A 57,671-nucleotide genomic window follows, 5' to 3' on the forward strand; every position below is an offset into this window, starting at 1 on the left:
CGCCGAGGGCGGGGCTGTTGATGGCCAGGCCGTCGCGGGTGACCTGGTTGCCGGCGAGGCTCACGTTGAGCACGCCCGGGTCGGCCGGCGCCGGCCAGGTCCCGGTGATCCGCCCGGCCAGGTAGTCCGGCCAGCGGGTGTTCGCCCCGAGCGTCGAGCCCGAACCGTCGGAGATCGAGTCGCCGAGCACGACGACCGTGCCCAGGCCGGTCGGGGTGAGCACTTCGATCCCGGCCAGGTAGTAGAAGTGGTTGTACGCGGCGGTCTGCCCGCTGCCGTCGATGTCGCCGGCGCGGTCACCGGCGTAGACGTACGAGGTCTGGCGGGCGGTCCAGTGCCACGAGGTCGCACCCGTCGCGGTCGGCAGATAGAGGGTCACCGCCAGGTCCTGGGCGGCGGCGACGGTCAGGTCGACCGGATCGCTGAGCACCTCGGCGCCCTTGTAGACCACGGTGGAGGCGCTGCCGTTGAAGGTGACCTCGCGAAGGCTGCCGGGCTGCAGCGTCGGCGAGCCGGCGGCCACCGGCAGGCCGACGGTCGCGTGGCCGATGGTCAGCGGCTGCGTGCCGTACGCGTTGGTGAAGCGCAGCCGGATCTTCTGCCCGCCGAGGGAGACCCGCACGAGCTGGCGGATCGACTGGTCGGTGAAGCCGTTGAGCGAGCTGCCGGTGTTGGCCAGGCTCGGCGCGGTCAGCGCGGTGCCCCAGGTGCCCACCCAGCGCGGGGGCAGCCCGCCGGAGGCCGGTCCCGCCGCGCCGACCAGCGTGGTCGCGAGCAGGCCGAGTCCGGCGAGCGCGGCGACGGCACGCCTTCGGTTGATCATCACTTGTGGAACCTCCGTCGATTCCCGAGGGGGATGCGGCGGACCGTCCCGCCACCGGCACCACGATGTCAATAAATCTCTAATGTGGAGATATACGAATCTGCTGTGGTTATTGCCGGTTCGGCTGATTTATCCGGTACGTCTGGCGGCGTCCGGCCGCGCGCTGGGCGGGCCGCCCGGGGGGCACCGGGCGGCCCGCCGGTCTACCGCGGATCAGAAGCGGGCTCCGACGTCGGCGCCGTTGGCGGGACGCAGGAACGTGGAGGAGGGGATCGAGCCGTCGGCGGTACGGGCTCCGGTGATCGTGCTCGGGTCGGTGCTCTGCAGCGACCAGGTGCCGCCGAGGTCCCACGAGTTGCCCGAGCCGCTGGAGTTGGACCCGAGCGACACGGCGGTCCCGTTGGCCACCGCGAGGTTCTTGGTCAGCGTGCTGTCGGAACGGTTGGCGTTGAACCCGGTGCCGGGGTTGTCCCAGGCCGTGCAGCGGTCGATCAGATGCTGGCCGGGGTTGTTGTTGTCGATGAAACCGCCGACCGCGTTGTCCCAGGTCATGCTGTTGCGTACGGCGTGGCTCGCGGACACGGCGTTGCCGCCGAGCTTGAACCCGTTGCCGTCACCGGTGTAGTTCGGCAGGTTCCACCGGTTGAAGCCGTTGCCCCAGGACAGGCTGTTCTCCAGCAGGATCGGCGAGGAGAACATCCAGAAGTCGAGCCCGTCGTCGGAGTTGTTCCACAGGCGCGCGCCGCGCACCACGTTGCCGCTGCCGGAGCCCTCCTTGATGGCCAGGCCGTCGGCGCTCTCGCCGTTCTTGCGCGGGTCGCGGTTGCCGTAGCTGTCCAGGTTCAGGATCAGGTTGTTGCTGGAGGAGCCCTGCAGGTGCAGGCCGCTCTCGTAGTTGTCGCGGGTGATCAGCCGGTCGAACACGTTGTTGTTCGTGTCCAGGCCGAAGACGGCGTACGGCCCGTGGATGATCTCCAGGCCGATGATGCGCCACCAGTCGCCCTCGATGTGGATCGCGCCGCGTTCGGAGCGGGGGATGGTGGAGTCCACCGCGCCCGGCGTGTACGACATGTTCTCGCCGTCGAGCACGACCTTCTCGGTGCCGTAGTTGCGCAGGACGATCGGCTGGCTCGACGTGCCGTTCTTGAGGATCTGCACGTTGGTGCTCGGCGCGTACGTCCCGCCGCGCACGTGGATCGTGTACCCGGGCTGGGCCAGGTCGACCGCGCGCTGGATGGTCTTCAGCGGGGCGCTCAGCGTGCCCGCGTTCGCGTCGTTGCCGCCGGTCGCCACGTACAGCGCGGTCGTGGGCGGCGGGGTGCCGCCCACCTCGAACTCCAGGTAGTCCACGTTGGCCAGGCCGGTCGCGGTGGTCGGGCTGAGGCGGATCGTGTTGCTGCCGGCGTTGACGTTGACCGTCAGCGTCTTGGTGGTCCAGGCGTCCCAGGTGCCGGTGCCCTCGAAGGACACGGTCTGCACCGTCGCCCCGTTCACGACCAGCCCGGCCGGCCGCGCGGTGGTGGTGCCGTTGGCGAACCGTACGCCGAGCGTGGCGGTGCCGGCGTTCGCGGCGGTGACCGTGAACTGCACGTACCCGCTGGTGCTGTTGGCGCCGTTGCAGAAGCCGGAGCCGGAGAACCCGGCCCAGTTGCTGTCGACGGTGCCGACGCAGACGGCGGGCGAGGTCTCGGCCTCGTGGCGGGTCGGCGCGGCTGCGGCCATGGGTGCGGGCAGCGCGAGCACCGCGCCGACGGCCAGGGCGGCGCCCGCGGCCAATGATGTGACTCTCATGTGTCTCCCATGCTGGAGCGGCGTGGTACGAGCGCACGCAAGTGCGGACCCACGCCGCAGGGGCGGGACGACGCGCGAGGGTCCTCGCCCGGAAGGAACCCGGAACGTCGATGCGACCCAGTCTCTGGAAAGCGCTTGCCCATTGGCAAGGGTTGACGTTTGCAGATTTGTTGCAGGCGACCGAAGTCCGCGGTGGTCAGGCCCCGCGGGTGAGGGTGCTGTCGTCGCGGGCGTCCATGTACATGTCGGACGCGATCTTCCAACCGTCCGGCTCGCGGACGAACACCTTCAGCGAGAAGTTGCGCCGCACCGCCATCGCCGATCCGTCGGCGTGCTGCTGGCCCTCGCGCTCCAGGTAGGTCTTCACGACCGCCACGTCCGGGGCCACCCACCGGATGTCGGCCTGTGGCGGGCCCAGCGGCCGCCCCGCGGCGAAGTGCCGGTCGGCGAACAGCTCGGTCAGGTATGCCGCGATCTGCGCGCCGCCCGTGCGGGTGGTGCCGAACGCGTTGGTCCAGTCCGCGTCCGCGGTGTACAGCTCGGCGACGCCGTCGGCGGACAGGCTGCCGAACGCGTGCGCCAGGCACATCATCACCGCGCCGATCGCGTCCTCGTCCTGCGGGCTGCCCGCGCATCCGGTCATGACCGCAGCGTACGACCGAGTGCCGGGACGCCACCGCGAAACGGGAAAGGCCGGCTGCCGGACCCGTGAACCGGACGGTCGGCACTGCCGCAGTGACCAACGGCCTGCATAGCCTGCGCGGCATGTCAATGCAATGGTTGTCGCGCTTCGGCGCGGTCTGCGGCATCGTCCTCGCCCTGTCGCTGGGCGTGCCGGGTGTGGTGGAGGCGTTCACCGGGGAGACCACGGTGACCAGCTTCGTCGTCGGGCTCGGCGCGGCCTTCGGGGCTCCCGCGCTGTACGCCTACCAGCTGCGCCAGGCGGACGCGGCGGGCCGGTTCGGCGCGTTCGCGTTCGCGGTCAACGTGATCGGGCTCGGCCTGTTCACCGGGGTCGGTTTCGCGTTGAACCTGGTCCTGTTCTTCCTCGACCAGGCGGCCGTGGCGGCGGTGCTCGACGGGCCGACCCGGTGGGCGGTGCTGGGCAGCGCGGTCGTCTTCGTCGTCGGCAGCGTCCTGTTCGGAGTGTCCATGTTCCGGGCCCGGGTGCTGCCCCGGGTCGCGGCGGCCGGTTACACCGTCTCGCTGGTGCTGCTCGCCGCCGCGCTCGCCCCGCTGCCGGACTCGTTGCTCAGCAGCGCCGCGCACGTCGCGGCAGCCGCGTCACTGGTGTGGCTGTCGGCCGCGGTCTGGCCCGTACCCTCGACCCGTGAACTCTGACCGTTCCGTCCGGTGGGTGTCGCCGGTGCTGTACACGGCGGTCCTGGTCGCCGGGCTGCACGCCTGGCTGGTCGGCATCGGCGACACCCGGCTGCCGCTGTTCCTCGGCGGCATGGCCGCGCTGTTCGCGCTGGAGTTCGTGCGGCACGACCTGATCGCCCTGCTCGGCCGCATCGCGCTGATCGCCGCCGTCGTGTCCGCCGACGGATCGGGCCTGTCCCGGGTGTTGCTGGCCCTGCTGCCGTTCACCGCGTACTTCGCCTTCGGCCGGGCGGCGGCCGTCGCGCTCGGCGCGGCCTGCCTGGCCGGGGTCGCCACGGTCGCGCAGCTGCGCCGGCCGGGTTGGACATCCGACACCGAGCAGGTGTCGGACCTGCTCATGCTGGCGCTGGCGATCGCCCTGGCGATCGCGATGGCGGCGGTCGCGGTGGAGGAGCGCCGGGGCCGCGAGCGCATCGCGGACCTGTCCGCGGCGGCCGAGCGGCAGCGGCTCGCCCGCGACCTGCACGACGACCTGGGCCATCACCTGACCGCCGTCATCGTGCTGCTGGAGAAGGCGGAGGCGTTCCGCGAGCGCGACCCGCAGGCCGCGCAGCGTGCCCTGGCCGACGCGAGCGGCTCGGCCCGGCGTGCGCTGAGCGAGGTGCGCACCTCGGTGCGCTCGTGGGACTTCCACCTCGGCACGGCGCTGCGGGAGCTGTGCACCGACACGGTCGTGCTCAGGCTCGCCGGGGACGAGAGCCGCTACCCGGAGCCGGTGCTGCGCTCGCTGTTCCACGCCGCGCAGGAGGCGATCACCAACGCCCGGCGGCACGCCGGGGACGGCGTCGTCGAGGTGTACGCCGACCTGGGTCCGGATCGGGCGCTGCTGACGGTCACCGACACCGGCCCCGGGTTCGCCGCGGACCGGGAGGGCTTCGGGCTGCGCGGCATGCGCCGGCGGGTCCGCGGCGTCGGGGGAGAGGTCGCGGTGCGCAGCGCGGCCTCGGCGGGCACGCGGATCGAGGTGACGGTGCCGCTGTGACGACACGCGTGGTGGTGGTCGACGACCAGCAGCTCATCCGGGAGGGCATCGCGTCCCTGCTCGGCATCCAGGACGGTGTCGAGGTCGTCGGCACGGCGGCCGACGGCCGTGAGGCGGTCGAGGTGGCCCTGCGCACCGGCCCCGACGTGGTGCTGATGGACGTGCGCATGCCGGGCATGGACGGCGTGGCGGCGGTGGCCGCCCTGGCGGAGAAGCTGCCGGCATGCCGGGTGGTCATGCTGACCACCTTCGACGACCAGGACTACGTGGTACGGGCGCTGCAGGCCGGCGCGGCCGGTTACCTGCTCAAGGACCTGCCGTCCCGGGATCTGGCCGCCGCGGTGAAGCTGGCCCACGCGGGCGTGCTCCCCCTCGACCCGGCCGTCGCGGCGCGGCTGACCGCCGCCGTTCCGCGGCGCACCCCGGCCGTCACGTTGAGCGTCCGGGAGACCGACATCCTGCGGCTGGTCGCCCAGGGCATGACCAACCGGGAGATCGGCCGCGAGCTGCACCTGAGCGAGGGCACCGTCAAGAACCACATGTCGCGCATCCTCGACCGGCTCGGCCTGCGCGACCGCACCCAGGCCGCCGTGTACGCCCGCGACCACGGACTGACGTCCTGACCCGAGGATCGTGCCGCCGGCTCGCATTTTCGGCTGCGTCGGCGCAGCGGCCACGGTAGCTTGGCGCGGTGACCGACGACCTGGACGAAGCACGCGCCCTGCTGCCCGGAGTGACCGTCACCCCGGTCGACGCCCTGGGCGGCAGCAGCCGGTCCGCGGTGCGCCGGGCGCGGATCAACGGCCCGGACACGCCGCCGACGACGGTGATCGTGAAGACGTTCGACCATCCGGAGAGCTGGGCGCGCGAGTCGGCCGCGCTCGCCGTGCTGCCCGCGGGCACGCCCGCACCGCGGCTGATCGCGGCAGGGCCGGTCCCGCCTGTCGTCGTCATGTCGGACCTCGGCGCGGGCACGAACGTGGCCGACGCCCTGCTCGGCACGGACCCGGCGGCCGCCGAGTCCGCCGTGTACGCCTGGGCCGACGCGATCGCGGCCGTGCACCTGGCGACATCCGGCTTGCGCGACGCGTTCCGCGCCGAGCTGGACGCCCGCGCCGAGCCGGGCACCGCGCCGCTGACCTCGGTCGCCGCGAAACTCGACGAGAACATCGCCGGCCTGCGGGCGGCTTGCGGGCCGCTCGGTGTGGCTGTACCGGAGTCCCTGGCCGACGCGTTCCGCGCCGAGGCCGCCCGTCTCGGCGACGACGCCAACTCGACGCTGTCGCCGAGCGACGCCTGCCCGGACAACAACGTGCTCACCGGCACCGGGCTCGCCCTGATCGACTTCGAGCACGCCGAGTGGCGGCACATCGCCTGGGATGTGGCCTACCTGCGGGTGCCGTGGCCGTCGTGCTGGTGCTCCTGGCGGCTGCCGGACGACGTCGCCGACCGGGCGGTGGCCCGCTACCGCGACGCGATGGCCGCCCACCTGCCGTACGTGAGCACGCCGGGGTTCGACCGCGACCTCGCCGCGGCCACGGTCCTGTGGGCGGTGCCGTACTCGTCGTGGTTCCTGCCGCAGACCCTCGCCGCGGACCCGACGGCCGCCGGCAAGCTGGACTCGCCCCGGCGACGCGCGCTGCTGCTGCACCGCCTCGACCTCGCCCGGCAGATCTCGGCGGCCCCGGAGATCGCAGCGTTCGCCGGTGAGCTGCATGCGGCACTGGTGGGCAGGTGGGGCGAGGTGCCGCTGGCACTCGCGCGGGCCTTCCGGGGGTGACGGTGCCCAGCCGGTGGACTACTCCAGGTTCTCCCTGGAGATCGGCGGGCCGATCCGGAGGTCGCGGAACGTGGCCTCCAGCCCCGCGCGCTCGGGTGAGCAGCACATGACACCGACGTCGACGGTCTCCGGCAGGTCGAGGTAGCCGAGGCGGGCCAGCTGCCACGTGCCGTCCGCGTTGCGGAAGTGCACGGTCAGGGCCTCGCCGAAGCGGGTCACCCGCATCGCCATCTCACCGCGGTGACCCGGGACCGGCACCATCGACACGTCGGAGAACTCGCGCGTGTAGACCGTGCTGACGTGGACGGTGCCGGAGGTGACCTCCAGGCCGGTCTTCAGCCAGTTGCCCACGTCGGCCCGGACCATCATGCCGGCCTGGTCGAACAGCGTCGTGTGCGAAGCGGACACGACGACCTCGGCGGTGAAGTCGCCGGCCACCGGCCGGTGGTAGAAGTGCCCGCTGTCGGTGACCCACCCGTAGAACGTCCTGCGCCAGAAGTCCGTCTTCAGCTCGGTGACGGCGCGCAGCACGCCGCCTTCCAGCGACCATTCACCCGGCTCGTTCAACCAGGACATTCCCGTCAGCACAGCGGAGATCGTAACCGCCGCCGCGGCTGCGCGCTCACCTGCTGAGCCTGATGGTGAGGATCTGGAAAGGACGGAGCCGCAGGTCGACACGGCTGACCTCGGGCCCGCCGTGGGACGGCGGTGCGTCGCCGACCGGGTTCTCGAGCAGGTCGGCGAGCCGGGCGGTGGCGTAGGGAACCGCGACGGTCAGCCGCGCCGCCGCCTGGCCCCCGTGCGCCTCGTACAGCCGGACCACGACGTCCCCGCTGCGGTCGTCGGCCAGTTTGACCGCCTCGACCACGACGCCGTCATGGTCGACCGCGACCAGCGGCGCGACGGCCCGCCCGCCCACGACCCGCCGCACCGGCAGGTTCAGGTGGTATCCGTCACGCACCGCGTCGGCGATCCCGGCGCCGGGCAGCAGCACGTGCCGGAACGAGTGGGCGCCCTGATCGGTGCCCGGGTCGGGGAAACGAGCGGCGCGCAGCAGCGACACCCGCACCATGGTCGCCGTCCGTCCCTGCCGGTCCCGGACGCGGCTCACCTCGTGGCCGTAGGTGGCGTCGTTGAGCAGCGCCACGCCGTAGCCCGGTTCGCCGACGTGCAGCCACCGGTGGGCGCACACCTCGAACCGGGCGGCGTCCCACGAGGTGTTGGTGTGCGTCGGGCGCTTGACGTGCCCGTACTGGATCTCGGAGGAGGAGTGGTCGGCGAGCACGTCGACGGGGAACGCGAGCTTGAGGATCTTCTCGCTCTCGTGCCAGGAGACGTCGGTGTCGATGTCGAGCGCGCCCCGCCCGGCCGCCAGCCGTAGCCGCTGCACCATCTCCGACCCGCCGAACCGGCGTACGACGCGCACCCGGCACTCGTCCGGCGTCGCCGCTTCGAGCCGGACCTCCTCGGCGGGCAGCTCGGCCGCGGTGTTGCGGTAGTACGAGTCGATCTCCCAGGCGTCCCAGGCGTGGGGCACATCCGGGTGCAGCTGGACGAGGTTGGCGGCCAGTCCGTCGGGAACGACCTCCCGCCCCACCCGGAGATCGACCAGCGAACTGATCAGGCCGGTGCGGCCCACGGTCACCCGGAGCACGCCGTTGTCCAGCACGATCCCGTCCTCGCCGGCGACGGCGGTCACCGGCGGGTCCGTCTCGCCCTTGGCCGGGCGGGACCCGGGTGCCAGGGCCGCGCCCAGCGCGGGCAGCCCGTCGCGGGCGTGCGGCGCGGCGTTGAACAGCACCGGCGTGCCGCCGGGTCCGGCGAGGGCGCGCAGCGCGCCGTCGACGATGCCTTCCAGCTCCGCGCACACCCGGGCGTAGGTCTGCTCGGCCTCCTGGTGCACCCAGGCGATCGAGCTGCCCGGCAGGATGTCGTGGAACTGGTGCAGCAAAACCGTCTTCCACAGCCGGTCCAGCGCGTCGTACGGGTACTCGGCCAGCCCCGCGACGGCCGCCGTGCCCGCCCACAGCTCGGCCTCGCGCAGCAGGTGCTCGCTGCGCCGGTTGCCGCGTTTGGTGCGGGCCTGGCTGGTGTAGGTGCCCCGGTGGAACTCCAGATACAGCTCGCCGGCCCACACCGGGGGATGCGGGTACTCCGCCTCGGCCGCCCGGAAGAACTCCGCGGGCGAGCGCATGGTGACCCGCGGCGAGCCTTCCAGGTCCGCGGTGCGCCGCGCCCTGGCGATCATCTCGCGGGTGGGGCCGCCGCCGCCGTCGCCCCAGCCGAACGGCACGAGCGAGTGGGTGGCGCGGCCCTTCTCGGCGAAGTTGCGCGCCGCGTGCGCCAGCTCGGCGGCCGACAGCTCGCTGTTGTAGGTGTCCACCGGCGGGAAGTGGGTGAAGACCCGGCTGCCGTCGACGCCCTCCCAGTCGAAGGTGTGGTGCGGGAAGCGGTTGGTCTGGTTCCAGGACAGCTTCTGGGTCAGGAACCAGCGCGCCCCGGCGAGCCGGATGAGCTGCGGGAGCGCGGCGCTGTAGCCGAACGAGTCGGGCAGCCACACCTCCTGGGTGTCGATCCCGAACTCGTCGGCGTAGAAGCGCTTGCCGTGCACGAGCTGGCGGGCCAGGGACTCGCCGCCGGGCAGGTTGGTGTCCGACTCGACCCACATGCCGCCCACGGGGACGAACCGGCCCGCCGCGATGTGCTCGCTGATCCGGGCGTACAGCTGCGGCTGGTGCTCCTTCATCCAGGCGAGCTGCTGCGCCTGCGACATGGCGTACCGGAAGTCGTCGTGCTCGGCCAGCAGCGCGGTGACGTTGGCCGTGGTGCGGGCCACCTTGCGTACGGTCTCGCGCAGCGGCCACAGCCAGGCGGTGTCGATGTGCGCGTGCCCGACCGCCGAGATCCGGTGCGCGCTGGCGTGCGCGGGTCGCGTCAGGACGTCGGCGAGCTGCTCGCGGGCCGCGCCGGCGCTTCCGGGCACGTCGGACAGGTCGGTCGCGTCCAGGGACCGCTCGATCGCGCGCAGGATCTCGAACCGGCGCGCGTCGTGCGGGCTCAGCTCGGCCATGAGCTGGGAGAGGACCTCCAGGTCCTGGACGAGTTCCCAGACCTGACGTTCGAAGACGGCCAGTTCGATCCGGCCCAGCCGGTACAGCGGCTCGGCGCCCGCCGTGGCGCGGTCGCCGAGGTCGGTGCGGCCCCACGGGAGGCCGATCAGCGGGTTGGCCGCCGCCTCGACCAGGAAGCCCACCGGCTCGCCGCCGCGGGCGGGACGGGCGACGGGCAGGTGGCCGCTGCGCGGGTGCAGTCCTTTCACGATCTGCCCGTCGAGGGCGTACGCCAGGCCCTCGCACTGGAACCCCGGCCGGTCGGCGTCGAACCCGAGGTCGACCAGCGCCTCGACCTCGCGGCCGGCCCAGTCGGCGGGGACCTCGCCCGTGATGCGCCACCAGGCGGTGCCCCACGGCGCACCCCACCGGTCACCCGCGGCCGCGGGCGCGTACGCCGCGGCGGCGGCCTCGGTGAACGGGACCGGTTCACCGGGTGCGTGCCACACGTGCACCGTCAACGCGCTGGTCGCGGAGTGGACCGCGGGGCGGATCCGTTCGGCCAGCAGCCGCCGCAGCCGCCGTTCCACCAGGACGTGGTCGTCATGCATGGGCACCTCGCAGAGTCGGCTGATCCGTGCCCGCCGTGCCGGGGCGGCCACCGAGATCTTAACCTCATATCCGCTCCCCGTGCCGCAGGATCTTGAAATCGATTTCGCGCTGTTGGGCAAGGTTTTCCGAGGTCAGCTGAGCAGGCTTTAGAGGGCTCTTGACGAAACCGATTTCCTCGGGTTCACTGCTAGCCATCCTGCTCCCGACGGGAAAGGCGGACACGTGCCGGCAACGCGCATGAAACCCCGCCGCTCCCGTCGTGACTGGACGGCGGCGCTCCTCGCCGTCGTGGTCGTTTCCGCCGGCTGCTCCACCCGAGGAGGGCAGATGAACCCGATGGCAGAGCAGCCCTTCCGGCTGGCGGGCGTGACCGAGGTGCGGCGGGTGTCGCAGCTGACCGGACCGGACTCGCCGAACCGCACCGACCGCGTCGCGGTCGCGGGCACCGACCTGGGGTCGATGTTCGAGGCGGACGGCAAGGTCTGGTTCGTCTTCGGGGACACCTTCGGCAGGCGGGAGCCGGGTTTCACCGGCGGCGGTGGTGAGCAGTGGCGCTCGAACGCGCTGGCGCACTCCACCGACACCGACCCGGCCGACGGCATCACGCTGGACTTCATCGTCGACGAGCAGGGCCATGCCAAGGAACTGCTCGGCTCCGAGAAGGTCGACTTCAGCGAGATGACGGTGATCCCGACCTACGGGTTCGCCGCGAACGGCGCGATGTACCTCGCCTACATGTCCGTCCGCCACTGGGGCGAGCCGGGCGAGTGGGAGGCCAACCACGCGGGCCTGGGCAAGTCGACCGATCACGGGCAGACGTGGGTCAAGCTGGCCGCGCCGACCTGGCCGGGGGACAGCAACTTCGTCCAGGTCAGCGTCGCCGAGGTCGGCGGGCAGCTCTACTTCTGGGGCGTCACGCACGGCCGGTTCGGCGGCGTGCAGCTGATGAAGGTCGAGCCGGCACAGGTCGAGGTCCCGGGCGCGTACCGGTACTTCGCCGGCACCGCCGCCGACGGATCGCCGCTCTGGTCGGCAGACCGGGCCGCGGCGCGCACCATCGTCGACGACACGGTCGGCGAGCTGTCCGTGGTGTGGAACGAGCACCTGCAGAGGTGGCTGATGTCCTATACCAACGGCGGCGGAGCGGGCGCGAGCCTGCGCGAGGGCCTGACGCCGTGGGGGCCCTGGGGTGACGCGATCACCCTGGTCTCCGCGGCCGACGTGCCGGGGCTCTACTCGCCGTACATGCTCCCGCGGTTCACTGCGGACGGGGGCAGAACCATCTATTTCACGCTTTCGGTCTGGGACCCGTACAACGTCTTCTGGTACCGGGCCGACCTGGTCAGCAAAGCCTGACGCAGGCATTATGACGAACTGCGCCTCGGTCACGGGGCGCGGCAAAAGGAGGAGCGATGCGCAGACGCGGCATGGTTTTGCTCGCGATAGCAGCTGTCACTGCGTCCACCGTGTTGAGCGGTTGCGGCGGTGGGAGCGAGGATCCGGCCGGCAAGACCACCCTCACGTTCTGGCAGCAGAAGTTCGAGGACTACCAGCAGGCGTGGTTCAAGAAGTACGTGGACCAGTACAACGCCTCGCAGGACAAGGTGAAGGTCGAGCTGCAGGTCGTGCCCGCCGACACCTGGGCGCAGAAGCTCAAGGCGGCGCAGGCCGCGGGCAAGGCCCCCGACATCGCGACGACCAGCTACGGCAACGTCGCCCCGGGCGTGGCACAGGGCCAGTTCGCCGCCCTGGACGAGCTGCTGCCCGCCGAGGCGTTCACCGACGTCAAGGACAACGTCAAGGGCTTCGTCACGGTCGGCGGCAAGCACTACGCGTACCCGATGCTGGTCGAGCCGTCGACGGTGCTGTACTACCGCACCGACCTGGTGACCGCGGCCGGGCTGGACCCGAACAGCCCGCCGAAGACCTGGGACGAGCTGGTCCAGTGGGCGACCAAGCTGACCCAGGGCAAGGTCAAGGGCATGACCATCGCGTCGGCCGGGGTGGACCTGGGCTGGTCCAGCTGGGGCCTGCAGTACAACGCCTGCGGCAAGCTGCCGGTGAACGACGACTGGTCGAAGTCCACGGCGACCGAGCCGTGCTTCGAGAAGCTGCTGAACTTCTACAAGACGCTGTACCAGGGCGGCCTGATCCCCAAGACGCCCAAGGTCGGCTACGCCGACGGCGCGCCGTACGGGCAGGGCGAGGTCGCGATGATGGCCGGCGGCTCGTGGGTGATCGGCCAGCTCAAGAACGATTTCAAGGCGATGGTCGCCAAGACCGCGGTCGCCCCGTTCCCGTCGATCGACGGCGACCCGACCAAGACCACCGCCACCCTCGGCGGCTGGACGCTGACCGTCGACGCCAAGTCCAAGGGCAAGCAGCAGGCCGCCGACTTCGTCAAGTACCTGCTGGCCGGCGACCCGGCGATCATGGCCGACTTCTTCAAGACCAGCGGCTTCTCCAAGTACACCGTGCGCGCCTCGGTGGACCAGGCGCTGGTGGGCAACCCCGACGCCACCTCCGACCCGTTCATGAAGGTCATCTCGGAGAAGGTCGTGCCGTTCGGCAAGCAGGAGCCCGCCTACCCGTGGGACATCTCGCTGGCCTTCGGCACCGCGATCGAGTCGGCGATGAAGGGCAAGGCCGACGTGCCGACCTCACTGAAGACGGCCGCGGCCGCCATCGACGACGTCATCAAGAAGCAGTCGCTGGCCGGGACTGCGCCCAAGTAAGCGTGCCGACTCCGGTGCCCGGGACGACGCGCCACGCGTCCCGGGCACCGCTCTTCGAGGGGATGAACGTTGACTGCTCTGGACTCGCGGGTCGCCGCGCCGCCCGACCCGGCCCCGGACGCCGAGCCGCGCGGCGGCCGGCGGGCCGCCGCGGCCCGCCACGGACGGGACAACCGCACCGCCTACCTGATGATCGCCCCGATGGTGGTGCTGCTCGGCATCTTCGTGTTCTGGCCACTGGCCAACTCCGTTTACCTGAGCACCTTCAAGATCAGTTTCTACCAGGAGCCGGAGTTCGTCGGCCTGGACTTCTACCAGTACGTGCTGGAGAGCCCGCGCTTCTGGGAGTCGATCGTCGTCGGCCTCTACTACGCGGTGCTCACCGTGCCGACCGGCATCGTCATCGCGCTGCTGCTGGCCAGCTTCATCAAGACGCTGAGCAGGCGGCTGGCCTCCTACATGAAGGTCACCGTCTACCTGCCGGCCGTCGTGTCCACCGTCGTCGCCTCGGTCCTGTTCGTGTTCATGTACCAGGACGAGGGCGTCATCAACTGGATGCTCAGCCTGCTCAACCACGGCCCGGTCAACTGGCTCAACGACCCGTCGTACGCGCTGCCCGCCGTCGCCGTGCCCGGCATCTGGCTCAGCTTCGGCGTCACCACGCTGATCCTGCTGGCCGGCCTGCTGGACATCCCGGAGAACTACTACGAGTCGGCGCAGCTCGACGGGGCCGGCTTCTTCCAGCGGCTGTTCAAAATCACCATCCCGCTGCTCAAGAACGTGCTGCTCTACCTGCTGGTCACCGGCTTCACCCTCGCCATCCAGCTGTTCGAGCTGCCGCTCATCATGACCAACGGCGGCCCGGTCGACGCCACGACCACCCCGAACCTCTACATCTTCAACAGCTTCCGCGACCTGACGCCGTACGCCACCAGCTTCTCGCTCACCGCGTCGCTGATGCTGTTCGTCGTGCTCGGCGCGATCTCGCTGGTGATCTTCAAGCTCGTCAACTCCGACAAAGCCATCGACGGCTAGGCAGGGGAGCCATGACCAAGTCCGTCCCGCAACGGGTCTTCTCCGCCGTGCTCATCACCCTGATCAGCCTCAGCGTGATGTTCCCCCTCGCCTGGATGGCGATCTCCGGGTTCAAGGGCAAGACCGAGGTGCTGCGCTCGCCGTTCCAGTTCTTCCCCGACATGTGGCGCTGGGACAACTACTCGGCGATCCTGGCCGACCCGCAGTTCATGCGGGCGATGGGCGTCACCGTCGTCGGCGCGCTCATCTTCACCGCGCTGAGCCTGACCGTGAACACCCTCGCCGCGTACGCGTTCGCCCGGCTGGAGTTCACCGGCAAGCGCTTCTGGTGGGTGTACTGCCTGACCCCGATGTTCATCCCGGCCATGGCGATCCTGCTCACCTCGTTCATGGTGGTGTCCGACCTCGGCATGCTCGACACCCTCGCGGTGCTGATCATCCCGGGCGCCGCGTCGGCCGGTCAGATGTTCTTCATCCGGCAGTTCTACCTGGGCTTCCCGATCGCGGTCGAGGAGGCCGCGCTGGTCGACGGCGCGACCCGCTGGCAGATCTTCGTCCGGGTGTTCCTGCCCCAGTCCGCGGCCCCGTTCGTGGTCATGGGCATCGCGTCCTACCTGGCGTACTGGAACGCCTACGTGTGGCCGGTGCTCACCATCACCGACCCCGACCTGACCCAGATCATGCAGTTCCTCGGCAACTTCCGCTCCGACCGGGGCAACGACTGGGGCCTGCTGATGGCCGGCTCCACGCTGGCGTCCCTGCCCACCATCGGCCTGCTGCTGATCTTCCAGCGCTTCATCGTCAACGGCGTGCGCATCTCGGGCATCAAGTGAACGCGGGCATCGTGCACGTGGGCGTCGGCGGCTTCCACCGCGCCCACCAGGCGATGGTCCTGGACGACCTGCGGGTGCTCGGCCTGGCCGAAGGCTGGGGCATCTGCGGTGTCGGCGTCCTGCCCGGCGACCGGCGGATGCGCGACGTGCTGCGCGCCCAGGACTTCGGCTACACGCTGGTGCTCAAGCATCCCGACGGGCGGCAGACCGCTCGCGGCATCGCCTCGATCGTCGACTACCTGTTCGCCCCCGACGACCCGGAAGCCGTCATCGAGAAGATGGCCTCGTCCGAGGTCCGCATCGTCTCGCTGACCATCACCGAGGGCGGCTACCACGTCGACCGGGTGACCGGCGAGTTCGACGCGAGCGACCCGCGCATCGCTGCGGACCTCGTCCCCGGCGCGGTGCCGCAGACCGCGTTCGGCCTGATCGCCGAGGCACTGCGCCGCCGCCGCGAGCGAGGCCTGATCCCGTTCACGGTGCTGTCGTGCGACAACATCCAGGGCAACGGCGACGTCTGCCAGCGGATGCTGACCGCCTTCGCCAGCCGCATGGACCCCGAACTCGGCACGTGGATCGCCGGCAGCGTGGCGTTCCCGAACTCCATGGTGGACCGGATCACCCCGGCGACGACCGACGACGACCGGGCGGCGGTCACCGCCCGGTTCGGCGTCGACGACGCCTGGCCGGTGGTCGCGGAGCCGTTCTTCCAGTGGGTCATCGAGGATCACTTCCCGGCCGGGCGGCCGCCGTTCGAGGCGGCGGGCGTGCAGCTGGTGGCCGACGTCGAACCGTTCGAGCTGATGAAACTTCGCCTGCTCAACGCCAGCCATCAGGGGCTGTGCTACTTCGGGCGGCTCAGCGGATACCACTACGTGCACGAGGCGGCGCAGGACCCGCTCATCGCGCGCCTGCTGCGCCGCTACATGGATGAGGAGGCCACGCCGACGCTGCACCCGGTGCCGGGCGTCGACCTCGACCGCTACAAGGACACCCTGCTGGAGCGGTTCGCCAACCCGCACGTGCGCGACACCGTGGCCCGGTTGTGCGTGGACTCGTCCGACCGCATCCCAGGCTGGCTGCTGCCCGTCGTACGGCACCAGCTCGCCACGGGCGGCCAGGTCCGGCTGTCGGCGGCGATCGTCGCCAGCTGGGCCCGCTACGCCGAGGGCGTCGACGAGCGCGGCGAGCCGATCGAGGTGGTGGACGGCAGGCGCGACACGGTCATGGCGTACGCGACTCGTCAGCGCACCGACCCGCTCGCCTTCCTGCGGCAGAGTGACCTGTTCGGCGACCTGGCCGAGGACACCCGGTTCACCGCCGAGTACCGGTGGGCGCTGGAGTCGCTGATGCAGCGCGGCGCGCAGGCGACGCTGGCCGATCTCTGACCGCGAGCGCGGCGAGCCGAGTTGCCGGGGGACCCGCCGGCCGGCCCGATCAGTCGGCCGGCGGCGGGCCTGCGCCGGGCTCGGGCGTGAACCTGCAGCTCTACGGGCCGTGCACTAGCATCACGTTCCATGATCGTATGGATCAACGGCACCCACGGCGCCGGCAAGACGACGACCAGTGCCCTCGTGCGACCACTGATCCCGGATTCACGGGTATTCGACGCCGAGAAGGTCGGCGAGACCCTCATGGACATCTCGCCGGGGTTGCCCGAAACGGACAACTTCCAGCACTGGCCGCCGTGGCGGCAACTCGTCGTCGAGACCGCCCGGCGCGTACTCGACTACACCGGCGGCACCCTGGTGGTGCCGATGACCGTCCTGGTCGAGCAGTACTGGCGCGAGATCAGCACAGGCCTCGCCCAACACCGCATCCCGGTCAGGCACTTCGTCCTCCACGCCGACCAGGACACCCTCCGCGGACGCATCGAGGGAGAACACGCCGTCCCCTCCCCGTTCCGCCTCAAATACCTTGAGCCCTACGCCGAGGCGTCCCGCACGTGGCTGCACAGCGAGGCCGAGGTCGTCGACACGACGCACCTCACGCCCACCCAGGCGGCCCTGCGTATCGCAGAGGCCGTCAAGAGCTGAGGTCCGCCTGCCGTGGCTCACCCGCAGGAGAGTGGGGCCGCAGGTCGTCATCAGAGCCAACGGCCGGCAGCCCCGGAATCCAGGCTGCCGGCCGTCCCTGACCCGTCGACGAGGTCAGAGTTTCACGTCGCCGCACAGGTGTACGGCGAGGCCCAGCTCGGTGAACAGCGCCGCCTTGGCCAGCAGCGCCCGGTCGGCCCCGTCCGCGTCGGGGGCGTACGCCACCTGCACGTGGTTGGCCTTGTGCCGGGCCATCAGCTGGTCACGGCCGACGCCGTCGAGCACCGCGTGCATGATCGGCCACTGCTTCGTGGTCGCCTCCAGCCGCCGCTGCGTCTCGGCGGCCGGCAGGTCGGCCACGTGGCCCCGGCCGATGTCGACGTGCAGCGCCCCGTCCATCACGAACACCCGCGACCAGACGATCTCGCCGGGCACCGCGACGCCGCTGAGCGTGCCGCCGCCGAGCGGGAAGTACATCGGCGGCTGCCGCATGCTCCAGCTGTTCTGGTAGCCGCCGTGGTGCGAGGCCGGGGCCGAACCGGAGATCTCGAACACCCACACGAACTCGCCGTCGTACTCGTCGCCCCAGCGGATGTCGTGCAGGGTGGTCGCCGGGTCGAAGCCCATCGCGTTCCAGATCCGGTTGGTGACCAGCGCGTCGACGGCCACGCCCCAGTCGACCTCGTTGAAGTGCGGCAGCGGCTGCCCGGCGTACAGCTCCCGGGACCCGTCGCGGCTGCGCACCGGCGGCCGCTCGGCGTTGTTCAGCAGGCCCTCGGCCAGGTCACTGGCCGGAACCGTGTCCTTGAGGCCCTGCTGGTACTGGATGCCGACCGCGTCGAGGCCGAAGTCGTCGCTGATCCGCAGCGCCGCGATGTACATCTTGAGCTGGCTTTCCACCTGCGCCTCGGTCAGCTCGGTGGCCTCGTCCGTGCCGAAGTGGAAGGTGAAGCCGCGCTCGTCCAGCCAGCTGCGCGCGGCGGCGGCCTCGTCGTCGCCGACCCGGGCCATCTCGGCGACCAGCGCGGACTGCGACAGCCGCTCCTTGAAGATGCCCAGCGGGTTCAGCATCTCGTCGTCGAAGATCGCGTTGTACATGCCCATGCAGCCCTCGTCGAACACGCCGACGACGGCCTTGTCGTCACGCAGCTGCCGGGCCAGCGCGACACCCAGCTCCACCTCGGCCGAAGCCGGGTCGAGGCCGGGCAGGGGACGCACGTGCGACTGGTCGTGGCGCAGCTCGCCGGTGTCCAGCCAGGTCCGCAGCCCGTCCAGCGCCCACTGGTCGGTGAAGTCCTCGCTCCACAGCGCCGAGTGGGCGACCCCGGCCTTGGTCAGGCTGGCGGTCAGGTTGAGCAGGCCGACCAGGCCGGGGAACTCCCCGGACCAGTTCGCCACGATCAGGATCGGCCCCCGGTGGGTACGCAGCCCGGCGAGCACGTGGTGGCTGTACTGCCACACCGCGTCCACGACGACCAGCGGCGCGTCCACCGGGATGCCCTTGAACACCTCGATGCCGTAGCGCTGGCTGTCGATGAAACCGTGGCCCTTGGCCTCGTCGAATGGGTGTGCTCGGTGCGCCGCCCAGCCCAGCTGGTCCAGGGCCGCCGTGACGGCGGCCTCGAATTGCTGCTGTGCGGGCCAGCAGGTGATGTTGGCCGACGGCCGCAGGTCACCACTGGCGATCGTGTAGACGGTGCGGGGCTGCGCCTGCGGACGCTGCGAGGGCGAGGGCAGGAGATAACTCGTCATGCTCGATCCTTCCGATCGTGGGGGTCAGGGGCGGTGAGCTGTAGTGATTCGCCCGCGGCGAGCCGCACCGGGCCCGCGGCCAGCGGCCCGAGCCCGGGGTGGGCGACGGTGAGGTGGTGCAGGTCGAGACAGCCGCCCAGGACGCGCACCTGCGCGCCGTCCGGGGAGAGGATCAACTCGCCCCACCCCGCGCCGGTGGTGAAGATCGTGCGCAGCCGGTCACCGCCCCAGCGGGGGGTGAAGTCGAGGTTGCGCGCCGTGGCGACGTGGTCCACACCGCTGAGCGCGACCACCAGACCCCAGCTGGCCAGCGAGCGGGCGTAGTGGTTGCCGCACTCGACCTCGTTCCACGGGTTGCGCCGATGGCCGTCGTGCCGGTCGCGCACGGCGCGGACCAGTTCGAGCCCTTCCTCGACCAGCCCTTCGAAGATGAGGTGGGTGGCCACCTGGTATTCGATGCCGGTCCACACCTCGTCGCTGTAGACGAACGGGATGCGCGGGCGGCCGCCGCGCGGCCAGGAGCACAGCACGAGCCCGGCCTCGTCGTCGAGGGCGTACGTGCGCTGGACGCTGTGGTGGCCGCCCAGGTCGGCGCGGAAGTTGTGCCGGTGGACGGCGGCGACGGCGCTGCGCACGTGCTCGGCGGGCAGCACGTGGCCGAGCCCGGCTACGTGCGCCAGCAGCTGGCCGAACACCTGGTCGGACAGGCAGCCCGTGCCGTACTGGTAGCGGCGCGCGTCGACGTCGTCGAGCCGCTGCTCGTAGTACTCGCCATTGAACAGCAGCTCGTCCATCCGCGCCGCGCCGGTGGCGGCCGTGTCCCGGTAGCGCTTGGCCGTCTCGGTGTCGCCCATCCGTTCGGCGATCGCCGCGCCGGCGGTCAGCGCGGCGAAGAACATCGAGTTGGCCAGCGAGTTGGGGCCGTGGAACTCGATGTCGTACGTGTTGTGCTGCTCGCTGTCGAGCACCCCGTCGCCGTCGGCGTCCCAGGCGGTGAACGCGAACTCCAGGGCCCGCCGCGCGCCCGGCCAGCAGTCGGCGAGCAGGGTGTCGTCGCCGCTGAACCGCCACTCGCGGTACAGCCGCACGATCGCGCCGAGCTGCCCGTCGACCGCGGGGTGGAAGTCCCACGGCGCGTTGCCGAACACGCTGTTGGCGCGGAAGTTCATCCGCCCGTCGGGGCGGGTCTCGTGCATGAACTCGGTGCGCCGGGCGTCGCGTTCCAGCTCCGGGAACAGGAACGCGGCCGTCTGGGCGTAGTTCCAGACGTGCGTGCAGGTGCCCTCGCAGCTTCCGGAGTCGTCGAAGCTGCCCTCCCAGGCCGCGAAGCGGCCGCCTTCGAGGCGGAAGCAGGTGGTGCTGCGCAGCGCGACCAGGGTCGAGCTGACGGCGTCGACGACCTCGGGCGGCAGCGTGCTGCCGAACAGGGCCCCGTGGAAGGCGCGGGTCTGCCGTTCCAGCTCGGGCAGGTCGGCGGCGAGCCGCCGGGCGACGGCCCAGGCGTCGGCGTACGCCGTGGCGTAGTGGTTGCGGACCACCTCTCCGGCGTGGGTGTTGTCCAGGTTGATGTTGCCCTGCCAAGCCCGGGGCCGGTTCGGGAAGTGCCAGCTGAGCAGGAACTCGAAGTCCCTGCTCTCACCGGGGGCGAGCCGGTGGGCGATGCCCAGCGAGCCGACGCGCAGCCTGGTGAACCAGTCCGGGTACGGCGGCTGGTCGATGCTGAAGGCGGTCTCCGGAGTCAGCCGCCCGGTGGCGCGCAGCTCGTCCCAGAACACCTGGACGCCGTCCTGCCAGAACCCGGACAGCCACTGCGGTTTCGCCGTCGTGTGCGGGTCGGTGGTGGCCAGCACGGCGGTGCCGTGGCGGGGGTCGTCTGCCGGCAGGTCGCTGCCGAACCGGATGCCGCGCAGCCCGTCCTGCTCGGTCCAGCCGTTGCCCGGCTGCCCGGCGTACTTCGGGAAGTGGTGCACGTCGCGGCCGGTGATGCCGACCGGGTTGGCCATCGATCCGACGACGGTGACGTCGGCGGCGACGGCCAGGGGATTGGTGACCGTGTAGCGCAGCACCGCGCAGGGGATGCCGGAGGCGTCGGCGTCCAGCGGCACCAGCGGCGTGAACGCGGTCAGCGCGACCCGCACCCCGAGGTCGTCGTCGGTGAAATCGATCCGCAGCAGCGGGTACTCGCCGCGCATCCGGCTGTCGCGCAGCCGGGGCAGCCCGGCCAGCTGGCCCGCGTAGTAGCCCTGGTCGCCCTCGTGCGGCCCGGTCAGCCGCGACTCCAGGACCTTCGTGACGGGGTCGCCGCCCGCGGGCGCGGCGCGGATCGCGAAGAAGGTGAACGGCAGCCGGGCGCCCTTGGCCGGGCGGTTGGCGAGTTCCCAGTCGCGCAGCTCGCCGCGCGCGCCGATCGACACGTTGCCGGTGCCGATGCCGCCGAGCGGGAACGCGGCGACCGAGGCGTCGGGGCCGAGTCCCCGGGCGGCCGGGGAAGCGTTTTCAGCGGGTACGGGCATGAGGGGGCACAGCTCCGTCCAAGGGGTCGACGGGTCAGCAGGGGTGTTCAGCGGTCGGCGGGCCGGCGTTCGCGGGCGGCGAGGGCGTGCACGGTCGGCGCGGTCGCCGGATACAGGTCGAGGTAGAGCGCGTAAAGCTCGTCGTAGTCGGCGCGGACCGACGGCCGCGGCGTGCGCGTCTCGACGATCGGGTTCCACTCGCCGATGTCGGGCTCGCCGACCGCGCCCGCGGCCAGGAACGCCGCCCCGAACGCCGCCCCGATCGTCTTGGCCGGGATGGCCTGCGGCAGGCCGGTCACATCGGACACGATCTGGGTCCACAGGCTGCCCTGCGCGCCACCGCCGACGGCCACGATCCGCTCGACCTGCCCGCCCGCCTGCTCGATCGCGGCCACGTTGTGCCGTACGCCGAACGCCGTCGCCTCCAGCGCCGCCCGGTACAGGTCGCCGCGGGTGTGCGCGACGGTGAGCCCGGCCAGCACCCCGCGCGCGTCGGGGTCGGCGATCGGGGTGCGCTCCCCGGCGAAGTACGGCAGCAGGAGCAGCCCGTGCGCGCCCGGCCCGGCCGCGTCGGCCAGCGCCAGCAGCTCCGGGTAGCCCGGCGAGCCGAACAGCTCGCGCAGCCAGCCTGTGATCGCGCCCGAGGTGGCCATGCCCCCGGCGAGGTTGCGGGTGCCGGGCAGCGCGCCGACCGTGCCCCACAGCGTCGGCGAGGTCAGCGGCTTGTCCACGGTGTTGATGAGGAACATCGTGGTGCCGTACATCAGCATCAGGTCGCCGACCTGGTGTGCGCCGACGCTGATCGCCTCCGACCACGCGTCGATGGTGCCCGCGATCACGGGCGTCCCGGCTTCGAGCCCGGTCTCGGCGGCGGCCTGCGCCGACACCCCGCCGACGATGTCGCCCGGCCACACCAGCGGCGGCAGCTGCGCCCCCGCGGCGACCTCGGCCGCCCACGGGCCGTGCCAGCCCTGCGCGCCCGCGTCGTACATCGGGGTGCACTGGCTGGCCGAGTGGTGGTCGAGGTAGTAGGCGCCGGTCAGCTTCCAGCCGAGCCAGGTGCTGGGCTGGAACAGCCGCCAGTCCCCGGCGACGGCCTGCGGCTCGTGCTCGGCCAGCCAGGCCAGCTTCGGCCCGACCGCCTGCGTGCTCAGCGACGAGCCGCAGCGCTCGCGGATCGCGTCCGCGCCGCCGAGCCGCTCGGTCAGCCGCTCGATCTGCGCGGTGGCGCGGGTATCGATTCCATACAGGACCGCGGGACGGCGCGGCTCACCCGCCAGGTCGGTGACCAGCACACAGGGGCCCATGCCGCTCACGCCGACCGACCGCACCTGCCCCGGCTCGGGGGCGCCGGGCGCGGCCAGCAGCTCGCGGATGATGCCGGCAGCCTCGTCCCACCAGACGTGGGCGTCCATCTCGACGTGACCGGGCGCGGGCCGGAGCACCTCGTGCTCACGGGTGGCGGTGGCGACGATCGTGCCGTCGAGCGTGACGAGCACGCCCTTGCTGCTCGACGTTCCGATGTCGACGCCGAGGACACAGGCTTGCCTCAACATGCCCGTACCCTGTCAGAAATCGATTTCACCGTCAAGCACCGGCACCGCCGCGGCGTTGCCGGGAGGTCTCAGCCGACGGGCGTCAGCTGGTTGCGCAGCACGATGGTGCGGGCCGGCTGGTCGTCGCCGGTGATGCGTTCCAGCAGCAGTTTCGCGGCGGTGGTGCCCAGGTGCCGGGCGGGCATGTGCACCACCGTGATCGGGATCGGCACCAGCGGCAGGAACGGCAGGTCGCCGAAGACCGCCACCCCCGTGGCGGGGGGCAGTTTGCCCTGCTCGGACAGCACCCGCAGGGCGCCGACGCTCATCAGGTTGTTGGCCACGAACACCGCGTCGGGCGGCTCGGGCAGCGCGAGCAGTTCACTCATGGCCGCCGCGCCGCCCTCGACGCGGAAGTCGGCGTAGCGCAGGTAGCGGTCGTCGGTCGGGCGCGCGGCCGTGACCGCGTCGCGCCAGCCGTCGGCGCGCTGCGTGGCGGTCTCGACGTCGCTCGGGCCGGTGATGCAGGCGATGCGCTGGAAACCCTGCTCCACCAGGGCCTGCGTGGCGGCCCGGCCGCCCGCCCGGTTGTCGACGATGACCGCGTCCACGTCCACGCCGTGCGGGCTGCGGTCGACCGCCACGACCGGGCACTTGCGCGCGATCAGGCCGCTCAGGTCGCTGTTGCCGCCGGCCGCCGCGATGATCACGCCGGCCATGTTGGCGCTCAGCGCGACGTCGAGGTAGCGCAGCTCGGTGTCGTGGTCCTCGTCGGTGTTGCACAGCACCACCGAGTATCCGGCCGCGCGGGCGACGTCCTCGACGCCGCGGGCCAGCGCGGTGAAGAACGGGTTCTCGATGTCCGGGATGACCAGAGCGATCACCTCGGAGCTCTGCAGCCGCAGGGTGCGCGCGGTGCGGCTCGGGGTGAACGCGAGCGCCTTGGCCGCCTTGCGCACGGCCTCGGCCTTCTCGGGGGACACGTTGGCGCCGTTGAACACGCGCGAGACGGTGGCGGGAGAGACCCCGGCCGCGGCGGCGACCTCGTAGATCGTTGGCATCGCTTCCTCATCGATCGGCCGGCCGTCCCGCCGGTGGAGCTGTGGGGCGTCAGGGCTTGGGGCGTCGGCGACCCGTTGACACGATAGCCGCCTCACCCTACCTTAATGAAATCGATTCCAGGCCGGTGCACTCCACCGCGCCCGTCGACCCTGCCCCGAATCGTCGAGGAGAGCTAGTGGTCACCGTGGACCTCAGTACGATCGCACGGCTGAGGGCCGTGCAGACCCGCTCGATCAGCCCGGAGAACTTCGACGGATCGGCAGGCGGCGGGGGCCGGGCGACCGAGGGCACCGGCGCGGCGTGCGCCCGCGACCTCGGCCCCGGCTGGAAGATCTCGCCCAGCGTCGACATCGCCGCCGGGGAGACCTTCGACCTGGCCAACATCCAGGGCCCCGGCAAGATCACGCACATCTGGATCACCACGCACAAGGACAACTGGCGCACCCTGCTGCTGCGAGCGTACTGGGACGGCAGCGAGGAGCCCGCGATCGAGGTTCCCTACGGGGACTTCTTCTGCAGCGGCTGGGGCGATTTCGCCCAGGTCGACTCGCAGGTCATCGCCGCCAACCCGCACGGGGGATTCAACTCGTACTGGCCGATGCCGTTCACCGACGGCGCCCGCCTGACCGTGGAGAACCTGTCCACGGTCAGCGTCCGGGTCTACTACCAGATCACCTACGAGATCGGCGGCGACTACTCGGGCCTGGGCTACCTGCACGCCCAGTGGCGGCGCAGCAACCCCCTCGAACACCTCAAGACGCACGTGCTGGTCGACGGCGTCGAGGGCAGCGGCCACTACGTCGGCACCTACCTGGCCTGGGGCGTCAACAGCAACGGCTGGTGGGGCGAGGGCGAGATCAAGTTCTACCTCGACGACGACGAGGACTACCCGACCATCTGCGGCACCGGCACCGAGGACTACTTCGGCGGCGCGTGGAACTTCGACGTGCCCGGCAAGGGCTACACCGCCTACTCCACGCCGTACCTGGGCATGCCGCAGGTGATCCGCCCCGACGGGCTCTACGTCAGCCAGCAGCGCTTCGGCATGTACCGCTGGCACCTGCCCGACCCGATCCACTTCGCGCAGCGGCTGCGCGTCGACATCCAGGCGCTGGGCTGGCGCTCCGGGTGGCGCTACCTGCCGCTGCGCGACGACATCGCCTCGACGGCCCTGTTCTACCTCGACCGGCCCACGGCGCGCCGCCCGCGCACGCCCAGCGCCGACGACCTGGAGGTCCATCTGGGGTCGGCCCCCGTGCCGGACCTGGGGGCGCAGCCACCGCGCATGCCGGACTGACCGGCACCACGTTTCACCGGGACGGCAGGCCGCACCCGGCGGCTTGCCGTGCCCGCGACAGGGAAGGAGAACCGCACATGCACCCGCACAACGGACTCAGATCCATCCCGCGTATCCTCGCCGGCGTCGCCCTGACGCTCGGCACCGTGGCCGCGACCGGCTTCGTCGCCGTCGCGCCCGCCGCCGCCACCTCCGCGCACACCCCGGCGACCGTCATCCAGAAGATCACCGGCGTCGGCTCGCCGAACAACACCTACGGCCGCTGGAACCTCAAGGCCACCGACCTCGGCATCCTGTGGGACAACAACGCCGGCCAGACCATGGCCCTGTTCGGCGACACCTTCGGCGACGCCTGGATCGGCCCCGGCGGCGGCGCGTTCGGCGCCGGCGACCTGAACTGGCGCAGCAACGTGCTGCTGCGCTCCACCGACACCAACCTCGCCGACGGCATGTCGTTCGCCAGCGCCGTCACCGCCGCCGACGGGCGGGCCCGGGAGATCCTGCCCGGCCTGCACCAGCCCGACAACACCGGCGAGGTCACCAAGATCCCCACCGCGGGCATCGCCGTCGGCAACCGGCAGTACGTGTCGTTCATGTCGGTGCGCCACTGGGGCGTGCCCGGCCAGTGGACCACGAACTACGCCAAGCTCGCCTACTCCGACGACAACGGCAACACGTGGTCCACCACGAACACCCCGGTCTGGAACAACCCGTCGTTCACCGACCAGTTCCAGATGCACGCGTTCGAGCGCCGCGACGGCTACCTGTACGTCTTCGGCACCCCGAGCGGCCGCAGCGGCAGCATCCGGCTCGCCCGCGTGCCCGAGGCCCAGATCCTGACCCAGAGCGCCTGGCAGTACTGGAACGGCGGCGCCTGGGTGACCAACAACCTCGCCGCCGCCACCCCGATCGTCGGCGCGCCCGCCGCCGAGCTGTCCGTGCGCTACGACGCCTACAGCGGCCGCTGGCTGATGATGTACCTGTCCGGCGAGGACATCATCCTGCGCACCGCGACCAGCCCCACCGGCCCGTGGAGCGGCGCGCAGACCGTCGCCGGCTCCGCCGACTACCCGGGTCTGTACGGCGGCTACATCCACCCGTGGAGCTCCGGCGGCAACATCTACTTCGCGATGTCGCAGTGGGACCCCTACAACGTGTACCTGATGAAGATCCGGATCAACACCGCCGGGCAGATCATCGACCCGAACCTGATGGGCGACCCGAGCTTCGAACGCGGCGCGCTCAACGGCAGCGGCACCGGCGGCTTCTGGGCCTGCAAGGGCAACTGCGGCCTCGACAACGGCTACTGGGGCTACACCGGCGTACGCAACGGCTACGCCCGCTACAACAGCGGCTGGCACGACCTGCACCAGACCGTGCCCGTCACCGCGAACACCAACTACCAGCTCAGCGGCTTCCTGCGCACCTCGCCGAACAGCGACAACGGCTTCTTCGGCGTACGCGGCACCAACGACGTCGTCATCGCCGAGGCCAACTTCCGCGCCGTCGGGGCGTGGACCCGGTTCACCGTGAACTTCAACAGCGGCTCGCGTACCGCCGTCACCGTATTCGGCGGCGTCTGGACCGACCACGGCGACATCTGGATCCAGCTCGACGACTTCTCCCTCACCCGCGTCTGACCCGGCCGGAGCGATCATGGACCAGCACACCTCCCGCACCCTCAGCCGCCGGCGGCTGCTCACCGGGGCCGCGGCGGCCGGCGTCGCCGCGAGCCTGTTCTCCGGCGCGCCCGCCCAGGCCGCGGGCGACGGTTTCGGCCTGCGCATCGTCGACCGCAACGAGAACGGCGGACGGCTGCAGTACTACCGCTTCGCCACCGACGCGATCGAGTGGGATCCGGCGGTCAACATCCTGCTTCCGGACGGTTACCACACCAGCGGCAAGCGATACCCGATCCTGTTCCTGCTGCACGGCGGCGGGGGAGCGGATTTCCGCACCTTCCACCTGCAGGACAACATCGTCAACCTGACCGCGGGCCGGGAACTGATCGTCGTCATGCCCGACGCGTCCACCGGCTGGTACAGCAACCCGGTCAGCACCCTGGCCGGGCCACGGAACTGGGAGACCTTCCACATCGGGCAGCTGCTGCCCTGGGTGGAGGCGAACTTCCGCACCTTCGCCGAGTACGACGGCCGCGCCGTGGCGGGCTTCTCCATGGGCGGCTTCGGGGCGCTGAAGTACACCGCGAAGTACTACGGCCACTTCTGCTCCGTCAGCGCCCACTCCGGCCCGGCCAGCCTGCGCCGCGACTTCGGCCTGGTGGTGCACTGGGCCAACGCCACCTCCGCCGCGCTCGACCTCGGCGGCGGCACCGTCTACGGCGCGCCGCTGTGGGACGAGGCGCGGGTCAGCGCCGACAACCCGATGCAGCGCGTCCCCAGCTACCACAACAAGCGGATCTTCCTGGTGGCCGGCACCTCACCGGACCCGGTCAACTGGTTCGACTCCGCCAACGAGACGCAGGTCCTGGCCGGGCAGCGCGAGTTCCGCGCCGCGCTCGGCCAGGCCGGCATCCCGCACGAGTGGCACGAGCGTCCCGGCGGCCACTACTTCCGCCACGACATGTTCCTGCGCGACCTCGACGGCATGCTCGCCCGCCTGCGCCGCGCCGGCTGAACCCGAACCCGGCAGGCACCGACCTCACGCGGTGCCTGCCGGGTTCGCCCCCGTTCCGCCTTCACTGCGGCGGGTCCTCGCCGGTCAGGCCGTCGACGGCCTCGCGGAGCAGGTCAGCGTGTCCGACGTGGCGGGCGTACTCGTCATGCAGGTCCACGACGATGCGGCGCAGGTTCGGCCGTGTGCCGTCGGCCGCCGCCGTGTACTTGGCGGGCTGATCGAGCCCCCCGTCGGGCAGGGCCTTGCCCAACGCCGCCCGCGAGCGGTCGACCGCACCTTGCCACAGTGCGTACAGCTCGGCGGGCGTGTCGCCGGCCGCGCTGTGCCAGACCCAGGCCGGGTCGGCCGCCTCCGGCACGTTCAGCGGCGGGCCGGGGGCCTCGCCGGTGAAGTCGATCGTGTAACGCTCCTCGACCGCCGCCATGTGTTTGAGCAGGCCGGCGAGGGTCAGCGTGGACGGCGGCTGGGTGCGGTTCAGGCCCGCCGCGTCCAGCCCGCCGCACTTCCAGGCGAACGTGGCACGCGAGCGGTCGAGGGCGAACAGCAGCATCTCGACCTCGCCGGCCGTCATGGACGGCTCGCTGATCGTCGTGTCGAGGACGATGTCGTCAGTCATGGCGAGAAGGCTAGATTCAGTTCCGGACGTTTTGCTTCCGGAACCGGCGAAGCGGCCGCGAGGGCGCGGCATCGCGCAGGAAGGACGGCATGTGACACCCGAGGCGAGTCCCACCGCACGGGCGCTGATGGCGCTGGAACTCGTCCAGGCCAGTCCCGGCATCACCGCCGACCGGCTCGCCGACAAGCTGGGCGTGTCCGAGCGGGCGGCCCGGCGCTACGTCGGCATCCTGCGCGAGGCGGGTATCCCGATCGAGTCCGTGCGCGGCCCGTACGGCGGCTACCGGGTGGGCCGCGGGCTGCGCCTGCCGCCGCTGGTGTTCAGCGCGACCGAAGCGCTCGGCCTGGTCATGGCGGTCCTCGACGGCCACCACGACGCCGGGGACCCGACCAGCGCCGTCGGCAGCGCGCTCGGCAAGATCGTGCGGGCGCTGCCGGAACCGGTGGCCGCCCAGGCCGAGGCGGTCCGCCGGGCCACCGCGCCGGCGCCCGACCGCGGCGCCGCCCGGCCCGACCCGCAGACCACCACGGAACTCGTGCGCGCGAGTTCGGAGCACCGCCGTGTGCGCCTGCGCTACCGGTCCGAGGCCGGCGTGGAGCGGGACCTCGACGTCGACCCGTGGGCGGTCGTCGTGCGGCACAGCCGCTGGTACCTGCTGTGCTGGTCGCACACCTCCGACGGCCGCCGCGCGTACCGCATCGACCGGGTACGCGGTCTCGACCTGCTCGCCGAGACCTTCGTCCCACCGGCCGACCTCGACCCGGTCGCCACGCTGGAGGAACATCTCGCGGTCGGCTGGGATTACTCCGTCGAGGTGATCATCGAGGCGCCGCTGGACACCGTCGCCCGCCACGTGTCACGCAACCTCGGCCGCCTCGAACCGGCCGACGCCGACACCTGCCGCCTGACCGGCACGACCAGCAACCCCTGGTGGTACGCCGAACAGCTCACCGCCCTGCCGGTCGCGTTCCGCATCCTCGGCGGCCCGGAGATCCGCCACACCGCACAGGCGCTCGGCCGACGGCTGCTCGCCGCGGTCGAGGACACGCCCACCGACGCAGCCCCGCCCTCGGGCTAGGCGAGACCTCTTGACCTGGCCAGCCGGGTTTTACGCGAATTCGGGACGCCCGCTGCTCGCTTTCCGCGATCAGCCCAGGTCGGCCAGGGTCTGGCGGGCCTGCGCCAGGTAGCCCATGTCGAGCGTATTTCCGGGGGCTACGTTCGCTTCGAGCAGCTCTACGCCGCGGGCGAGGTCGGTTCGGGCCTGGGCGGTGTGGTCGAGGGCGGCGCGAGCTCTACCCATGGCGATGTGAATGCGGCCCAGATCTTCGGGTTGCTTGATTTCGGTGACCAACGGGAGCGCCAGCGTACCCGTGTGCAGGCACTCGGCCCACTGTTCCAGGGCGCAGTGGGCAATGGTCATGGCGGTCAGCGCACGCGATCGGGTGATGAGAGCCTGGCGCGGCGGCACTGGCCGGCGATCCACCTCGACCAGCGTCTGCCGGCAGGTGTCGATGGCCTCATCGTAACGGTCCGCCATCTGGAGGGTGTATGCGTATGCCACCGACTGCCACAGGTACCCGATGTGGTTTCCGGCTCGGTCGCTCAGCTGGTATGCCTCGCGGTGGGCCCGCAACGCGTCGTCGAGCCGGCCCAGGTTCCGCCACGCCGTGGCGGCGAACTGCATCGCCAGCCCCTGTGCCTGGAGGTTGCCGACCTCTTCGGCCAACCGGTATCCCTGCATCGCGACTTCGGCGGACTCACCGGCCCGGCCACCGCACGCCATCAGCGCCCACGCGTAGTTGTTGATGTGCCCCACCAGCTGCCATCGGTCGGGCAGGGCCGCCGCCGCGGTACTGGACAACTTCAACACCTCGATCCAGCCCGACCATGGGCGGGTTTCATCGGAGTAGTAGCCCATCGCCCGGACGGCATCGACGACGAGTTGGTGGCTGCCCTGCGCGGCGGCGACGCGCAGCGCCTGCAGCCAGTTGTCGGTCTCGGCCCGCAGCCAGGCGCCGGCCTCCTCCAAGCTGGTCAGCGGCACCAGCCCGGCCCAGCCGTCGGGCAGCGCGGCGTAGTCCGGGTCGTACCACCGGCCGGCGACGATCGCGGTCTCCAGCAGCCAGGTCGTCATACGTTCGATCGCGGCGTCCCGGGTCTCGGGTGATTCGTCGGTCCGCAGTCGCTCATCGGCGAACAGGCGGATCAGATCGTGGAACCGGTACCGGTCGACGCCCTCAGGTTGCAGCAGTCCGAACTCGACCAGCTCGTCGAGGTGGTCCTCGGCGTCGGCCGGCGTGGTCTCGGTGAGCACCGCCGCCAGCGGCGCGGCGAAATCGGCGCCCGGCACGTGGGCGAGGCGGCGAAACAACGTGGCGGCCGGTGCGGGCAGCTGGGCGTAGGACAGGGCGAACGCGGTTCCGACCCCGGTGTCGCCTGCCGCCAGCGCGGCGAGCCTGCGGTCGGCGCCGGCGAGCCGCGCGATCATGTTCTCGACGGTCCATTGCGGACGTCCGGCCAGCCGGGTCCCGGCGATCCGCAGCGCCAACGGCAGGTGCCCACACAGCCGTGACAACGTCTGCACCTGGTCGGCCACGGCCGGATCCGCGGCCTGCGCGGCGATCGCGCTCAGCAGGCCGGCGGACTCGAACCCGGCCAGCAGCGGCAGCTCGATCCGCAGGACACCCTCCAGGCCGCCGAGCGCTCGCCGGCTCGTCACGATGACCAGGCACCGTCCACCGGCGGGCAGCAGCGGCCGGACCTGGTCCTCGGACCTGGCGTTGTCGAGCACCAGCAGGCATCGCCTGTCGCGCAGCAGCGTGCGCAGTTGCGCGGAGCGGTCATCGTCGCCGGTGGCGATCCGGCCCGCGCTGACGTCGAGTGCGCGCAACAGGCGCAGCAGCACCTCGCCGACCGCGACCGGCGACGGATCGACGCCTCGCAGGTCGACGTACAGACGCCCGTCGGGAAAGCTGTCACCCAGCTCCTCGGCAGCCCGCACTGCGAACGCCGTCTTGCCCAGACCCGGCTGCCCGTGCACCACGACCACCGGCGGCGGCCCGTCGCCACTCGACGCCAGCTTCGCGGCTTTGCGGACGATGGCGAGTTCCTCGGCCCGGCCGACGAAGTCGGTGACCCCACGGGGCAGGTCACCCAGCCGGGGCCGACCGGCGGCGCTGGGAGAACGGGCCTGCTCCGCCGCCGCCATCAAGACGGCGCGGTCGTCACCGGTCACGCGCAGACCGTCGGCGAGGGCGGCGAGGGTGCGGGCCTGCGGCGCCCGGCTGTACCCGCGTTCCATGTCCGAGATGGCCCGGGAACTGACCCCCGACGCCTCGGCGAGTTGCTCCATGGTCAACCCAGCGGACCGGCGCAGGGCCCGCAGTCGGTCGCCGAACAATGACCTCGGGCCCGTCACCCGAACATCATAAGCGCGCGAGCCCGGAATCGATCTTCAACCCGACACCCACAGCATGATGCCTGATCGTCCGATAGATGGCATCGGGAGTCGGGTGATCTGTCGAACTGCCGTCTCGCGTTCGGCTCCGATCTGGCGTCCACGGAGGGCGACGGATCAGCTGAGCACTAGCGCGCCGATGTCGCCTCGGTGAACGTCTCGCGCAGCGCGGTGTCCAACGACCGGCCGGACACGGGTTCGATGAACAGGCGGGCGAGCAGCAGGCCGGAGAAGTGGGCCGGGTTGATGCCCGACTCCTTGCCGCCGAGGGACTGCAGCGCGCCGCCGGAGCGCAGGGCGGCCCGCACCAAGCCGGCGGGCAGGCGGCGGACGCGGCGGCCCCGGCCGACCGCCTCGGCGATCCGGGAGATCATGTCGTGCCAGGTGAGGTTCTCGTCGGCGACCGGGATGTCCTCGCCGCTGGCCTGTTCCAGCGCGTCGGCCGCGACCTCGGCCACGTGGCGCGCCGAGGTCGCGGCGGTCCCGCCGATCGGCGCGGCCAGCGGCGCGCGCGACCTGGCCCAGCCGTCGAGCGGACCGGCCCAGTTCGGCAGGCGGTCACCGGCCCGGCCGAAGACGAACGGCAGCTCCAGCACCGCGACCGGCAGGGACGGCCCGGCGGCCGCCCGCCCCTCGCGGGCCTGCTCCACCCGGCTGCGGATGTAGGTGTGGCGCTCGGTCAGCCGCCACTGCGGGTGCAACCGGTCGAAATAGGTGTAGTACGAGCCCATGACGACGCCTCGGGTGAGTCCCTCCGCACGGGCGGCCATGAACAGGCGTACCACCGGATCGACCATGTCCCGGCGGAACGCCGGATGGATCGGCTTGCGCAGTGGCCGCTGCTCGTCCGTGCGGGCCGCGTACACCACGCCGTCGTGCCCGGCCAGCAGCGGCCGCAGGTCCTCGACCTGCGCCGACCCGGCATCGAGGACATGGTCGACGTCCCCCGACCGCGCCACCGTGGTCACGGCATGGCCGCGCTCGCCCAGCACCTCCACCACATGCGCGCCGATCAGGCCGGTGCCACCCACCACGAGAATTCTCACGATCGCATCGTCCACGTTGGATCGGGCTGGAACAAACCGTGAGATCAGCGGGCCGGTTCACATGACGTGGCCGGTGCGGGCGGCGAGGGCGTAGTCGCGCGGCTCCTGCGGCTCGTCGAACAGGTACGCCGGCCAGGCGTCGAAGCCGTTCACGGTCCTGATTGAACCGATCCGGGGCGGGCCTGTCGAGCCGTTTCGGCTTTCGGTCAGCGGGTACAGGTCCAGAAGTCGTACGGGTGGCGTCCGGGCCGGAAACCGTGCGCCTCCACCATGTGCACCGCCGGGCCGAACCCGAACGCCAGCCCGGTCGGGTCGTGGGCGTCGCTGCCGAACGTGACCGCCCGCCCGCCCTCCTGCCGCCACCAGCGCACGACCTCCGGATGCAGCGGCACCTTCGTGTTCACCTCCAGCGCCCGGCCGCTGCCGGCCAGCACCCGCAGCGCGTGCCGGAACTCCTCCTCGAAGGCGGCCGGATCGAACGGCCCGGCCTGCGCGGGCCAGTACCGGACGGGGTAGTCGATGTGGGCCAGCACCGAGAACACGTCGCTTCCGGCGGCCATCCTGGCGACCTCGGCCAGGTAGTCCCGGACGACCTGGTCTGCGGTCCGGCGCCGGAGGAGGCCCGGCGGCTCGGTGAACCCGTCCCCGTCGGTGAGGCAGTGCACGGAGCCGAGCACGCGGTCGAACCGCCCGGCGGCGAGCACCTTCGCGGCCGCTGCCGCGTGCCAGTGCGGCTCGCCCATCTCCAGGCCGCTCAGGATCCGCAGGCTCGGAAACCGTTCCCGACACGACTCGACGGCCTCCAGGTAGCCCGCCACATCGAACACCGGGGGAGTGAGCAGCCCGTCCGGTCCGGTGAGGGTCGCCATGCGCCCACCCGGCCTGATGGTGTCGAGCGGGACCGTCCAGACCGTGTGGTCCAGGTGCTCGGTGAAGGCGATCGCGGGCAGGCCGAGTTCCACCGCCCGCGCGCAGGAGCCCGCCATCGAGCCCTTCTCGGCGTCCCAGGACCACTCGCTGTGCAGGTGGCCGTCCGCAGGCAACGTTACGAAACCCACCGCTTCCCCCGATTTTGGCCCTGCTGCGTGGCTCGGGCAACGATATACAGACTTCGCTGCGCGCGCCGCCCCGGCCGAGTCCCGTTCCAGGCGTTTGGCCGGACGATCGGGCGGGTACTGGACGCGAGAGTTGCCGCCGGTCAGCGCGAAGGAGGCCGCGCCGATGCGAGTCACCCATGCCACGGTCGTCGACGGCGGCGTCTGCACCGTTCGGCTGGCCGGGGACGTCGACATGTCGGAGGTCGAATCGGTCACCGCGTGGCTGCGCGCGGCGATCGACACGTCGGGCTGCGAGGTCGTCGAGGTCGACCTGTCCGACACCCGGTTTCTCGACTCCATGGGTATCGCGGGGCTGGTGCGGGCGGACGCGTACGCGCGCGAGCAGGGCATCCGGCTGCGGTGCGTCAACGTGCAGCCGTGGGTACGGCGGGTCTTCCAGGTCGCCGGGGTGGCCGACCACCTCGACCTGTCCTGAGGCCGTACGCGGGCGCCGGTGTGTGCGATCATGGTCGGCATGACAGCGCCGAGCGACGAGTGGGTCAGCATCGCCGCCTACGAGAACGCCCCGGGGTGCGTGCGGCCTGGCGCCGCCGTGCGGGCTTGACTGCGTGAGCGCGGCATCGACTGGATGCCGCTGGCTGAGGACGCGGTGCGGGTCGGCCTGGCCTGCGGGCCCGACCGGGACGGTCGCTGGCGCGGCTGGTACGACATCCGCGTCCGAGCCGGCGAGCTGTGGACCCTTGGACTGCACCCGGATCAGCCGTCCGCTCGGGTGACCGGCCCGTCGCCGCCGGCCTGGTGGCACGCGGCGGCCGAGCACCGGGCCGGCTGGCGAGGCCCCCGTCGACGAGGAAACGTATGAATCTGGTGCTGATGCCCATGTCGGGTCCCGACTTCGAGCGGCGCGCCGCGATGCTGCGCCGTCGTTATGCCGGCAACCTGGAGCGGGAGAAGGGCATGGCTGCCGCCGACGCCGAGGCCGAGGCGCGCCGGCAGATGGAGGTGGTCCTGCCGCGAGGGCTGGACAGCGAGCTGGCGATCCTGCGATCCGCGCAGGTGGACGGCGTCCAGGTCGGCTGGCTGTGGGCGATGCTGCCGGGCGCGCCGACCCGTCCTGAGATGGCCTGGCTGCACAACATCGAGGTCGATCCGGAGCACCAGGGCCGAGGCCACGCCCGGGCGATGATCCGGGCTCTGGAGCACGAGCTGCGCGGCCAGGACGTCACCCGGCTCGGCCTCAACGTGTTCGGCGGCAACACCCGGGCCATCGGCCTGTACGAGAGCCTGGGCTTCACCGTGATGGCGCAGCAGATGGCAAAAGCACTGGACCCGGCACCGGCCGACGAGGCCGCCGTCGCACCGGCGGTCGTCGACGACGCCGATCAGGCGCCCGACCCGCAGTACGTCGCCGGACTCACCCGGGTGCGGGTCGCGGCGGGTGTGCTGTACCGGGACGGGCAGGGGCGGGTGCTGATCGTCCAGCCGACGTACAAGGACACCGCGGAGATCCCGGGCGGGGCGCTGGAGGCGGGCGAGTCGCCGCTGCAGGCCTGCCGCCGCGAGGTCCGCGAGGAACTCGGGGTCGACCTGCCGGTCGGCGGGCTGCTGGCCGTCGACTGGACGCCGCCGCGGCCGCACTGGGACGGCGCCCTGATGTTCGTCTTCGACGGCGGCGAGCTCACCGCCGCGCAGACCGAGGCGATCCGGGCGGCGCCCGACGAGCTCAGCGGTTGGCGGTTCGCCGCGGTGGCCGACCTGGACACGCTGATGGTCCCGCGGCTGGCGAAGCGGATCCGCGCCTGCCTGGCGCTGGCGTCGGCCGGAAGCTACCTGGAGTCCGGCGACCTGCCGACGCCCTGACCTCAGGCGGGGACGATCTTCGTCGTGGTGGTCCGGGCGGGCGCGGCCGTCATCGGGTCGACGTACTCGGCTCCGTGGCTGTGGTACTTGGTCCGGTAGGCGTCGTCGATCCGGGCGTTGACGGCAGGGTCGGGCTCGTCGACGAAGGCGACGTCCCGGTCGACGCCCGCCGCCCGGATGTGGCCCTCGTGGCGGGTCTTCGTAGCCCGGTACCAGCGGCCTTCGGGACCCCGGTAGGACCTGACGTACAGGTCGTCGCCGCTACGGACGACCCAGATCGTGGTCGGCTCGCGCAGCGAGCCGTCGCGTCGCCGGGCGGCGATGTCCAGCTCGTCGGCGGCGCCGATGCGGTCGAGTTCCTTGGCGGTCCAGGTCGTGGTCATCGGATGCTTCCTTCCCGATGCCGGACGCCTGCCGTGGTCGAACGGCCGGCGCGCGGCGTTCCCGGCCCCCATTCTACGAGCGTGGCGGCTTGGCCGTGGCAGGTCTTGCGCGGCGCGTGGTTGTCCCGGACCATCTGGGGATTGGACACGGCAGCAACGGGGAGGCATGTATGAATGGCACGGTGCGGCACCAACCGAGGGTCGCCTTCGACGCGGCCCGGGTGCTGGTCGGCGTGGCGGCCGGTGACGCCGGCCTGTTCGCCTGGTACACCGAACAGCTGGTGGCCCTGCTCGGGCCGTCCGGCCGGCGCGACCTGTCGGCCACCCGCAAGGAGCTCACGACCTCGTCGCGCGAGAACACGCGCGACGTCGAAGGGGGCAAGTGGCGGGCCGGTTTCGAGGACCTGCTGCGCACCCGGCCGGAGGTCACCGAGAGCCTGCACCAGCTGACGCTGTCGGCTCAGGTGCGGCTTCCGCACGCCGGCTGACACCGGCCGGCACGCATCCGGGCCGGTGACCGGCTCGGATGCGCAGGTCGCGGTGCTGCCGCGGCGCTTGCCGGCGGTCGCTCAGAGGACGGTGCGCATCGCCCTCTTGCGGGCCGCGCGCCGCCGCCGGTACGTCCTGCCCAGGGCGGCGAGCCCGACCGCGGCCCCGAACACGATCGGCGCGACCACGACGATGGCCACCGGCCAGGCATCGGTCCCGTCGCTGTCGGTGAAGTACTCGTCATAGACGCCGTAGACCACCGCGGCGGGCACGGTGACGGCCAGTCCGCTGGTCAGGACGCTCAGGTCCCAGCGGCCCGCGGCGAGTGCGACGATCGCCAGCGCTATCGGCTGCCAGACGGTCTGCCACGTCTGGACATGCTGGTCAGCGGCGATCAGCGCCTCCGGCAGGAGCGGCACGGGCCATGGCGTGCACACGACCGCCACGGCACTGGCGGCGAGCGCGACGACGGTCGCCTTCAACCCCTCGGGCAGAGCCACGGACACCACTCCTGTGAAGATCTTGGGTCGGCATTCTCGCACTCTTCCGCCACATCGTGGGGAGTGTTCCACGGCGGTGTGACGCATCCGGCTCCGGCGGCGTCAGCAGTCGGACGAACCGGCGATCAGCAGACCGCTCGCAGCCTAATGCGTGACCCTCCGTGATGGACACGACGGTCGATCGCTGGAATCCGCGCCTTTCACGTCGGTACCGAAACTTTCGGGGGCACTGACCGGGGAAGGCGGCGGTTCACGGCCATGTTGTCGTCAGCCCGGGGAGAAACGTTTCCGGAATTTCCTTGAAACCTTCCCTTGAAAACGCCGAAACGTTGTGGGAGCGTGTCCATCGATATACGTGAGCGCATCCAGCGGCAAGGAGGAGCCCGCATGCGAACTGTCCCAGGGAGAAGATCGGCGATCGCGATCGCCGCGTCCGTCATCCAGCCGGCAGCGAGAGCTCTGGCGACCGGCGGTCGTTCGACGATCCGTTCGACGGCCGTCGCACTGGCGGTGACGGCACTCGCGGTCGCCGGCGCGGTCACGGTGCTGACGACGACCGCGCCCGCCGAGGCCGCGCTGGTGGCGGCCGTCGAGGACGAGGGCGCCGACTGCCCTGTGACGCTGCCCGGCTCGCTGACCGCCAACAGCAGGCTCCCCGACCCGTTCCGGCGGATCGACGGCACCCGCATCAGCGCCAAGTCCGACTGGCGGTGCCGCCGGGAGGAGACCAAGAAGCTGGCGGAGCGGTACGTCTACGGCGAGAAGCCCGCGAAACCGGCGAGCGTCACCGGGACCGTCTCCAGCACGAACATCACGGTGAACGTGTCGCACAACGGACGCAGTTCCAGCTTCTCCGCCAGCGTCCAGCTGCCCAGCGGCTCGGGGCCGTTCCCGGCCGTCGTCGTGCTCGGCGGGTTCGGCGCGGACACGGCCGCGATCCGGGCAGCCGGCGCCGCCGTCATCAACTACGACCCCTACGCGGTCGGCCGGGAGGGCACGCCGCGCAACAACAAGCAGGGCGCGTTCTACACCATCTACGGCGCCACCAGCACTACGGGCCTGCTGATGGCCTGGTCCTGGGGCGTGAGCCGGATCATCGACGTCGTCGCGCAGTCGGGCGGCACCATCCTCAAGGCCGACGCGATGGGCGTGACGGGCTGCTCGCGGTTCGGCAAGGGCGCGTTCGTCGTCGGCGCGTTCGACCAGCGCATCGCGCTGACCATGCCGATCGAGTCGGGCAGCGCCGGCGTGCCCATCTTCCGGGGCATTCCCGGGGAGGGCGCACAGAGCCTGAGCAGCGCGTACGGCGAGCAGCCATGGCTGGGCGACGCGTTCGGCTCCTTCACAGGCAACCCGAACAACCTGCCCGTCGACACGCACCAGATGGTCGCCATGGTCGCGCCCCGCGGCCTGTTCATCATGGACAACCCGCACATCGTCAACCTCGGCCCCAAGTCCGCCAGCGTCGCGGCGCTGGGCGGAGCCGAGGTCTACAAGGCGCTGGGCGCGGGGGAGAACATCACCTACTGGTCCGACATCCAGAACGGCAGCCACTGCGCCAACCGGCCCGAGTGGAGCACCCCGCTGCAGCAGAACATCCAGAAGTTCCTCCTCAAGACGGGCAACGCACCCGGCGCGATCAGGATCTCCAGCCGGGCCGCCGGGAACCTCGCCGAGTGGCGGGACTGGCAGACGCCCACGCTGTCCGACGGCCCCAGCACCCCGCCGTCGCCCAGCACTCCGCCGTCCCCGAGCACCCCGCCCTCACCCAGCACGCCGCCCTCGCCGAGCACCCCGCCGTCGCCCAGCGTGTCACCGCCCCCGACCGGGTCGGGCTGCTCGGCCACCGGAACAGTGCAGACGCAGTGGGCGACCGGGTACGTCATCCAGCCGGTCACCGTCACGAACAACGGCACGTCGACCGTCAACGGCTGGACGCTGACGTTCACCCTGCCCGCCGGGCATGCCGTCACCGGCTCGTGGAACGCGACCGTCACGACCAGCGGCCAGACCGTGACCGCCCGGAACGTGAGCTTCAACGGCACGATCCCGCCGGGCGGCTCGGTGGCCAACTTCGGCTACCAGGTCAGCCGGCCCAGCGGCAACACCCAGGTGCCGGCCGGATACACCTGCACCGCGTCGTAGCCCGCACGCGACCCGACGCCGCCCCGGACCACATCCTCGGTCCGGGGCGGCGCTCTATCCGGCCGGCCGCGGATCGATGTGGAACTTCGGTCCGGGTCCCGCCCCGGGGAGACGCTCGCCCGCGAGCACCGCGCCGACCTGGTCGAGCCCGACGGTGGCGGCGACCAGCGGCCGCGGATCGACCTGGCCGGCGGCGTACGCGGCGATCGTGGCGGCGAGTCCGGGCGAGGCCGACAGCACCCCGACGGCGGTGACGTCCTTGAGCGCCAACCGCCTGGTGTCGATGTGGCTGGGGCTGCCCGCCAGGCCGATGTAGACGACACGGCCGGCCGGTTCGACGAGGTCGAGTGCCCTGGCCGGCAGGTAGGCGGCGTTGGTGGCGTCGACGACCGCGTCGAAGGGCAGGTCGGGCAGGTCCGGCTCGGTCCAGGCGTGGCCGAAGCCGAGGGTGCGGGCGAAGGCGAGTGATTCGGCGGTGCCGCCCAGCAGGTGCACCTCGGCGCCGGCGGCGCGGGCGAACATCGCGGTGAGCAGGCCGATGGTGCCGGGGCCGAGGACGAGCACCCGGTCGCCCGGCGCCAGGTTCGCGGCCTGAGCCGCGCGCAGGGCGTTGCCGCCCGGCTCGACCAGCGCCCCGAGCACCGGGTCGACGCCGTCGGGCAGCTCGTGCAGGGAGGTGGCCGGCACGGCGATCTGCTCGGCCAGTGCGCCCGGTCGGCCGCCGCGGATGCCGACCTCCTGCCGTCCCGCGCACACGTGCTGGTGCCCGCGCAGGCAGCGGCGGCAGGTGCCGTCGCCGAGCATCGTGTCGCCCATGACCCGCCGACCGAGCCAGGCCGGGTCCACGCCGCCGCCGACGGCGCGCACGACCCCGGCCCACTCGTGGCCCAGCCGCATCGGGAACCGCGCCTGCCCGTCATGCAGGTACGCCATCTCGCCGGTGAAGAACTCGACGTCGGTGCCGCACACCCCGACCCGCTCGACGTCCACGACGACCTCGCCGACACCGGCCTGCGGCGCGGGGACCTCCCGCACCGAGCACTCGCCGGGCGCGGTCACCACGGCCGCGCGCATGGTCCGGCCGCTCAACGCGCGCCGCGATCGCTCGTCGCCATGGCTTCCTCCCGCTCCCGCAACAGGGTAGCGGGGCGGACGTGCCGTGAACGAGCGATCACCAGGCGGGTGAACAACCGCCGACCGGTGTTCGCCGGGCAGCGCGACGGGTGGCGGCTCGCGGGCACGGCAGCGGCCGCTCCTAGGATGTCCCTGCCTATTGGACATTCGAGCGGCCGGCAGCGGCGGCGGTGGGAGGAACCTCAGTGGTTCGGCTGGGAGTGCGGCGACGCGCACGCGTCTGGTTCGACGGCACGATGGACCGCGGCGCCGCCGCCCTCATCGGCTGGCTGGGCCTGGCGTCACTGGTCCTCGTCAGTGTCGTGACCGGACTCGCGGCGCTGTTCGCGCCGAAGGAGACCTACGCCGACGGCGGCTGGGCGAACGTGCTGTGGCGCAGCGTGCTGCGCACCCTGGACCCGGGCACCATGGGCGGCGACGGCGGCGGGCCCGTCTACCTCGGGCTCATGCTCGTCGTCACCATCGGCGGCATCTTCCTCGTCAGCTCGCTGATCGGCGTGCTCACCACCGGCCTCAACGACGCCATCACCAACCTGCGCAAGGGCCGCTCGCCGGTGATCGCCCAGGGCCACATCGTGGTGCTGGGCTGGTCCGACCAGGTCTTCACGGTCGTCAGCGAGCTCGCCGCGGCCAACCGCGGCTCGCGCCGCAGCAGCGTGGTGGTGCTCGCCGACCGGGACAAGGTCGAGATGGAGGACCAGATCCGCGCCCGGGTCGGCGACACCGGCCGCACCCGGGTGGTGTGCCGGTCCGGCAGCCCGCTCAAGCGTACCGACCTCGACCTGGTCAGCCTCGACACCGCGCGGGCGGTGATGGTGCTGTCGCCGGCCGGCGACGACCCCGACATCGACGTCATCAAGGTGCTGCTGCTGCTCAACAACCGGCCCTGGCCCGCGGTGCGGCCGCACGTGGTCGCCGCCGTGCAGGAGTCGGCGAACGTCGCCGCGGCGAAGCTGGCCGCAGGGCGGCACGCGCTGATCGTCGACGCCGACGACATCGCCGTACGCATGGTCGTGCAGTCGCACCGGCAGTCGGGCCTGTCGACGGTCTGCACCGACCTGCTCGACTTCGCCGGCAACGAGATCTACATCCGGGCCGAGCCGTCGCTGGCCGGCCGCGTGTACGGCGAGGTGCTCGGCGCGTTCGAGGCGGGCGCGCCGATCGGGCTGCGCCGCGCCGACGGGACGATCGCGGTCAACCCGCCGATGGACACCGTCCTGGCCGAGAACGACGAGGTCATCCTCATCGCCGAGGACGACCTGCTGATCGAGGTTGCCGCCGAACCGGCCCGGGTGCACGGCGACGCGATCGTGCTGGTGCCCGACAGCAAGCGCGCGCCGGACCGGACGCTGATGGTCGGCTGGAACTCCCGCGCGGATCGGGTGGTGGACCTGCTGGACCGCTTCGCCGAACCGGGCTCCGTGCTCGACGTCGCCGCCCCGCTCGCGCCGGAGGAGGCGCTGGCGGCGCAGCGGGCCAACGTGACCGTCGGGCACAAGCGCTGCCAGCCCACCAGCCGCCGTGACCTGGAGGCCATGGAGCTGGGCGGGTACCAGAACATCATCGTGCTGTCCGACGACTCCGCCGAGCCCGACCACGCCGACGACCGCACCCTGGTGACGTTGCTGCACCTGCGCGACATCGAGGTCAACCTGGGCGAGCCGTACTCGATCGTGACCGAGATGAACGACGACGGCAACCGCGAGGTCGCCCAGGTCACCAAGGCCGACGACTTCGTGGTCTCGGCACGGCTGATCAGCCTGCTGATGACGCAGCTGGCCGAGAACCGGCACCTGTACGAGGTGTTCGCCGACCTGTTCGACGCCTCCGGGGCGGAGATCCACCTCAAGCCGGCCGGTGACTACGTGCAGCCCGGCGCGGAGGTCACCTTCGCCACGGTGGTGGAGTCGGCCCGGCGGCGCGGCGAGTCGGCGATCGGCTTCCGCCGCCGCGACGACGCCGACCAGCCCCCGTTCTACGGCGTCGTGCTCAACCCGCGCCGGTCCCGGCTCGTGCGGCTGGACGCGGGCGACAGCGTCATCGTGATCGCCACGGACTGACCGCGGATCGAGGGCCGGGCGGCCTCAGCCGTCCCGGCCCGGTTTCCGCGGTGGCAGCAGGACCAGGGCGTGGTTCTTCGGGCCGCGGAAGGCCAGCTCCACGTGCTCGACCCGGCCGCCCAGCGCCCGGTGATGGGCGGTGATGGCGTTCATCAGCTCGTCGCGGCCGAGTTTGCGGTCGCGGTCCCAGAAGTTGCAGCAGGGCACGACGAGCACGGGGCGGACCCGGGCCGAGTCCACGACCTCGCGCAGCGCCTCGTCCGGGTGCAGGCCCACGATCAGGTCGTAGTAGTCGGCGAGCGTGGCCAGGTAGGGCTCGGCGCGGGCGGGCACGCCCTTGAGCGTCCAGCCACGCGGGTCCACGACCTCGGCCTCCAGGCCGAACCGCTTGCGCAGCAGCCGGGTCAGCATGCCCTGGCCGCCCGCCACGTCGGCGACGTAGCGGGCCTGCGGGAACCGGCTGGTGACGTACTCGGCGAGCACGTCGAAGCGGGTCTCGTCGCCATGGAAGCGGTGCCGGGTCATGGGGACAGTCTCCCGGTCACCCGGCGAGTGCCGCGTAGCGGCCACCGACCTCGATGAGCCGGCGGTGCGAGCCCGACTCGAGGATGCGGCCGTGGTCGAGCACGGCGATCTGGTCGGCGTCGCGCACGGTGGACATCCGGTGCGCGATGGTGATCGTGGTACGCCCGCGGGTCAGTTCGTCGAGCGCCCGCTGCACGGCCCGCTCGGTCTGCGTGTCCAGAGCGCTGGTCGCCTCGTCGAGCACCAGGATGCGCGGGTCGCGCAGCAGCGTACGGGCGATCGCCAGCCGCTGCTTCTCGCCGCCGGAGAACCGGTGCCCGCGCGAGCCGACGACGGTGTCGTAGCCGTCGGGCAGCCCGGCGATCAGGTCGTGGATCTGTGCGCCGCGGGCGGCCTGCTCGATCTCGGCGTCGGTGGCGTCCGGTTTGACGTAGCGCAGGTTCTCCCTGATCGTCGTGTGCAGCAGGTACGTCTCCTGGCTGACCACGCCGACGATGCGCGCGACGTCGGCCAGCCGCAGGTCGCGCAGGTCCACGCCGTCGATCGTGATGCGCCCGGCGGACGGGTCGTGGAGCCGGGCGATCAGCGACGCGATGGTGCTCTTGCCCGATCCGGTCTCGCCGACCAGGGCCAGCGAGGTGCCCGCGGGAACGTCGAGGCTGACGCCCGCCACGGCGGCGGTCCCGCTGCCCGGGTAGGCGAAGGTGACGTCCTCCAGGCGCAGGTGGCCGGTGACCCGGGCCGGGTCGAGGTCGACCGGGTGCGCCGGGTCGTCGACGTCGACGGGCAGGTCCAGGTATTCGAAGATGCGGGCGAACAGGGCCAGCGAGCTGGTCAGCGATACGCCGACGTTGAGCAGGCCCATCAGCGGCCGGAACAGGTTGGCCTGCAGCGCGGTGAAGGCGACCAGGGTGCCGATGCTCAGCGTGCCGGCGGTCGCGGGCAGGCCCGCGCTGAGGTAGATGACGGCGGGGATGGCCGCGAAGACGATGCTCATCGAGGCCATCCGCCAGCGGCCGGCCAGCTCCGAGCGCAGCTCCAGGTCGATGAGGCGGGCCGAGGAGGCCGCGAAACGCGCGACGAGCGCGGGGCCGGTGCCGGTGGTCTTGCTCAGCTGCACGCCGCTGATCGACAGGCCCTCGTCGATGGTGACGTTGAGGTCGGCCAGCTCGTGCTGGCGCTGCGCGGTGATCGTACGGCGCATGCGGGCGACGCGGCGGGTCAGGTAGACGGCCGGGGGCACCACGACCAGGGAGACCAGCGACAGCTGCCAGGACAGCGCGGCCATGGCCACGGCGGTGGCGACGGTGGTGGTGAGGTTCGAGGCGACGGAGGTGGCGGTGGAGGTGACCACGGCCTGCATACCGCCGATGTCGTTGGTGATGCGGGACTGCACCTCGCCGGTGCGGGTGCGGGTGAAGAAGGCGATCGACTGCCGATGCAGGTGCGTGAAGACGTCCGTGCGCAGCCGGTGCATGACCTGCTGGCCGACGGTGGTGGAGAGCCAGGTCTGCACGACGCCCAGCGCGGAGGTCAGCGCGGCGACGGCGACCATGCCGAGCACCAGCCAGATCAGCAGGGTCAGGTCGGCGTGGGGGAGCGCGACGTCGATGACCTCGCGCAGCAGGAACGGCGAGGCCATGGCGATCACGGACGAGGCCACGATGATCGCGGTGACGGCGGCGAGCTGCCAGCGGTGGGCGGTGAACAGGCCGCCGATGCGGCGCAGCGAGACCTCGCGGGCCTGCGCCTTCTCCTCGGCGGTGACGGTGTGCGGGCCGCCGCGGCGGCCTTGTCGTTCCATGAGCGGGCTGTCCAAGGGGTGGGTCCTTCCGTGGGTGGATGCTGAGGTTACCTCAACATGAGGTTCCAACAGCAACCACTGGTACGGTATTCCCGTGGACGAGCACGAGGAGACGGGCCTGTCGGAGGCCTTCTGGGCGGTCGCCCGCCGCCTGCGGCACCTCACCAAGGATGCGCTGGCCCCCTGGCAGATCACGCCGTCCCAGTCGCGGGCCCTGAATGTGCTGGGCCGTCAGGAGGCACTGCGCCTCAACGAGCTCGCCGAGCAGCTGCGCATCGCCCCTCGCTCGGCCACCGAGGTCGTCGACGACCTGCAGGCCCGCGGCCTCGTCGAACGCCGCGCCGACCCGGCGGACCGCCGGGCGACGCTGGTGGCGCTGACCGGTCCCGGCCGCGACACCGCCCAGGCCATCGAAGCCGCCCGCCGCGCCGAGGCCGACCGGTTCTTCAGCGCCCTCGACCCGGACGATCGCGCCCAGCTCGGTCGTATCCTGCACAAACTCACCTGACCCAGGTGCACGGTCCGACTGTCGTTGCGTGAGCGGCGCACAGGCTGCGCTGCCACCGTCAGGCAGGTGCGTCGGCCGCCGGGATCTCCTGCGCCGGGCGAGGCACATAGCGAACATCGGTTTCGGACAGCGGGTTCAGAAAAGCCCGGAACATCATGAGGGGATGCCAGCCCTGAGGGGCGGAGTCGAAGGCCGCCACCGCGTCGCGCAGGCCGCCGTTGTCGAGGGCGATCGACAGAGTGCCTTCGCTCTGCTCGACGGTGGACCGGTCGTCGAGGTACCGCCCAGACGAAGCGCCGCACCAGCAGCTACGCGGCTCCGGCCGCATGAGGATCACATCGCCGCAGGAGCGGCAAACCATGAGTTTCATGATCGCGCATGGTAGCCGGAACCGTCCGAATCAGGCCACGGGAATATCGCCGTGTACGTGGCACCGCAACGGTTTCGGCCTGCTCGGCGACCGACGGGTGAGATGCGGCCGGTCCGTCGGCGCGGCAGGCGACGAGGAAGCCGGTCGGTGTGCCATCGTCTGGCGCGCCGACCGGCTTCCGGGCCGTTCCGGTGTTACGCGGCGGCGAGGCCGCGCTCGATCGCCGCGATGATCTGCGGGCGCATCTCCGCGGCGCTGATGATGGCGTCGACGGAGCCGACCTGGACGGCGCGCTGGATGCTGTGCACGCCGTCGAACTCGGCGGCGACCTCGCTCAGCTTCTCCGCCCGGACCGAGGCCCGCACGTCGAGCAGCTGCCCGACCAGGGCCGCCTTCTCGCCGCCGGTCGCGGCGACGATGCGGGTCTCCAGGTCGACCACCCGCGGGTCCTTGGCGGTACGGGCGTTGACGTCACCCGCGAACACCACGGCCGCGGCCGGCGCGCCGCCGAGCACCGAGGCGAACGAGCCCTCCAGTGCCAGCACCGTCATGTTCGGGTTGAGCGCCTTGGAGAACACCACGAACGCGCCGCCGTGGTAGCGGGAGATCACGCAGAACACGATCGGGCCGCGGAAGTTGACGATCGCCCGGCCGATCTCCGCGCCGTACTCCAGCTGCAGCTTGCGCATCGACTCCGGTGAGCCGTCGAACCCGGACAGGTTCGCCAGCACGACGAGCGGCCGGTTGCCGCTCGCGGCGTTGATGGCCCGCGCCGCCTTCTTCGACGACTGCGGGAACAGCGTGCCCGCCGTGTACGTGTCGGGGCCGTCGGTGGGCGGGAAGCCGCGCCGCGGCACCGAGCGGGACTCGATGCCCAGCAGGCACACCGGGATGCCGCCCAGGTGCACGTCCTGCACGACGGTCGTCTCGGCGTCGGCCATGCCCGCCCAGCGCTCCAGGATCGCGTGGTCCTGGTCCGCGAGGGCCCGCATCAGCGTGCGGATGTCGAACGGCTTCTTGCGGTCGGGGTTGTGCTCCTTGGAGAAGATCTGCCCGACGGTCGTGAAGTCGCTGTCCGGCACCGCGTGCGGGAACGGCGAGATGTCCCGGTCGGCCGGGTCGGTGGTGGCCGCCCGGCGCGGGCCGGCCTCGCCCGGCGCGATGTAGGTGTGCTCGTGGTGGGCCATCAGCACGCCCTGGGCGGTCCGCAGGTCCGGGGCCCAGTACTGGGCCTGGCCGTTGGGGCCCATCACCCGGTCGTAGCCGCCGATGCCGAAGTTGTCCTCGGCCGACACGCCACCGGAGAAGTCCAGCGACTGCTTGCCGGTCAGCACCATCGCCGAGTCCGGGGTCATCACCAGGATGCCCTTGGTGTGCATCAGCATGGTGGCCTCGGCGTTCCAGTACGGCTGCGCGCCGACCGTGATGCCCGCGACCACGATGTTGATCTCGCCGCCGTCCTGGGTGAACTCGACGATGCGCTTGAGCGCCGCGGCCACCCAGTCCATGTTCTCGGTGCCCGAGTCCATCGAGATCCGGGCGCCCGCCGACAGCGCGAACCAGTCGAGCGGCACCTGCATCCGCTCGGCCAGGTTCAGCGCCGCGATGATCCGCGCGCACTCCGGCTCCGACAGCGCGCCCAGCGCCTTGGTCGGGTCGCCGAGCAGCACCACCCGGGTGACGCCCTCGGGGTAGCGCTCGGTCGGCGTGCTGACCACACCGGCCACGATGCCCGCCTTGTTGCGCCCCTTGGGCCGCTCCACCGCGACCAGCTCACCGGTGTCGTCCAGGTCGTACTCGGTGAAGCTGCCCTCGCGGCCGGCCAGCAGGCCGGTCAGCTCGTACGGGTAGGTGGTGCCGCGGCGGCGGGCCGACAGCACCTTCTGCCGGTAGTCGTCCAGCGGCTCGATCGGCTCGGTCGTCGGCGCGGTGACCGACATGCGCATGCCCTGGTCGAAGGACACCTCGACCGCGACGTCGCCCATCTCGCCGGTGACCTGGTCACGCTGGCGGCCCAGGACGAGCACCTGCTCCAGGCCCGCCCCGGCGGTGCGCGGCAGCACGCGCTGGATGACCGTGTTCAGGTCCTCCATGGTCAGCTCGCTGTTCGGCCAGACGTACAGCGTGATGCGGTTGGTGTCGAGGCGCTTCTTGGCCGGTCGCCGCGCCTGGACCTTGCGGATCGCGTCGAGGCAGCCGTCGAGCATGCCCTCCAGGGCCGGCAGGGCCAGCACCCGGCCGTCGGCGTCGCGCAGCGGGGTCAGGTCGCGGACCTGCGCCATCGCCGCCAGCCGCTCGTCGGCCGGGTTGTCCGGCGCGACGCAGCGGAAGAGGTAGACCTCTTCGTCGATCGACGGCAGGCGGGTCAGGTCGAAGTTGCGCAGCCGCGGCAGCTGCAGGCGCTCGGCGATCTGCGGGTGCAGCCCGCGGATGACCCGGTCCTCGCCCTGTCCCGGCCGGAACGTGAAGTGGTGGTGCATCGCGGCGCCGGTCGGCCCGGCCACCGACACGGTGACCCGCTGGAGCACGTCCAGCAGGCCGGCGCGGTCGAGCACCTCGCGCAGCGTGCCGGCCATGGTGTCCGCGTCGGGCTGGTCGGCCCAGGTCAGGTACACGTCGGCGAAGGACGCGCCGTCGGTCAGCCCGGCGGTCTTCGCCAGGGCCGCGGGCAGGTCGGCGTAGTCCGTCGCCGTCGAGATCAGCCGGAACCGCTCGCCGTCGCGGTCGTACGCGGCGGTGAAGAACGGGTGCCCGTCGAGCTCGACGCAGTTCACCTCGCTGATGCCGCGGTTGCCGTAGTAGCGGCGGCTGAGCACCTCCAGCATCGGCCCGTTGTCGGCGTTCGGCCGGCCGATGCGCTGCGCGAGCAGCCGCACCAGCGGCTCCGGCGAGGCGACCATCTTCGCGATGCGCTCGTCGCGGTCGGCGGCGGCCGGGTCGCGGTCGAGCTGGCGCAGGTGGTCGCGGACCTCGTTGTAGACCTCGGCGCGCTTGCGGCGCAGCATCGGCTGGGCCGCCCAGCGGAACACGATGCTGCGGGCGAGGTCGCCGACGACCGGGTAGCGGACCTGGGTGGCCCAGATCAGGTGCTCCAGCGCCTGGCCGACCGCGTCGCGCTGCGCCTCGGCGGGGATCGGCTCGGTCAGCCACTGCTGCAGCAGCGACACGATGACCGCGACGTCGGCCGAGGAGCGCTGCTGCGCCAGGAAGATCCGGAAGACGGCCTCTTCCAGCTGGGGCGTACGGTCGAAGCCGTCGACGCCGTAGTGCGCGAGCACCCGGCCCAGCCGCTGCCGGAACGCGTCCGGCAGCCCGGCTCGGTCGACGTCCAGGCTCTGCAGGTACGCGTGGAAGAACTCGCGCGGGCTGTGCACCCGGGTGTCGGCGTGGGTCTCCTCGCCGGCCGGCCGGTTGCGGCTCAGTTCGGACAGGTCGGCGAACACCTGCAGCAGCTCGGTCTCGCCCTCGATCGGCACGCGGCCCAACTCGGCCCGCCCGGCCAGGTACGTCGACAGCGCCCGGCGCTCGTCGCGCGGGTCGAGGTCGTAACCGAGCAGCAGGCTGCGCAGGTCGGCCAGGCCGCGCGCGACCCGGGCCTCGGCGGTCAGGCCGTCCGGCTCGGGCGGCAGCTCCAGGTCCACGGTCTCGGTCGTGGCGGCCTCGGCCGCGCTGTCGTCGCCGACCGGCTCCAGGCGCATCAGCGGCGCGCCGGACTCGACCTGGCTGCCGACCGTCACCGCGATCTCGCGCACCTTCGACCTGACCGGCGCGCGCAGCACCGTCTCCATCTTCATGCTCTCGAGCACGAGCACCGGCGCGCCGGCCTCGACCTCGTCGCCGACCTGCAGCGGGGTTGCGACCACCAGCGCCGGGGCGGGGGAGCGCAGCACGCCGCCCTCGTCGCGGCTGACCCGGTGCGTGACGCCGTCGACCTCGACCAGGTGGATCGGGCCGTGCGTGTCGGTGACCAGCCGGAAGCGGCGGCCGTTGACCAGGACCCGGCCGGTGTGCTCGTCGAAGCGCTCCAGCTCGACGTCCACGGTCGGGGCCTCGCCGATGCCGACCCGGAAGCGGTGCGGCCCGATCTGCGCGACCGAGACCCGGTAGGCGGCGCCGCGCAGCTTGAGGTCGATGGGGCGGCCGCTCTTGTGCTGCACCTGCGGGCGTCCGCCGTGCGCGGTGGACAGCAGCCGCTGCTGCTCGACGAGCGCCTCGTCCTCGTACGCCTCGATCGCGGCGGCGGCCAGCGCGATGCCGGAGTGCTTGGCCGAGACCAGGCGGCCCTGCGCGCGGACCCGGTCGATCCAGCCGGTGTCGGCGCTGCCGTCGATCACCTCGGGCTGGTCGAGCAGGTCGAGCAGGAAGCTCTTGTTGGTCGCGCCGCCCTCGATGATGACGGTGGTGTCGGCGACCGCACGGCGCAGCCGGCCGAGCGCCTCCTCGCGGGTACGCCCGAACGCGATGATCTTGGCGATCATCGAGTCGAAGTCGGCCGGGATGACGTCGCCCTCGCTGACGCCGGTGTCCACCCGCACGCCGGGGCCGGCGGGCAGGGTCAGCCGCTCGATGCGGCCCGGGGACGGGGCGAAGTCGCGGTCGGGGTCCTCGGCGTTGAGCCGGGCCTCCACCGCGTGGCCCGTCTCGGTCGGGACCAGGTCGCCCAGCCGGCCGCCCGAGGCGACGTGGATCTGTGCCTTGACCAGGTCGAAGTCGGTGGTCGCCTCGGTGATCGGGTGCTCGACCTGCAGCCGGGTGTTGACCTCCAGGAAGGCGAAGAGCTTCTCGCCCGGGTGGTACAGGAACTCCACCGTGCCCGCGCCGCGGTAGTTGACCGCCAGCGCCAGCCGCTCGGCGGCCGCTTTGACCTCGGCGACCTGCTCGGGGGCGAGCACCGGCGAGGCGGACTCCTCGATGACCTTCTGGTTGCGCCGCTGCACGGAGCAGTCGCGCACGCCCAGCGCCCACGCGGTGCCCTGGCCGTCGGCGATGACCTGGACCTCGACGTGCCGGGCGCCGGTGACCAGGCGCTCCAGGAACACGATGCCGCTGCCGAAGGCGCGCTTGGCCTCCAGGCTGGTGCGCTCGTACGCGTCGGCCAGCTCCTCGTCGCTGCGCACCACGCGGATGCCGCGCCCGCCGCCGCCGGCGGTGGCCTTGAGCATCAGCGGGTAGCCGATCTCGGCCGCCGAGCGGGTGGCCGCCTCCAGGCTCTCCACCGCGCCGCGGCTCCACGGCGCGACCGGGACGCCGACCTCCTCGGCGATCAGCTTCGAGCCGATCTTGTCACCGAGCTTGCGCATCGCCTCGGCGCTCGGGCCGATGAAGGTGACGCCGATCTTCTCGCACAGCTCGGCGAACGCCGGGTCCTCGGCGACGAAGCCCCAGCCCACCCACGCGGCGTCGGCCTGCATCTCGACCAGGGCGCGCTCCAGCACGGCGTGGTCGAGGTAGGGGCGCGCGGACGCTGGGCCGAGGCAGTAGCTGTCGTCGGCCTCGCGGACGAAGGTGGCGGTGCGTTCCGCTTCGGTGTAGAGCGCGATGGTCTCGATCGGCGGGGCGCCGGACTCTGCGTTGATCTCGCGGACGGCGTGGATCAGCCGCATGGCGGCCTCACCCCGGTTGACGATGGCGATGCGATTGAACACCGAGTAAGCCTTCCAAAGAACCGAACGAAGAACCCCATGGGGTGGGTCCCCGTCAACAACCTTTGCAGCTACTGAGCGGTAGCAAACCGTTGTACTGGTCAGGGGACGACAGGGAATTTTGTGGAGAACCACCAAAGCCAGACGGCGCTCAATTGGACACACCATCTCAATTCAGGACAAGATCATAAGCTGTCCGGTGTCAGTGACGGTTCGTCCGGGGCGGACAGGCTGAACACCGCGCCGGCCACCGCCGCGCTGGCGGCGATCTTCGCCTCCAGCGCGCGCAGCCGCACGGCCACGTGCGACTCGACGTCGTCCCCGGCGAGGTCGACGTCGCCGACCACGGAGATCATCCGTGGCCCCACCACTTCCAGTCGCAGGTAGGTCACCCGGGCGACCTCGGGCATGGCCAGCATCGAGCGCAGCACGGCGGCGCGTACCCGCGGGTCGGCCTCCTCCCCGACGAGGAACCGCCGGTTGCGGTTGATGAGCACCGCCGCGACCACCACGAGCAGGACGCCGACCAGGATCGACCCGACGGCGTCCGGCACGGCCGAGCCCGTCACCTGGTGCGCGGCCAGCCCTGCGGTCGCCAGCACCAGGCCGGTCAGCGCGGCCGCGTCCTCGGCGAACACGGCCCGCAGCGCCGGATCCGAGGTGGCCAGCACGTGCTCGATGAGATCGCGCTGCATCACCCGGGCATCCGCCCGGGCCTGGCGCACCGACTGCAGGAACGACATTCCCTCCAGCAGGAACGACAGGCCCAGCACGGCGTACCCGAGGAGGAAGTCGTCGGCCGGGACCGGGTTGCGCAGCTGGCCGACGCCGTGCGTGATCGAGAACGCGCCACCGGCCACGAACAGGCCCACCGCCGCGAACAGCGACCAGACGTACGCCTCGCGGCCGTGCCCGAGCGGGTGCTGCCGGTCGGCCGGGCGGGCGGCGCGGCGGTTGGCCACGACCAGGAACACCTCGTTGCCGGTGTCCGCCCAGGAGTGCGCCGCCTCCGCGGTCAGCGAAGCCGACCTGGTGATCAGCGCCGCGGCCGTCTTGGCGACCGCGATCAGCAGGTTGGCCCCGAATGCCACGAAGACGGTACGGAAGCTGTCGGGCCCGCGCGTGTCGCCGGGCAGCAGGAAGGGGAAGCCGCCCGGCGCTTCGTCGCCGTCGCGCCGGGAGTCCTGCGGCGGGCCGGTGCGGCCCGGTCGATTCATCGATTGCCACCTGTGCGGGTGATCATCTGGCCCCTACCGGTCGTCTCCGCCTCCGACCATATCCGCCGCCGCCGAGGCCGATCCGTTCCGGTGTGGATCGACAGCCGTCTCGGCCAGTTTTTCACCTTTAGGCATATATAGCGGGTAGTAGTGCGCAAATAACTCATGATGGACGGGACACTCGATAGCCTGGGCGAAACGCCTCGCCGACCGGACGAGGACGGGGGAGTGGGTCGATGACCACATCGCCGGACGCGCGGCCGTCGGCGCCGGCGCGGCAGGGGCTGGTGCTCGCCGCGCTGATCATGGTGGCGGCGGTGGCCAACCTCAACCTGGCCGTCGCCAACGTCGCGCTGCCCGACATCGGGCGGGCGTTCGACTCCTCGCAGACGGCGCTCAACCTCATCGCGGTCGCGTACTCGCTGGGCCTGGCCTGCTCGGTGCTCTACCTGGGCGCGCTCGGCGACCGGTACGGGCGCAAGCTCATGCTGGTGCTGGGCATCCTGCTGTCGGTGCCCGCGTGCCTGCTCGCCGCGTACGCCCCGACCGACACCGTCCTGATCGTCGCCCGCTTCGTCGGCGGCCTGTCCGCCGGCATGGCCTACCCGACCACGCTCGCGCTGATCGCCGCGCTGTGGTCGGGACCGGCCCGCACCCACGCCATCGCGCTCTGGTCGGCGGTCGGCGGCGCGATCGCCTCCCTGGGACCGCTGGCCGCGGGCTTCGCCCTGGAGCGCTTCTGGTGGGGCTCGGTCTTCCTGATCACCCTGCCGCTGGCGGCGATCGCGCTGGTCATGGCGTTGGTGCTGGTGCCCGCGCACGTGCACGAGACCACCGAACCGGTCGACAACCTCGGCGGCATCCTGTCGGTGGTCCTGGTCGGCGCGGCGATCCTGGCCATCAACTTCGCGCCCGTGCCGAACTCCGGCGCGCTCGTCGCGGGGCTGACCGTGCTCGCGCTGGCCGCGGTCGTCGCGTTCGTGCTGCGCGAGCGCCGGGCCGCGAACCCGCTCTACCACCTCGGCATCGCCTCGCGGCGGGTGTTCTGGGTCGCGGCCTGCGCGGGCATCATCGTGTTCGGGTCGCTGATGGGCGCGATGTTCATCGGCCAGCAGTTCCTGCAGAACGTGCTCGGCTACACCACGGTGCAGGCCGGCATGGCCATCCTGCCCTCGGCGATCCTGATGGTGCTCATCGCGCCGCGGTCGGCGAAGCTGGTCGAGTCGCACGGCGCCAGGTTCACACTGCTCCTCGGGTACGCCTTCGTGCTGCTCGGGTTCCTGACCATGCTGCTGCTCTGGCGGGAGGGCATCGGCTACTGGCAGGTCGGGCTCGGGTACGCCTTCATCGGCGCGGGTGTCGGGTTCGCGGGCACGCCCGCCTCGCACTCGCTGACCGGCGCGGTCCCGGTGACCCGGGCGGGCATGGCCTCCGGCACGGCCGACCTGCAGCGCGACCTCGGCGGCGCGGTCATGCAGTCGATCTTCGGGGCACTGCTGACCGCCGGGTACGCCACCGCCGCCGCGGCCGCGGTCAGCGCCGCCCCGCCCAGCCCGGAGATCACCGCCAGCGTGCAGACCCAGCTCACCAAGTCGTTCTCCAGCGCCGCCACCACCGCCGAGCAGTACCCGCAGTACTCGACGCAGATCATCGCCGGGGCCAAGGAGGCGTTCCTGCAGGGCGACCAGTGGGCCTACCTGGCCGGCATCGTCGCGGTGCTGATCGGCGCGGCCATCGTGTACGCGTTCTTCCCCCGCAAGCACCAGGAGCAGCGGCTGCTCGACGAGTACGCGGCCACGGACGCGGGCAGATAACGGGCGGCGTGCCCATGGACATGATCCACATTCGGGCGGTGAGCCCGCCGGATCTCAGCGATCGCCTCGTCGGCGTGCTCGCCGCCGATCCGGCCGTCGTCAACCTCGTCGTCCTGCCAGGGGTGGCCCGCAACCCCGACGGCGACGCCATCGAGTGCGACCTGCTCACCGGCGCGGCCAACCAGGTCCTGCGCAGCCTCCGCGACCTGGGCGTCGACCGCCGCGGCTCGGTCGTCATCGAACCCGTCGAACTGGCCCTGTCCGAGCGGGCCGCGCAGGCCGAGACCCACCGCGGCGCGCTCGCGCGGGCACCGGTCTGGGACGAGGTCCAGTCGCGCATCCGGGCCGGGGCCTTCTACACGCCGAGCTTCTACCTCTTCCTCGCCGTCGCGGGTGTCATCGGCGCGGTCGGCATCCTCACCAACTCGGAGATCCTGATCGTCGGCGCGATGGTCGTGGGACCCGAGTACGCGGCCGTCGTCAGCGTCGCCTCCGGCCTGGACCGCGGCGCTTGGGCACCGGTCCGCAAAGGGCTGTCCGCCCTGCTCGGCGGTTTCACGCTGGCCTGCCTCGCGGCGTACGGGCTCGGCCTCGTCGTGCGCGGCGCGGGCCGTACGCCACCGGCCTTCGAGCTGGGGTTGCGGCCCGTGTCCCACCTGATCGACTCGCCGAACTTCTTCTCGATGATCGTCGCGGTGCTGGCGGCCGTCGTCGGCGTGGTGGCGCTGACCGAGGCGAGGTTCAGCACCATGCTCGGCGTGTTCATCTCGGTCACCACGATCCCGGCGGCGTCCGACATCGGGGTGGCCTGCGCGTACGCGTTGTGGCGCGAAGCCCGGGGCTCCCTGCTGCAACTGCTGCTCAACCTCGTGGTGCTGATCGTGGTCGGCTTCCTCACGCTGCGCGCCCAGCGGTTCATCTGGCGGTGGGTGGCGCGGCGGCGCGATCGTGCCGAGCCGGCCGTGCCGGACGGGTGAACCGTCCGGGCACCCACCGGTGAGATGGGACAAAACCGGAAGGCGGCAGCCTGGGGCCGTCGGTAGCCTGGCCCCATGCCCCCACGCCTGCCGCACCCCGATCCCGGCATTCCGGATATCCGAGGCCCCGTGCGGTACCTGTGGTGGCTGGTCCGCCGCCAGTGGCCGCGCGCCCTGCGCGGCAGCGTCGTCGGCACGGCGTGGATGATCGGGCTGGCCGTCCGCCCCTGGCTGATCGCGCGGGCGATCGACGACGGGCTGCGCACGGGCGACACGCGGGCCCTGCTGACCTGGGTCGCCGCGATCGTCGCCACCGGAATGGTCGTCGCCTGGCTCGGCATCATGCGGCACCGGACGATGACCTTCCTGCGCGAGGACGCGACGGCCCGCTCCTCGCAGGTGGTGCTGCACCACATCGCCCGGCTCGGCGCGGTGCTGCCGCGCACGGTCGCGTCGGGCGAGATCGCGACCGTGTGCGGTACGGACGTGTCGCAGGCCTCGTGGGCGCTGACGATGACCGGGCCGGGTGTCGGCGCGATCCTGTCCTACGCGACCGCGGCCGTCGTGCTGTGGTCGGTCGACCCGATGCTGGCCCTGTTCGTGCTGCTCGGTGTGCCCGCCGTCGCGCTCGCGGTGGGACCGCTGCTCAACCGGCTGCAGGGCGTCGACACCGCGTACCGGCACGAGCTCGGGATCCTGACCACCCGGGCCGGTGACATCGTGTCCGGGCTGCGGGTGCTGGCCGGGGTCGGCGGACGCGACCTGTTCGCCCGCCGGTACGCGGCCCGGTCGCAGAGCCTGCTCCGGCGGGGCTACCGGGTCGGCTCGATCACGAGCTGGGTGCAGGCGCTGACCGCGGGCATCCCCGCCCTGTTCCTGGCCGCGACCGTCTGGCTGGCGGCGCGGATGGCGACCGAGGGGCAGATCACCGTCGGTGAGATGGTCGCCGTCTACGGATACACCGCGGTCCTGTCGGTGCCGGTCTGGTTCCTGCTCGAAGGCGGCTTCATGACCGTGCGCGGCATCGTCGCCGCCCGCCGGATCATCGCCGTGCTGCGCATCGAGCCCGAAGCCACCGCGTCCGGCGCCGCCCCCGCAGGTCCCGCCGAGCTGCATGACCCGCAGTCGGGTCTGACCGTGCCGGTGGGCCGCATGATCGGTGTCGCGGCCGAGGACCCGGCGGACGCGATCGCCCTCGCCGACCGGCTCGGCCACTACGTGCCCAGCGAGGTGACCTGGGGCGGGCTGCCGATCACCGAGGTCGACGCGGCGCAGGTCCGGGCCCGGATCCTCGTCGCCGACCACGACTCCTACCTGTTCCCGGGGCCGCTGCGCGACGTGCTGCGCGGCCGCGGCGACGCCACCGACGCGCAGCTCGCCGCCGCGATCCGCACCGCCTCCGCCGACGACGTCGTGGAGTCGCTGCCCGGCGGGCTCGACGCGCCGATCGAGGCCCGTGGCCGCAACCTCTCCGGCGGCCAGCGCCAGCGGGTACGCCTGGCCCAGCACCTGCTCGCCGAACCCGACGTGCTCATCCTCGTCGACCCGACCTCGGCCGTCGACTCGCACACCGAGGCCCGCATCGCCGACCGGCTGCACGAGCACCGGACCGGCCGGACCACCGTCGTCATCGCGACGTCCCCGCTGCTGCTGGACCGCACCGACCTCGTGGCGTTCGTCCGCGACGGGCGGGTCGCCGCCGTCGGCCGGCACGACGAGCTGCTCGAGACCGAACCCGGCTACCGGGCACTGGTCGCCCGCGACGCCGACGAGCCCGAGACCGACGCCGCCAGGGAAGTGGGAGCAGCGCGATGACCGAGATCACCGCCGGAGCGTCGGCGATGAAGGCACTGCCCGTCGCGGACCGGGCGACCGTCCGCCGCTCGGTGGCCGAGCTGGCGCGGGCCGAGAAACGGTCGCTGCTCCTCGGGCTGGTGCTGCACGTCGCCGCGGCGATCGCCGGACTCGCCTCGCCGTGGCTGGTGGGACGGATCGTCGACCGGGTCGCCGCCGGCGCGGCGGCCTCCGACGTGGACATGTTCGCGCTGGCCATCGCCGGGTGCGTGGTGGCGCAGATCCTGCTCTCCCGCACCGCCCAGAACGTCGGCAACCGGTTCGGCGAGCGGGCCAACGCCCGGCTGCGCGAGGACTTCGTCGCGCGTACGCTGCGCCTGCCGATCGCCGTGGTCGAGCGGGCGGGCACCGGC

General features: G+C 71.9%; 45 protein-coding genes and 1 pseudogene (1 of these 46 running past the window's edge). 25 read left to right on the forward strand and 21 right to left on the reverse strand.

Annotated elements, in window-relative coordinates; all coding sequences use genetic code 11:
* The 3 genes and pseudogenes from Cco03nite_RS24645 to Cco03nite_RS24655 all read right to left on the reverse strand — a co-directional run.
* Positions 1-826: pseudogene (locus Cco03nite_RS24645) on the reverse strand (SGNH/GDSL hydrolase family protein); the annotation flags it as partial.
* A gap of 210 nt (positions 827-1,036) precedes the next feature.
* Positions 1,037-2,614: a right-handed parallel beta-helix repeat-containing protein gene (locus Cco03nite_RS24650; protein ID WP_239167628.1), complete on the reverse strand. Its 1,578-nt coding sequence runs from the start codon at positions 2,612-2,614 to the stop codon at positions 1,037-1,039.
* A gap of 196 nt (positions 2,615-2,810) precedes the next feature.
* Complete coding sequence (locus Cco03nite_RS24655) at positions 2,811-3,257, reverse strand: YybH family protein (RefSeq protein WP_203694574.1); 447 nt, start codon at positions 3,255-3,257, stop codon at positions 2,811-2,813.
* A 122-nt stretch (positions 3,258-3,379) separates the two neighbouring features.
* On the opposite strand from Cco03nite_RS24655, the gene Cco03nite_RS24660 reads away from it, so the two are divergent.
* The 4 genes from Cco03nite_RS24660 (at position 3,380) to Cco03nite_RS24675 (ending at position 6,759) form a co-directional block, all read left to right on the forward strand.
* On the forward strand, positions 3,380-3,955 hold the full coding sequence (locus Cco03nite_RS24660; RefSeq protein WP_203694575.1) for a hypothetical protein: 576 nt from the start codon (positions 3,380-3,382) through the stop codon (positions 3,953-3,955).
* A complete protein-coding gene (locus tag Cco03nite_RS24665; protein ID WP_203694576.1) occupies positions 3,945-4,979 on the forward strand; it encodes a sensor histidine kinase in 1,035 nt (344 codons plus the stop codon). The genes Cco03nite_RS24660 and Cco03nite_RS24665 overlap by 11 nt, the downstream gene beginning before the upstream one ends.
* Positions 4,976-5,602, forward strand: a complete 627-nt coding sequence (locus Cco03nite_RS24670) for a response regulator (protein WP_203694577.1) — start codon at positions 4,976-4,978, stop codon at positions 5,600-5,602. Before Cco03nite_RS24665 ends, Cco03nite_RS24670 begins: the two co-directional genes overlap by 4 nt.
* Before the next feature lie 68 nt (positions 5,603-5,670).
* Complete coding sequence (locus tag Cco03nite_RS24675; RefSeq protein ID WP_203694578.1) at positions 5,671-6,759, forward strand: phosphotransferase; 1,089 nt, start codon at positions 5,671-5,673, stop codon at positions 6,757-6,759.
* Between the two features lie 18 nt (positions 6,760-6,777).
* On the opposite strand, the gene Cco03nite_RS24680 is transcribed toward Cco03nite_RS24675, so the two are convergent.
* Both Cco03nite_RS24680 and Cco03nite_RS24685 read right to left on the reverse strand, forming a co-directional pair.
* On the reverse strand, positions 6,778-7,347 hold the full coding sequence (locus Cco03nite_RS24680; RefSeq protein WP_203694579.1) for a DUF1349 domain-containing protein: 570 nt from the start codon (positions 7,345-7,347) through the stop codon (positions 6,778-6,780).
* A gap of 34 nt (positions 7,348-7,381) precedes the next feature.
* Complete coding sequence (locus Cco03nite_RS24685; RefSeq protein ID WP_203694580.1) at positions 7,382-10,420, reverse strand: alpha-mannosidase; 3,039 nt, start codon at positions 10,418-10,420, stop codon at positions 7,382-7,384.
* Positions 10,421-10,748: 328 nt separating this feature from the next.
* On the opposite strand from Cco03nite_RS24685, the gene Cco03nite_RS24690 reads away from it, so the two are divergent.
* From Cco03nite_RS24690 to Cco03nite_RS24715, 6 genes are all read left to right on the forward strand, one after another.
* Entirely contained in the window at positions 10,749-11,777 is a 1,029-nt protein-coding gene (locus Cco03nite_RS24690; protein WP_203694581.1) for a glycoside hydrolase family 183 protein, read from the forward strand.
* A 56-nt stretch (positions 11,778-11,833) separates the two neighbouring features.
* Positions 11,834-13,156 (forward strand): ABC transporter substrate-binding protein, encoded by a 1,323-nt coding sequence (locus Cco03nite_RS24695; RefSeq protein ID WP_203694582.1) that lies wholly within the window; start codon positions 11,834-11,836, stop codon positions 13,154-13,156.
* Positions 13,157-13,225: 69 nt separating this feature from the next.
* Positions 13,226-14,191, forward strand: coding sequence for a carbohydrate ABC transporter permease (locus Cco03nite_RS24700; RefSeq protein ID WP_239167629.1), 966 nt, complete (start codon positions 13,226-13,228; stop codon positions 14,189-14,191).
* Positions 14,192-14,202: 11 nt separating this feature from the next.
* Positions 14,203-15,024, forward strand: coding sequence for a carbohydrate ABC transporter permease (locus tag Cco03nite_RS24705; protein WP_203694583.1), 822 nt, complete (start codon positions 14,203-14,205; stop codon positions 15,022-15,024).
* Positions 15,021-16,412, forward strand: a complete 1,392-nt coding sequence (locus tag Cco03nite_RS24710) for a mannitol dehydrogenase family protein (protein ID WP_239167630.1) — start codon at positions 15,021-15,023, stop codon at positions 16,410-16,412. The genes Cco03nite_RS24705 and Cco03nite_RS24710 overlap by 4 nt, the downstream gene beginning before the upstream one ends.
* Positions 16,413-16,541: 129 nt before the next feature.
* Positions 16,542-17,060 carry an AAA family ATPase gene (locus tag Cco03nite_RS24715; RefSeq protein WP_203694584.1) on the forward strand — a complete coding sequence of 173 codons (519 nt, stop codon included), beginning with the start codon at positions 16,542-16,544 and terminating at the stop codon, positions 17,058-17,060.
* A gap of 114 nt (positions 17,061-17,174) precedes the next feature.
* Here Cco03nite_RS24715 and Cco03nite_RS24720 read toward each other — a convergent pair whose 3' ends face one another.
* The 4 genes from Cco03nite_RS24720 to Cco03nite_RS24735 all read right to left on the reverse strand — a co-directional run bounded on the left by Cco03nite_RS24720 (position 17,175) and on the right by Cco03nite_RS24735 (position 23,921).
* Positions 17,175-18,812: a fucose isomerase gene (locus Cco03nite_RS24720; RefSeq protein ID WP_203694585.1), complete on the reverse strand. Its 1,638-nt coding sequence runs from the start codon at positions 18,810-18,812 to the stop codon at positions 17,175-17,177.
* Positions 18,809-21,325 (reverse strand): GH116 family glycosyl-hydrolase, encoded by a 2,517-nt coding sequence (locus Cco03nite_RS24725; RefSeq protein ID WP_203694586.1) that lies wholly within the window; start codon positions 21,323-21,325, stop codon positions 18,809-18,811. The genes Cco03nite_RS24720 and Cco03nite_RS24725 overlap by 4 nt, the downstream gene beginning before the upstream one ends.
* A gap of 47 nt (positions 21,326-21,372) precedes the next feature.
* Positions 21,373-22,881 carry an FGGY-family carbohydrate kinase gene (locus tag Cco03nite_RS24730; protein ID WP_203694587.1) on the reverse strand — a complete coding sequence of 503 codons (1,509 nt, stop codon included), beginning with the start codon at positions 22,879-22,881 and terminating at the stop codon, positions 21,373-21,375.
* 68 nt (positions 22,882-22,949) lie between these two features.
* Complete coding sequence (locus Cco03nite_RS24735) at positions 22,950-23,921, reverse strand: LacI family DNA-binding transcriptional regulator (RefSeq protein ID WP_203694588.1); 972 nt, start codon at positions 23,919-23,921, stop codon at positions 22,950-22,952.
* Between the two features lie 185 nt (positions 23,922-24,106).
* On the opposite strand from Cco03nite_RS24735, the gene Cco03nite_RS24740 reads away from it, so the two are divergent.
* From Cco03nite_RS24740 to Cco03nite_RS24750, 3 genes are all read left to right on the forward strand, one after another.
* Positions 24,107-25,219, forward strand: coding sequence for a glycoside hydrolase family 172 protein (locus Cco03nite_RS24740; RefSeq protein ID WP_203694589.1), 1,113 nt, complete (start codon positions 24,107-24,109; stop codon positions 25,217-25,219).
* A 77-nt stretch (positions 25,220-25,296) separates the two neighbouring features.
* Positions 25,297-26,859, forward strand: coding sequence for a glycoside hydrolase family 183 protein (locus Cco03nite_RS24745; protein ID WP_203694590.1), 1,563 nt, complete (start codon positions 25,297-25,299; stop codon positions 26,857-26,859).
* A 16-nt stretch (positions 26,860-26,875) separates the two neighbouring features.
* Entirely contained in the window at positions 26,876-27,856 is a 981-nt protein-coding gene (locus Cco03nite_RS24750) for an alpha/beta hydrolase (RefSeq protein WP_203694591.1), read from the forward strand.
* Between the two features lie 61 nt (positions 27,857-27,917).
* On the opposite strand, the gene Cco03nite_RS24755 is transcribed toward Cco03nite_RS24750, so the two are convergent.
* Positions 27,918-28,472, reverse strand: coding sequence for a mycothiol transferase (locus tag Cco03nite_RS24755; RefSeq protein WP_203694592.1), 555 nt, complete (start codon positions 28,470-28,472; stop codon positions 27,918-27,920).
* A gap of 91 nt (positions 28,473-28,563) precedes the next feature.
* On the opposite strand from Cco03nite_RS24755, the gene Cco03nite_RS24760 reads away from it, so the two are divergent.
* Positions 28,564-29,550 carry a helix-turn-helix transcriptional regulator gene (locus tag Cco03nite_RS24760; protein ID WP_239167631.1) on the forward strand — a complete coding sequence of 329 codons (987 nt, stop codon included), beginning with the start codon at positions 28,564-28,566 and terminating at the stop codon, positions 29,548-29,550.
* Positions 29,551-29,619: 69 nt separating this feature from the next.
* Here the strand turns inward: Cco03nite_RS24760 and Cco03nite_RS24765 are convergent, their stop codons facing one another.
* The 3 genes from Cco03nite_RS24765 to Cco03nite_RS24775 form a co-directional block, all read right to left on the reverse strand.
* Entirely contained in the window at positions 29,620-31,893 is a 2,274-nt protein-coding gene (locus tag Cco03nite_RS24765) for an ATP-binding protein (protein WP_239167632.1), read from the reverse strand.
* Between the two features lie 167 nt (positions 31,894-32,060).
* On the reverse strand, positions 32,061-32,978 hold the full coding sequence (locus Cco03nite_RS24770) for an NAD-dependent epimerase/dehydratase family protein (RefSeq protein WP_203694593.1): 918 nt from the start codon (positions 32,976-32,978) through the stop codon (positions 32,061-32,063).
* 206 nt (positions 32,979-33,184) lie between these two features.
* Positions 33,185-34,036 (reverse strand): PHP domain-containing protein, encoded by an 852-nt coding sequence (locus Cco03nite_RS24775; RefSeq protein ID WP_239167633.1) that lies wholly within the window; start codon positions 34,034-34,036, stop codon positions 33,185-33,187.
* 163 nt (positions 34,037-34,199) lie between these two features.
* On the opposite strand from Cco03nite_RS24775, the gene Cco03nite_RS24780 reads away from it, so the two are divergent.
* The 3 genes from Cco03nite_RS24780 (at position 34,200) to Cco03nite_RS24790 (ending at position 35,896) form a co-directional block, all read left to right on the forward strand.
* Positions 34,200-34,511, forward strand: coding sequence for an STAS domain-containing protein (locus tag Cco03nite_RS24780; protein ID WP_203694595.1), 312 nt, complete (start codon positions 34,200-34,202; stop codon positions 34,509-34,511).
* A gap of 153 nt (positions 34,512-34,664) precedes the next feature.
* Positions 34,665-34,898, forward strand: a complete 234-nt coding sequence (locus Cco03nite_RS24785) for a hypothetical protein (protein WP_203694596.1) — start codon at positions 34,665-34,667, stop codon at positions 34,896-34,898.
* Complete coding sequence (locus tag Cco03nite_RS24790; protein WP_203694597.1) at positions 34,895-35,896, forward strand: GNAT family N-acetyltransferase; 1,002 nt, start codon at positions 34,895-34,897, stop codon at positions 35,894-35,896. Before Cco03nite_RS24785 ends, Cco03nite_RS24790 begins: the two co-directional genes overlap by 4 nt.
* Before the next feature lie 2 nt (positions 35,897-35,898).
* Here Cco03nite_RS24790 and Cco03nite_RS24795 read toward each other — a convergent pair whose 3' ends face one another.
* Positions 35,899-36,279: a DUF2255 family protein gene (locus Cco03nite_RS24795; RefSeq protein ID WP_203694598.1), complete on the reverse strand. Its 381-nt coding sequence runs from the start codon at positions 36,277-36,279 to the stop codon at positions 35,899-35,901.
* Positions 36,280-36,449: 170 nt separating this feature from the next.
* Here Cco03nite_RS24795 and Cco03nite_RS24800 point away from each other — a divergent pair, with 170 nt between their 5' ends.
* On the forward strand, positions 36,450-36,767 hold the full coding sequence (locus Cco03nite_RS24800; protein ID WP_203694599.1) for a hypothetical protein: 318 nt from the start codon (positions 36,450-36,452) through the stop codon (positions 36,765-36,767).
* Between the two features lie 81 nt (positions 36,768-36,848).
* Here the strand turns inward: Cco03nite_RS24800 and Cco03nite_RS24805 are convergent, their stop codons facing one another.
* Entirely contained in the window at positions 36,849-37,268 is a 420-nt protein-coding gene (locus Cco03nite_RS24805; RefSeq protein WP_203694600.1) for a hypothetical protein, read from the reverse strand.
* Positions 37,269-37,655: 387 nt separating this feature from the next.
* Between Cco03nite_RS24805 and Cco03nite_RS24810 the strand changes: the two genes are divergently transcribed.
* On the forward strand, positions 37,656-39,413 hold the full coding sequence (locus Cco03nite_RS24810) for a glucuronyl esterase domain-containing protein (RefSeq protein ID WP_203694601.1): 1,758 nt from the start codon (positions 37,656-37,658) through the stop codon (positions 39,411-39,413).
* A 54-nt stretch (positions 39,414-39,467) separates the two neighbouring features.
* Here the strand turns inward: Cco03nite_RS24810 and Cco03nite_RS24815 are convergent, their stop codons facing one another.
* Positions 39,468-40,487, reverse strand: a complete 1,020-nt coding sequence (locus Cco03nite_RS24815) for a zinc-dependent alcohol dehydrogenase (protein WP_203694602.1) — start codon at positions 40,485-40,487, stop codon at positions 39,468-39,470.
* A gap of 245 nt (positions 40,488-40,732) precedes the next feature.
* On the opposite strand from Cco03nite_RS24815, the gene Cco03nite_RS24820 reads away from it, so the two are divergent.
* Complete coding sequence (locus Cco03nite_RS24820; RefSeq protein ID WP_203694603.1) at positions 40,733-42,607, forward strand: CASTOR/POLLUX-related putative ion channel; 1,875 nt, start codon at positions 40,733-40,735, stop codon at positions 42,605-42,607.
* Between the two features lie 24 nt (positions 42,608-42,631).
* Here the strand turns inward: Cco03nite_RS24820 and Cco03nite_RS24825 are convergent, their stop codons facing one another.
* Both Cco03nite_RS24825 and Cco03nite_RS24830 read right to left on the reverse strand, forming a co-directional pair.
* The gene (locus Cco03nite_RS24825) at positions 42,632-43,132 is read right to left on the reverse strand and encodes a class I SAM-dependent methyltransferase (RefSeq protein ID WP_203694604.1); all 501 of its coding nucleotides are present in this window, start codon (positions 43,130-43,132) and stop codon (positions 42,632-42,634) included.
* Between the two features lie 16 nt (positions 43,133-43,148).
* Complete coding sequence (locus tag Cco03nite_RS24830; protein ID WP_203694629.1) at positions 43,149-44,936, reverse strand: ABC transporter ATP-binding protein; 1,788 nt, start codon at positions 44,934-44,936, stop codon at positions 43,149-43,151.
* A gap of 94 nt (positions 44,937-45,030) precedes the next feature.
* On the opposite strand from Cco03nite_RS24830, the gene Cco03nite_RS24835 reads away from it, so the two are divergent.
* On the forward strand, positions 45,031-45,444 hold the full coding sequence (locus Cco03nite_RS24835) for a MarR family winged helix-turn-helix transcriptional regulator (protein ID WP_203694605.1): 414 nt from the start codon (positions 45,031-45,033) through the stop codon (positions 45,442-45,444).
* A 58-nt stretch (positions 45,445-45,502) separates the two neighbouring features.
* On the opposite strand, the gene Cco03nite_RS24840 is transcribed toward Cco03nite_RS24835, so the two are convergent.
* The 3 genes from Cco03nite_RS24840 to Cco03nite_RS24850 all read right to left on the reverse strand — a co-directional run bounded on the left by Cco03nite_RS24840 (position 45,503) and on the right by Cco03nite_RS24850 (position 52,673).
* Positions 45,503-45,814, reverse strand: coding sequence for a hypothetical protein (locus Cco03nite_RS24840; RefSeq protein ID WP_203694606.1), 312 nt, complete (start codon positions 45,812-45,814; stop codon positions 45,503-45,505).
* Between the two features lie 194 nt (positions 45,815-46,008).
* Positions 46,009-51,459, reverse strand: a complete 5,451-nt coding sequence (locus tag Cco03nite_RS24845; protein ID WP_203694607.1) for an ATP-binding protein — start codon at positions 51,457-51,459, stop codon at positions 46,009-46,011.
* A gap of 182 nt (positions 51,460-51,641) precedes the next feature.
* Positions 51,642-52,673, reverse strand: a complete 1,032-nt coding sequence (locus tag Cco03nite_RS24850) for a cation diffusion facilitator family transporter (protein ID WP_203694608.1) — start codon at positions 52,671-52,673, stop codon at positions 51,642-51,644.
* Between the two features lie 236 nt (positions 52,674-52,909).
* Here Cco03nite_RS24850 and Cco03nite_RS24855 point away from each other — a divergent pair, with 236 nt between their 5' ends.
* The 4 genes from Cco03nite_RS24855 to Cco03nite_RS24870 form a co-directional block, all read left to right on the forward strand.
* A complete protein-coding gene (locus Cco03nite_RS24855; RefSeq protein WP_203694609.1) occupies positions 52,910-54,487 on the forward strand; it encodes an MFS transporter in 1,578 nt (525 codons plus the stop codon).
* Positions 54,488-54,525: 38 nt separating this feature from the next.
* On the forward strand, positions 54,526-55,464 hold the full coding sequence (locus tag Cco03nite_RS24860) for a DUF389 domain-containing protein (protein ID WP_239167634.1): 939 nt from the start codon (positions 54,526-54,528) through the stop codon (positions 55,462-55,464).
* A gap of 75 nt (positions 55,465-55,539) precedes the next feature.
* Positions 55,540-57,279, forward strand: coding sequence for an ABC transporter ATP-binding protein (locus Cco03nite_RS24865; RefSeq protein WP_203694611.1), 1,740 nt, complete (start codon positions 55,540-55,542; stop codon positions 57,277-57,279).
* Positions 57,276-57,671, forward strand: partial view of an ABC transporter ATP-binding protein gene (locus tag Cco03nite_RS24870; protein ID WP_239167635.1) — the 5' portion only. It continues 1,374 nt past the right edge of the window; only the first 396 of its 1,770 coding nucleotides appear in the window; it begins with the start codon at positions 57,276-57,278; its stop codon lies beyond the right edge, outside the window. Before Cco03nite_RS24865 ends, Cco03nite_RS24870 begins: the two co-directional genes overlap by 4 nt.

The organism is Catellatospora coxensis (assembly GCF_016862635.1).
Lineage (GTDB): Bacteria > Actinomycetota > Actinomycetes > Mycobacteriales > Micromonosporaceae > Catellatospora > Catellatospora coxensis.

Excerpts from the sequence above, each read along its gene's own strand:
- Cco03nite_RS24795 (WP_203694598.1), bottom strand. The coding sequence starts at position 36,279 with ATGACCACGACCTGGACCGCCAAGGAACTCGACCGCATCGGCGCCGCC.
- Cco03nite_RS24705 (WP_203694583.1), top strand. The coding sequence starts at position 14,203 with ATGACCAAGTCCGTCCCGCAACGGGTCTTCTCCGCCGTGCTCATCACC.
- Cco03nite_RS24755 (WP_203694592.1), bottom strand. The coding sequence starts at position 28,472 with ATGACTGACGACATCGTCCTCGACACGACGATCAGCGAGCCGTCCATG.
- Cco03nite_RS24800 (WP_203694599.1), top strand. The coding sequence starts at position 36,450 with ATGAATGGCACGGTGCGGCACCAACCGAGGGTCGCCTTCGACGCGGCC.
- Cco03nite_RS24825 (WP_203694604.1), bottom strand. The coding sequence starts at position 43,132 with ATGACCCGGCACCGCTTCCATGGCGACGAGACCCGCTTCGACGTGCTC.
- Cco03nite_RS24785 (WP_203694596.1), top strand. The coding sequence starts at position 34,665 with ATGCCGCTGGCTGAGGACGCGGTGCGGGTCGGCCTGGCCTGCGGGCCC.
- Cco03nite_RS24850 (WP_203694608.1), bottom strand. The coding sequence starts at position 52,673 with ATGAATCGACCGGGCCGCACCGGCCCGCCGCAGGACTCCCGGCGCGAC.
- Cco03nite_RS24695 (WP_203694582.1), top strand. The coding sequence starts at position 11,834 with ATGCGCAGACGCGGCATGGTTTTGCTCGCGATAGCAGCTGTCACTGCG.
- Cco03nite_RS24855 (WP_203694609.1), top strand. The coding sequence starts at position 52,910 with ATGACCACATCGCCGGACGCGCGGCCGTCGGCGCCGGCGCGGCAGGGG.
- Cco03nite_RS24715 (WP_203694584.1), top strand. The coding sequence starts at position 16,542 with ATGATCGTATGGATCAACGGCACCCACGGCGCCGGCAAGACGACGACC.
- Cco03nite_RS24685 (WP_203694580.1), bottom strand. The coding sequence starts at position 10,420 with ATGCATGACGACCACGTCCTGGTGGAACGGCGGCTGCGGCGGCTGCTG.
- Cco03nite_RS24660 (WP_203694575.1), top strand. The coding sequence starts at position 3,380 with ATGTCAATGCAATGGTTGTCGCGCTTCGGCGCGGTCTGCGGCATCGTC.
- Cco03nite_RS24780 (WP_203694595.1), top strand. The coding sequence starts at position 34,200 with ATGCGAGTCACCCATGCCACGGTCGTCGACGGCGGCGTCTGCACCGTT.
- Cco03nite_RS24655 (WP_203694574.1), bottom strand. The coding sequence starts at position 3,257 with ATGACCGGATGCGCGGGCAGCCCGCAGGACGAGGACGCGATCGGCGCG.
- Cco03nite_RS24690 (WP_203694581.1), top strand. The coding sequence starts at position 10,749 with ATGAACCCGATGGCAGAGCAGCCCTTCCGGCTGGCGGGCGTGACCGAG.
- Cco03nite_RS24750 (WP_203694591.1), top strand. The coding sequence starts at position 26,876 with ATGGACCAGCACACCTCCCGCACCCTCAGCCGCCGGCGGCTGCTCACC.
- Cco03nite_RS24830 (WP_203694629.1), bottom strand. The coding sequence starts at position 44,936 with ATGGAACGACAAGGCCGCCGCGGCGGCCCGCACACCGTCACCGCCGAG.
- Cco03nite_RS24730 (WP_203694587.1), bottom strand. The coding sequence starts at position 22,881 with ATGTTGAGGCAAGCCTGTGTCCTCGGCGTCGACATCGGAACGTCGAGC.
- Cco03nite_RS24815 (WP_203694602.1), bottom strand. The coding sequence starts at position 40,487 with ATGCGCGCGGCCGTGGTGACCGCGCCCGGCGAGTGCTCGGTGCGGGAG.
- Cco03nite_RS24720 (WP_203694585.1), bottom strand. The coding sequence starts at position 18,812 with ATGACGAGTTATCTCCTGCCCTCGCCCTCGCAGCGTCCGCAGGCGCAG.
- Cco03nite_RS24650 (WP_239167628.1), bottom strand. The coding sequence starts at position 2,614 with ATGAGAGTCACATCATTGGCCGCGGGCGCCGCCCTGGCCGTCGGCGCG.
- Cco03nite_RS24790 (WP_203694597.1), top strand. The coding sequence starts at position 34,895 with ATGAATCTGGTGCTGATGCCCATGTCGGGTCCCGACTTCGAGCGGCGC.
- Cco03nite_RS24840 (WP_203694606.1), bottom strand. The coding sequence starts at position 45,814 with ATGAAACTCATGGTTTGCCGCTCCTGCGGCGATGTGATCCTCATGCGG.
- Cco03nite_RS24810 (WP_203694601.1), top strand. The coding sequence starts at position 37,656 with ATGCGAACTGTCCCAGGGAGAAGATCGGCGATCGCGATCGCCGCGTCC.
- Cco03nite_RS24745 (WP_203694590.1), top strand. The coding sequence starts at position 25,297 with ATGCACCCGCACAACGGACTCAGATCCATCCCGCGTATCCTCGCCGGC.
- Cco03nite_RS24865 (WP_203694611.1), top strand. The coding sequence starts at position 55,540 with ATGCCCCCACGCCTGCCGCACCCCGATCCCGGCATTCCGGATATCCGA.
- Cco03nite_RS24725 (WP_203694586.1), bottom strand. The coding sequence starts at position 21,325 with ATGCCCGTACCCGCTGAAAACGCTTCCCCGGCCGCCCGGGGACTCGGC.
- Cco03nite_RS24735 (WP_203694588.1), bottom strand. The coding sequence starts at position 23,921 with ATGCCAACGATCTACGAGGTCGCCGCCGCGGCCGGGGTCTCTCCCGCC.